At 53.5% G+C, this 57,671-nt stretch carries 54 protein-coding genes, 1 tRNA gene and 2 pseudogenes (1 of these 57 running past the window's edge); 21 read left to right on the plus strand and 36 right to left on the minus strand.

Features of this window, described 5'->3' with window-relative positions; all coding sequences use genetic code 11:
• Positions 1–160: 160 nt before the first annotated feature.
• The 3 genes and pseudogenes from EDC54_RS06570 to EDC54_RS06580 all read right to left on the minus strand — a co-directional run.
• Positions 161–550 (minus strand): hypothetical protein, encoded by a 390-nt coding sequence (locus EDC54_RS06570; protein ID WP_132454471.1) that lies wholly within the window; start codon positions 548–550, stop codon positions 161–163.
• Between the two features lie 21 nt (positions 551–571).
• On the minus strand, positions 572–1,108 hold the full coding sequence (locus EDC54_RS06575) for a hypothetical protein (protein WP_132454473.1): 537 nt from the start codon (positions 1,106–1,108) through the stop codon (positions 572–574).
• Positions 1,109–1,139: 31 nt separating this feature from the next.
• A pseudogene (locus EDC54_RS06580) lies at positions 1,140–1,405 on the minus strand (glycoside hydrolase family 24 protein); the annotation flags it as partial.
• On the opposite strand from EDC54_RS06580, the pseudogene EDC54_RS17940 reads away from it, so the two are divergent.
• A pseudogene (locus EDC54_RS17940) lies at positions 1,401–1,690 on the plus strand (tyrosine-type recombinase/integrase); the annotation flags it as partial. The pseudogenes EDC54_RS06580 and EDC54_RS17940 overlap by 5 nt on opposite strands.
• Before the next feature lie 327 nt (positions 1,691–2,017).
• Here EDC54_RS17940 and EDC54_RS06590 read toward each other — a convergent pair.
• Both EDC54_RS06590 and ftnA read right to left on the minus strand, forming a co-directional pair.
• Entirely contained in the window at positions 2,018–2,356 is a 339-nt protein-coding gene (locus EDC54_RS06590; RefSeq protein WP_132454475.1) for a YebY family protein, read from the minus strand.
• A gap of 273 nt (positions 2,357–2,629) precedes the next feature.
• The gene (ftnA, locus tag EDC54_RS06595) at positions 2,630–3,136 is read right to left on the minus strand and encodes a non-heme ferritin (protein WP_132454477.1); all 507 of its coding nucleotides are present in this window, start codon (positions 3,134–3,136) and stop codon (positions 2,630–2,632) included.
• A gap of 372 nt (positions 3,137–3,508) precedes the next feature.
• Between ftnA and EDC54_RS06600 the strand changes: the two genes are divergently transcribed.
• Positions 3,509–3,739 (plus strand): DNA polymerase III subunit theta, encoded by a 231-nt coding sequence (locus tag EDC54_RS06600; RefSeq protein WP_132454479.1) that lies wholly within the window; start codon positions 3,509–3,511, stop codon positions 3,737–3,739.
• Positions 3,740–4,119: 380 nt separating this feature from the next.
• On the opposite strand, the gene EDC54_RS06605 is transcribed toward EDC54_RS06600, so the two are convergent.
• Positions 4,120–6,174, minus strand: a complete 2,055-nt coding sequence (locus EDC54_RS06605) for a S9 family peptidase (RefSeq protein ID WP_132454481.1) — start codon at positions 6,172–6,174, stop codon at positions 4,120–4,122.
• A 195-nt stretch (positions 6,175–6,369) separates the two neighbouring features.
• Here EDC54_RS06605 and purT point away from each other — a divergent pair, with 195 nt between their 5' ends.
• Positions 6,370–7,548, plus strand: a complete 1,179-nt coding sequence (purT, locus tag EDC54_RS06610) for a formate-dependent phosphoribosylglycinamide formyltransferase (RefSeq protein WP_132454483.1) — start codon at positions 6,370–6,372, stop codon at positions 7,546–7,548.
• A gap of 181 nt (positions 7,549–7,729) precedes the next feature.
• Here the strand turns inward: purT and EDC54_RS06615 are convergent, their stop codons facing one another.
• Complete coding sequence (locus tag EDC54_RS06615; protein WP_132454485.1) at positions 7,730–8,371, minus strand: bifunctional 4-hydroxy-2-oxoglutarate aldolase/2-dehydro-3-deoxy-phosphogluconate aldolase; 642 nt, start codon at positions 8,369–8,371, stop codon at positions 7,730–7,732.
• A 166-nt stretch (positions 8,372–8,537) separates the two neighbouring features.
• Complete coding sequence (gene zwf, locus EDC54_RS06620; RefSeq protein ID WP_132454487.1) at positions 8,538–10,013, minus strand: glucose-6-phosphate dehydrogenase; 1,476 nt, start codon at positions 10,011–10,013, stop codon at positions 8,538–8,540.
• Positions 10,014–10,395: 382 nt separating this feature from the next.
• On the opposite strand from zwf, the gene EDC54_RS06625 reads away from it, so the two are divergent.
• Positions 10,396–11,271 carry a MurR/RpiR family transcriptional regulator gene (locus EDC54_RS06625; RefSeq protein WP_132454489.1) on the plus strand — a complete coding sequence of 292 codons (876 nt, stop codon included), beginning with the start codon at positions 10,396–10,398 and terminating at the stop codon, positions 11,269–11,271.
• A gap of 255 nt (positions 11,272–11,526) precedes the next feature.
• Positions 11,527–12,969: a pyruvate kinase gene (pyk, locus tag EDC54_RS06630; RefSeq protein ID WP_132454491.1), complete on the plus strand. Its 1,443-nt coding sequence runs from the start codon at positions 11,527–11,529 to the stop codon at positions 12,967–12,969.
• Positions 12,970–13,107: 138 nt separating this feature from the next.
• On the opposite strand, the gene lpxM is transcribed toward pyk, so the two are convergent.
• The 3 genes from lpxM to znuA form a co-directional block, all read right to left on the minus strand.
• On the minus strand, positions 13,108–14,079 hold the full coding sequence (lpxM, locus tag EDC54_RS06635) for a lauroyl-Kdo(2)-lipid IV(A) myristoyltransferase (RefSeq protein ID WP_132454493.1): 972 nt from the start codon (positions 14,077–14,079) through the stop codon (positions 13,108–13,110).
• 342 nt (positions 14,080–14,421) lie between these two features.
• On the minus strand, positions 14,422–15,744 hold the full coding sequence (gene mepM / locus EDC54_RS06640; protein ID WP_132454495.1) for a murein DD-endopeptidase MepM: 1,323 nt from the start codon (positions 15,742–15,744) through the stop codon (positions 14,422–14,424).
• Between the two features lie 12 nt (positions 15,745–15,756).
• Positions 15,757–16,746: a zinc ABC transporter substrate-binding protein ZnuA gene (gene znuA / locus EDC54_RS06645; RefSeq protein WP_132455122.1), complete on the minus strand. Its 990-nt coding sequence runs from the start codon at positions 16,744–16,746 to the stop codon at positions 15,757–15,759.
• A gap of 75 nt (positions 16,747–16,821) precedes the next feature.
• Between znuA and znuC the strand changes: the two genes are divergently transcribed.
• Together znuC and znuB are read left to right on the plus strand one after the other, a co-directional pair.
• Complete coding sequence (znuC, locus tag EDC54_RS06650; RefSeq protein ID WP_132454497.1) at positions 16,822–17,580, plus strand: zinc ABC transporter ATP-binding protein ZnuC; 759 nt, start codon at positions 16,822–16,824, stop codon at positions 17,578–17,580.
• The gene (gene znuB, locus EDC54_RS06655; RefSeq protein WP_132454499.1) at positions 17,577–18,362 is read left to right on the plus strand and encodes a zinc ABC transporter permease subunit ZnuB; all 786 of its coding nucleotides are present in this window, start codon (positions 17,577–17,579) and stop codon (positions 18,360–18,362) included. The genes znuC and znuB overlap by 4 nt, the downstream gene beginning before the upstream one ends.
• A gap of 137 nt (positions 18,363–18,499) precedes the next feature.
• On the opposite strand, the gene ruvB is transcribed toward znuB, so the two are convergent.
• From ruvB to aspS, 6 genes are all read right to left on the minus strand, one after another.
• The gene (gene ruvB, locus EDC54_RS06660) at positions 18,500–19,504 is read right to left on the minus strand and encodes a Holliday junction branch migration DNA helicase RuvB (protein WP_132454501.1); all 1,005 of its coding nucleotides are present in this window, start codon (positions 19,502–19,504) and stop codon (positions 18,500–18,502) included.
• Positions 19,505–19,511: 7 nt separating this feature from the next.
• Positions 19,512–20,126: a Holliday junction branch migration protein RuvA gene (gene ruvA, locus EDC54_RS06665; RefSeq protein ID WP_132454503.1), complete on the minus strand. Its 615-nt coding sequence runs from the start codon at positions 20,124–20,126 to the stop codon at positions 19,512–19,514.
• Between the two features lie 91 nt (positions 20,127–20,217).
• Positions 20,218–20,739 carry a crossover junction endodeoxyribonuclease RuvC gene (gene ruvC, locus EDC54_RS06670; RefSeq protein ID WP_132454505.1) on the minus strand — a complete coding sequence of 174 codons (522 nt, stop codon included), beginning with the start codon at positions 20,737–20,739 and terminating at the stop codon, positions 20,218–20,220.
• A 63-nt stretch (positions 20,740–20,802) separates the two neighbouring features.
• Positions 20,803–21,546, minus strand: a complete 744-nt coding sequence (locus tag EDC54_RS06675; protein ID WP_132454507.1) for a YebC/PmpR family DNA-binding transcriptional regulator — start codon at positions 21,544–21,546, stop codon at positions 20,803–20,805.
• Positions 21,547–21,569: 23 nt separating this feature from the next.
• Positions 21,570–22,013 carry a dihydroneopterin triphosphate diphosphatase gene (nudB, locus tag EDC54_RS06680; RefSeq protein ID WP_132455124.1) on the minus strand — a complete coding sequence of 148 codons (444 nt, stop codon included), beginning with the start codon at positions 22,011–22,013 and terminating at the stop codon, positions 21,570–21,572.
• Between the two features lies 1 nt (position 22,014).
• The gene (gene aspS / locus EDC54_RS06685; protein WP_132454509.1) at positions 22,015–23,811 is read right to left on the minus strand and encodes an aspartate--tRNA ligase; all 1,797 of its coding nucleotides are present in this window, start codon (positions 23,809–23,811) and stop codon (positions 22,015–22,017) included.
• Positions 23,812–24,221: 410 nt separating this feature from the next.
• On the opposite strand from aspS, the gene EDC54_RS06690 reads away from it, so the two are divergent.
• From EDC54_RS06690 to cmoB, 4 genes are all read left to right on the plus strand, one after another.
• Positions 24,222–25,034, plus strand: coding sequence for a DUF72 domain-containing protein (locus EDC54_RS06690; RefSeq protein ID WP_132454511.1), 813 nt, complete (start codon positions 24,222–24,224; stop codon positions 25,032–25,034).
• A 155-nt stretch (positions 25,035–25,189) separates the two neighbouring features.
• Entirely contained in the window at positions 25,190–25,585 is a 396-nt protein-coding gene (locus EDC54_RS06695) for an MAPEG family protein (protein WP_132454513.1), read from the plus strand.
• A 161-nt stretch (positions 25,586–25,746) separates the two neighbouring features.
• A complete protein-coding gene (gene cmoA, locus EDC54_RS06700) occupies positions 25,747–26,490 on the plus strand; it encodes a carboxy-S-adenosyl-L-methionine synthase CmoA (RefSeq protein ID WP_132454515.1) in 744 nt (247 codons plus the stop codon).
• Positions 26,487–27,470, plus strand: coding sequence for a tRNA 5-methoxyuridine(34)/uridine 5-oxyacetic acid(34) synthase CmoB (cmoB, locus tag EDC54_RS06705; protein ID WP_132454516.1), 984 nt, complete (start codon positions 26,487–26,489; stop codon positions 27,468–27,470). The genes cmoA and cmoB overlap by 4 nt, the downstream gene beginning before the upstream one ends.
• A 153-nt stretch (positions 27,471–27,623) precedes the next feature.
• Here cmoB and cutC read toward each other — a convergent pair whose 3' ends face one another.
• Both cutC and EDC54_RS06715 read right to left on the minus strand, forming a co-directional pair.
• The gene (cutC, locus tag EDC54_RS06710) at positions 27,624–28,382 is read right to left on the minus strand and encodes a copper homeostasis protein CutC (protein WP_132454517.1); all 759 of its coding nucleotides are present in this window, start codon (positions 28,380–28,382) and stop codon (positions 27,624–27,626) included.
• Between the two features lie 267 nt (positions 28,383–28,649).
• Positions 28,650–29,204 (minus strand): VOC family protein, encoded by a 555-nt coding sequence (locus EDC54_RS06715; protein WP_132454518.1) that lies wholly within the window; start codon positions 29,202–29,204, stop codon positions 28,650–28,652.
• Between the two features lie 648 nt (positions 29,205–29,852).
• Here EDC54_RS06715 and argS point away from each other — a divergent pair.
• Positions 29,853–31,583 carry an arginine--tRNA ligase gene (gene argS / locus EDC54_RS06720; RefSeq protein ID WP_132454519.1) on the plus strand — a complete coding sequence of 577 codons (1,731 nt, stop codon included), beginning with the start codon at positions 29,853–29,855 and terminating at the stop codon, positions 31,581–31,583.
• Between the two features lie 66 nt (positions 31,584–31,649).
• Here argS and murJ read toward each other — a convergent pair whose 3' ends face one another.
• The 3 genes from murJ to rimJ all read right to left on the minus strand — a co-directional run bounded on the left by murJ (position 31,650) and on the right by rimJ (position 34,662).
• Complete coding sequence (gene murJ / locus EDC54_RS06725) at positions 31,650–33,185, minus strand: murein biosynthesis integral membrane protein MurJ (RefSeq protein WP_132454520.1); 1,536 nt, start codon at positions 33,183–33,185, stop codon at positions 31,650–31,652.
• Positions 33,186–33,429: 244 nt separating this feature from the next.
• Positions 33,430–34,068, minus strand: a complete 639-nt coding sequence (locus EDC54_RS06730; protein ID WP_132454521.1) for a DUF480 domain-containing protein — start codon at positions 34,066–34,068, stop codon at positions 33,430–33,432.
• Positions 34,069–34,077: 9 nt separating this feature from the next.
• Positions 34,078–34,662 carry a ribosomal protein S5-alanine N-acetyltransferase gene (gene rimJ, locus EDC54_RS06735; protein ID WP_132454522.1) on the minus strand — a complete coding sequence of 195 codons (585 nt, stop codon included), beginning with the start codon at positions 34,660–34,662 and terminating at the stop codon, positions 34,078–34,080.
• Positions 34,663–34,979: 317 nt separating this feature from the next.
• Between rimJ and mdtH the strand changes: the two genes are divergently transcribed.
• From mdtH to EDC54_RS06750, 3 genes are all read left to right on the plus strand, one after another.
• The gene (gene mdtH, locus EDC54_RS06740) at positions 34,980–36,185 is read left to right on the plus strand and encodes a multidrug efflux MFS transporter MdtH (protein ID WP_132454523.1); all 1,206 of its coding nucleotides are present in this window, start codon (positions 34,980–34,982) and stop codon (positions 36,183–36,185) included.
• 178 nt (positions 36,186–36,363) lie between these two features.
• On the plus strand, positions 36,364–37,011 hold the full coding sequence (gene grxB, locus EDC54_RS06745) for a glutaredoxin 2 (protein ID WP_132454524.1): 648 nt from the start codon (positions 36,364–36,366) through the stop codon (positions 37,009–37,011).
• Between the two features lie 166 nt (positions 37,012–37,177).
• Positions 37,178–37,744 (plus strand): lipoprotein, encoded by a 567-nt coding sequence (locus EDC54_RS06750; protein WP_132454525.1) that lies wholly within the window; start codon positions 37,178–37,180, stop codon positions 37,742–37,744.
• 57 nt (positions 37,745–37,801) lie between these two features.
• Here EDC54_RS06750 and EDC54_RS06755 read toward each other — a convergent pair whose 3' ends face one another.
• On the minus strand, positions 37,802–38,377 hold the full coding sequence (locus EDC54_RS06755; RefSeq protein ID WP_132454526.1) for a TorD/DmsD family molecular chaperone: 576 nt from the start codon (positions 38,375–38,377) through the stop codon (positions 37,802–37,804).
• A gap of 31 nt (positions 38,378–38,408) precedes the next feature.
• On the minus strand, positions 38,409–39,146 hold the full coding sequence (locus EDC54_RS06760) for a phosphatase (RefSeq protein WP_132454527.1): 738 nt from the start codon (positions 39,144–39,146) through the stop codon (positions 38,409–38,411).
• 282 nt (positions 39,147–39,428) lie between these two features.
• Here EDC54_RS06760 and EDC54_RS06765 point away from each other — a divergent pair.
• Positions 39,429–39,518 (plus strand) — tRNA-Ser (locus tag EDC54_RS06765).
• A gap of 44 nt (positions 39,519–39,562) precedes the next feature.
• On the opposite strand, the gene EDC54_RS06770 is transcribed toward EDC54_RS06765, so the two are convergent.
• The 7 genes from EDC54_RS06770 to EDC54_RS06800 form a co-directional block, all read right to left on the minus strand.
• A complete protein-coding gene (locus EDC54_RS06770) occupies positions 39,563–40,579 on the minus strand; it encodes a lipoate--protein ligase A (protein ID WP_132454529.1) in 1,017 nt (338 codons plus the stop codon).
• 37 nt (positions 40,580–40,616) lie between these two features.
• A complete protein-coding gene (locus EDC54_RS06775; protein WP_132454531.1) occupies positions 40,617–41,090 on the minus strand; it encodes a C40 family peptidase in 474 nt (157 codons plus the stop codon).
• Positions 41,091–41,225: 135 nt separating this feature from the next.
• Positions 41,226–42,002: a vitamin B12 ABC transporter ATP-binding protein BtuD gene (gene btuD / locus EDC54_RS06780; protein WP_132454533.1), complete on the minus strand. Its 777-nt coding sequence runs from the start codon at positions 42,000–42,002 to the stop codon at positions 41,226–41,228.
• Positions 42,003–42,554, minus strand: coding sequence for a glutathione peroxidase (locus EDC54_RS06785; RefSeq protein WP_132454535.1), 552 nt, complete (start codon positions 42,552–42,554; stop codon positions 42,003–42,005).
• Positions 42,555–42,606: 52 nt separating this feature from the next.
• Positions 42,607–43,644 (minus strand): vitamin B12 ABC transporter permease BtuC, encoded by a 1,038-nt coding sequence (gene btuC / locus EDC54_RS06790; RefSeq protein ID WP_132454537.1) that lies wholly within the window; start codon positions 43,642–43,644, stop codon positions 42,607–42,609.
• A 157-nt stretch (positions 43,645–43,801) separates the two neighbouring features.
• Positions 43,802–44,566, minus strand: a complete 765-nt coding sequence (locus tag EDC54_RS06795) for a class I SAM-dependent methyltransferase (RefSeq protein ID WP_132454539.1) — start codon at positions 44,564–44,566, stop codon at positions 43,802–43,804.
• Between the two features lie 27 nt (positions 44,567–44,593).
• Entirely contained in the window at positions 44,594–44,935 is a 342-nt protein-coding gene (locus tag EDC54_RS06800) for a cupin domain-containing protein (RefSeq protein ID WP_132454541.1), read from the minus strand.
• 115 nt (positions 44,936–45,050) lie between these two features.
• On the opposite strand from EDC54_RS06800, the gene EDC54_RS06805 reads away from it, so the two are divergent.
• Positions 45,051–45,767: a Crp/Fnr family transcriptional regulator gene (locus EDC54_RS06805; RefSeq protein ID WP_132454543.1), complete on the plus strand. Its 717-nt coding sequence runs from the start codon at positions 45,051–45,053 to the stop codon at positions 45,765–45,767.
• A 416-nt stretch (positions 45,768–46,183) separates the two neighbouring features.
• Here the strand turns inward: EDC54_RS06805 and cobB are convergent, their stop codons facing one another.
• The 5 genes from cobB to lolC all read right to left on the minus strand — a co-directional run bounded on the left by cobB (position 46,184) and on the right by lolC (position 51,227).
• Positions 46,184–47,014 (minus strand): Sir2 family NAD+-dependent deacetylase, encoded by an 831-nt coding sequence (cobB, locus tag EDC54_RS06815; RefSeq protein ID WP_132454547.1) that lies wholly within the window; start codon positions 47,012–47,014, stop codon positions 46,184–46,186.
• Between the two features lie 11 nt (positions 47,015–47,025).
• Positions 47,026–47,940, minus strand: coding sequence for an N-acetylglucosamine kinase (gene nagK / locus EDC54_RS06820; RefSeq protein ID WP_132454549.1), 915 nt, complete (start codon positions 47,938–47,940; stop codon positions 47,026–47,028).
• A gap of 140 nt (positions 47,941–48,080) precedes the next feature.
• Positions 48,081–49,328 (minus strand): lipoprotein-releasing ABC transporter permease subunit LolE, encoded by a 1,248-nt coding sequence (lolE, locus tag EDC54_RS06825; RefSeq protein ID WP_132454551.1) that lies wholly within the window; start codon positions 49,326–49,328, stop codon positions 48,081–48,083.
• Positions 49,325–50,032: a lipoprotein-releasing ABC transporter ATP-binding protein LolD gene (gene lolD / locus EDC54_RS06830; protein WP_132454553.1), complete on the minus strand. Its 708-nt coding sequence runs from the start codon at positions 50,030–50,032 to the stop codon at positions 49,325–49,327. Before lolD ends, lolE begins: the two co-directional genes overlap by 4 nt.
• Positions 50,025–51,227, minus strand: coding sequence for a lipoprotein-releasing ABC transporter permease subunit LolC (gene lolC / locus EDC54_RS06835; protein ID WP_132454555.1), 1,203 nt, complete (start codon positions 51,225–51,227; stop codon positions 50,025–50,027). Before lolC ends, lolD begins: the two co-directional genes overlap by 8 nt.
• Before the next feature lie 142 nt (positions 51,228–51,369).
• Between lolC and mfd the strand changes: the two genes are divergently transcribed.
• The 4 genes from mfd to yegD form a co-directional block, all read left to right on the plus strand.
• Positions 51,370–54,822 carry a transcription-repair coupling factor gene (gene mfd, locus EDC54_RS06840; protein WP_196238440.1) on the plus strand — a complete coding sequence of 1,151 codons (3,453 nt, stop codon included), beginning with the start codon at positions 51,370–51,372 and terminating at the stop codon, positions 54,820–54,822.
• A 131-nt stretch (positions 54,823–54,953) separates the two neighbouring features.
• Positions 54,954–56,402: an alkaline phosphatase gene (locus EDC54_RS06845; protein WP_132454557.1), complete on the plus strand. Its 1,449-nt coding sequence runs from the start codon at positions 54,954–54,956 to the stop codon at positions 56,400–56,402.
• Positions 56,403–56,478: 76 nt separating this feature from the next.
• A complete protein-coding gene (locus tag EDC54_RS06850; RefSeq protein ID WP_132454559.1) occupies positions 56,479–56,973 on the plus strand; it encodes a hypothetical protein in 495 nt (164 codons plus the stop codon).
• 209 nt (positions 56,974–57,182) lie between these two features.
• A protein-coding gene (gene yegD, locus EDC54_RS06855; protein WP_132455128.1) for a molecular chaperone crosses the window boundary here: on the plus strand, positions 57,183–57,671 show its beginning. It continues 864 nt past the right edge of the window; only the first 489 of its 1,353 coding nucleotides appear in the window; the start codon lies at positions 57,183–57,185; the stop codon falls past the right edge of the window.

Consider the following 57,671-nt stretch of genomic DNA (forward strand, 5'->3'; position numbering starts at 1 on the left):
GTTCTGCCGCAAGGGCTTTGAGTTTCTTCTCGTCCATATTCTGCCTGTCTCCGCTGTTGGAGTGAACATATCAAAAACAGGCAATTACACAATTTTAATTACAGTCTCAAAAGCCCCAGCATTTGCTGGGGCAATGATATTACGTAATTTTAAAACTCAGTTAAACATACGCCACACCCATAATTTCAACACCGGAGACTGGGGAAATTGATGGGAAATCTTCTTCACTTTGCATTTCATGAACATTATACAAATCAGACTCTGGCATCCAGTTTGTTCTGTCTTCATTAATTTTTACTATAACTTGCTCTACGAAAAGCTTTCCATCAATACTGAATGCGACATTGTATGTGTTCGCAATGACATCCAGCACCTCATCTATCGGTTGCTCACCTCCACCTACTCGGCCAAGTAAGGGCTGGTAGTCGTGCTTAAGCACTAAAGCCCCTTCATAATTCCCGCCCAAAGTCGTCTTAATCAGTCCTTTCATTTGCTCTTTCGTGATTAAGACCGTATTTTGACCTGATTCGTCTTTAGTGACTTCTAACATAATTGCCTCTCTTGGTTAGATTCATTGATTCGATGAAAATTTGTTGAGTTCCCTTATCCCTGCCAACTGGCTATTTGCTTGGTCCAGCGCAGTTAGCAGCGGGTCAATCCAGTAAACGGCCTGCGCATACGTCAGTCTGCAATCGGAGGTAATGGCACGAGTATCGGTTGTGTCAGCTCCACCGGAAGAGGCGTGCATTGCGTAGGCACGTAGACTGTGCGCGTAGCCGAGCAACCGATAAGCGACATCATCAGAAACGCACTCACGACCAGCTGGGCTACGTTTGATAATTGTCCTGTATTCAACCTGCTTTTCATTGGAATTCACTTTAATAATTGTGCCGTGTTGATTAGCGTTGCGTGCTATCTCGTTGTAGCGATGAAACTCAAACGACTGACGCGCAATGATGGCCTGCTGTGATGCGCTGATATCATCAGACTGTTTGCGACTTACTTCCGCAGCATCAGCATCCCAGCGCAGTCCCTGGACGTACCAACCGATCGCAATACCAGCCACCAGCGAAACGACCGTTAATTTCCAACTAGGGATAATGTTCATACCAGAGCACCGAGAGCGGCCTGATACTGCGCTAACAGGTCAGCCATTTATGTTCGTGCTGTCCATATCCAGCTCCGGGCAAACTGGCCCATATGTTTGAACATTTTCGTATGGCCTCTTTAATATCACCGCGCTCAATATCCGCCAGCGCCCGACGCTCGCGAATCAGCTGTATTGCCAGCCTACCCTGTGAGTTGGGGCTAAAATCCGGCAACCCCAGCAAATCTTTGTAATGCGGCCAATATCGATAAAGTGTTGGTAACGACCAGACGCAGTTGCTCTCTCTCTGCGTCGGTTAGCCAGCAAGAGCGATTATTTGATTAGCGCCGGAGTTAGAAAAAACAGTCCTGACGGGATGATAAACCCTGACAGCCTTACAAAAGGTTTTGTAAAAGCAAGAAAATCCACGGGCGTCATTTTGATGATAATCCGCCAACCTTTCATGAGATAAGGAGTCTTGCCGGCCGACTCTACGAAAAAGAGCGAGGGAAGGAGTTTGCCCAGAAACTACTCGGTCATAAATCAGCCAAAATGACTGATAAATATCTGGAAACAAGAGGGAAAGAATATACTTACCTGTAAAAGACCGGATATCGATTTTCGGGGGAATTTCGGGATTTTTCGGGATTTTTCGGGATTATTAAAATAAACTCGTTAAAAATCAACAAGTTAAAAAAGACCGAATACCATTCCTGTATCCGGTCTAGGGAAATGGCTCTTGGGAGAGAGCCGTGCGCTAAAAGTTGGCATTGATACAAGCTACACTAGCCTTGTCGCATTAAGCGTAGCCAACTCCCCCGCCTTTTCCAGCATTTCCCCATCGGAATTATCACAAATGGAACAGATTTCACACTTTAAGTTAACCCGATTGATGCAATTAGTTAACACGCTCATTTGAAGCGCGCGGCGTTACTCGCACAGCTGCTCTGCACGTTCGATGAAGGGTTTCAGGCTTTTTTTCTGTCCGGGATTATGGGGATCGTCCAACCAGATAACATCTATGGGCTGCGCATTCACCTGACCCGACTTCATTTGAGCAACCGCAACATCATTCAGCGGATACTGCATCAGCGTTCCGGTATGCAGAGCATAGAGCGCATTACCGGGACGACAAATCAGTTGCACTTCTTCCCGCGTGAAGGCCCAGCGATCGCCATATTCCAGTCGGCTGATTGTTGCCAGCTTAGCTGCGGCAAAGGCATTGACAGCAAGTGAGGTGAGCATCATTGATAACAAGACTTTCTTCATTAGGGTATTCCCGGTTAACGTATTCGGACGGTGACGCATGCGAATTTTTCAGTTGGCCCTCATCAGAAAAAGAACAGCGTCAAACCTTATAAAACAGAAGGTTGTATATCACTACTGTCGCGATCATAGCGGTAGAAGAAGATGAAGTCGAGCAGGAAAGCATCAACGCAGGCGCAGTGGGCCCAAAGGCTGTTTACAGGTGTAAATCGCGGGAGAAGGGAGATCTTATCCCGCGTAGTTTTGTGGATTCATCGGCAAAGAGTTCGATGACGGTCAGGCTGACGGTGCCACAGCAGACATTTTTTTCAGATCCTGATCGATAAAGAACAACCCGCTTTCATTGGTATTGACCAGCGCCAGCTTGTCCAGAATCGAACGGAACAGCTTCTCTTCTTCATGCTGTTCAGCAACGTACCATTGCAGGAAGTTAAACGTTGAATAGTCTTGTAGCGTCATCGCAACATGCGCCAGCTCATTAATTTTTGCGGTAATCAGTTGTTCATGTTCATAGGTCTGCCTGAAGACATCGGCCAGTGAGTCAAATTCAACCGGCGGTGCCGCAATTGCGCCCAATATCGGCATACTTCCGGTGTCGTCGAGATAATCAAACAGGCGCTGCATATGTTGCATTTCTTCCTGAGAATGTCCCTTCAGGAAACCCGATGCGCCTTCATAGCCTTTATCACCACACCATGCGCTCATTTGCAGATACAAATTCGCAGAATAAAACTCCAAATTAAGCTGTTCATTTAGCTTCTGAATCATTTCTTTTTTTAACATATTAACGTCCTATTTTCCCGGCAGGTGGAATTATTTAGAGGCATTATGCCTGAAAAAATAAAATAGAAAACACTTTATTAACATTGATGTGAAAATAAATTTAATAAAATAAAAACAACAAGTTAGACCCTTGTCAATGATATTTATTTTCATCTGAAAATAGCGTTCATCTATTATTGATAATCATTTTTATTATCAATAATAACGCCCGAAGATTTAATACCGTCGCGGTGTTCCTGAATTAAAAATGATTCCTATTCCGTAATGAGAATAATAGCCATCCATACAAATAGATGAACGCTTGCCATTTTCCTGCGGCTACTTTACCGTGGCACACATAAGTCTGTGACCAATTAGGCAGGAGAAAGCAGTATGGGACATAATCTGGCTGAATTGTCCAAAGAGGAGATGGATAAGGTTAACGTCGATTTGGCGGCGTCAGGCGTTGCCTTCAAAGAGCGTTACAATATGCCGGTCATTCCGGAAGCCATTGAGAGAGAACAGCCCGAACATCTGCGCGACTACTTTCGTGAACGTGTGATTTTTTATCGCCAACGCTCGCTACAGTTTTCTCGTTTACCCTACGAGCCTAAGATGAAATAACCTTCACCCTTCATTCCCGTGGAAGACGGGTACCCGTGGGAAGCGTCCTTTCCCACGGGTACCCGTCTTTACACGGCAAAAACGATTTTCCGCTTGCATATCGGTTCACACAGGAGGTTAATGAGGTGGCAACCTAACCTTTTATCAAGCGAGGCAAGATATGAGTAAAGGACTGGATAGCAAAAAGAACAGCAAGAAAAAACCGCAAAGAACGGCTGCCGAAAAACGGGCCGAGAAAAGAGCAAAGAAAACACAGGGTGATATTACCTAGGTATCAATAACCTAATATTGCTAACCCGGGGCTGACAACATCAGCCCGGTGTCATGCCGTCGGGTAAACCCCGCACAGGGTTTACCCGCATAATCACCACTTTTCGTTATTATTCACAATCTTCTCCCGCCATTGCCAGCACCATCAGCAGGAACGCATATTCCAGCGCAATATCATCATAACGTTTGAAGCGCCCGGATTTTCCACCGTGCCCGGCATCCATATCGGTGTACAGCAGCACCAGACGATCGTCCGTTTTAACTTCCCGCAATTTTGCTACCCACTTAGCTGGCTCCCAATACTGCACCTGAGAATCGTGCAGTCCGGTAGTCACCAATAAATGTGGGTAGCACTGAGCGGTAATACCGTCATAGGGGCTATAGCGTTTGATATAGTCATAGTAAATTTGCTCGTTTGGGTCGCCCCACTCGTCGTACTCTCCCGTCGTCAACGGGATCGACTCATCCAGCATTGTCGTCAATACATCGACAAAAGGAACCTGAGCCACAACGCCTTTAAACAGCTCGGGCGCCATGTTCACTACTGCGCCCATTAATAGTCCTCCCGCACTGCCCCCCATTGCGAACATGTTTTTCTTGTCGCCATAGCCGCGCGCTATCAATGCCTGAGATACATCGATGAAGTCCGTGAAGGAGTTCATTTTATTGAGTAATCGGCCAGCGTCATACCACGTTTGCCCCAGTTCCCCCCCGCCGCGAATATGCGCTATGGCAAAGACAAACCCTCTGTCCAGCAGGCTCAAACGGCTGACGCTGAAATCCGGATCCATACTGCTGCCGTAAGCTCCATAGCCATACACCAGTATCGGATTCTTACCCGGATTGAAATGCTCTCGGTGATACACCAGAGAGACAGGGACTTCAACTCCGTCTCGCGCCGTAATCCACAGACGCTCACTGCGGTAATTTTCCGGGGAAAAATCCTTCACTTCCGACTGCTTAAGTAACCGCTGCTCTCCCGTATCCAGATTTAGCTCATACAGCGTATTAGGCGTCGTCATTGAGGAATAGCCATAGCGCAGCAGTTCGGTTTCTGGCGTAGGGTTATAAGACAGCCACGTCACATAACTCTCATCGTTATAGGTAATGTTCTTTTCTTCCTGCGTCTGCCAATGGATCTGCCGCAGACGGGTCAAACCGCGTTCTCTTTCTTCAACCACCAGCCAATCACGGAAAAGTTCAAAGCTCTCCAGCACGCGATGCTCATGAGGCGCGATAAGTGTTTCCAGCGCTTGCTCATCGGGCTTATGCGAACGGTAGAGTCCAAAATTCTTCCCTTCCCGATTAGAGCGTAGATAAAACATGCCCTGATAGTGATCGAGGCCATACTCATGATCTTTCCGGCGTGGAATGCCTATCTGCGGCGCGGCATCTGGGGTTGCCGCGTCGAGCAATAACACCTCCGTCGTCGTGGTGCTACTGAGATAAATGGTAATATAGCGCTCTGACGTGGTTTTGCTGAGACTGACATAATAGGTGTCATCTTTCTCTTCATAGACCAGTTCATCCTGCGCCGGATCGCTACCCAGACGGTGACGATAGACCCGGTACGGCAATAGCGTTTGCTCATGTTTGCGCACGTAATACAGCACCGTCGAATCCGCCGACCATTCAACCCCCGCAGTCACATTTTCGATCGCATCCGGTAACCACTCGCCGCTGTTCAGATCGCGAAAACGGAGCGTGTACTGCCGGCGGGATAAAAAATCTTCCGAGAACGCCAACAGCCGATTGTTCGGGCTAACCTCAAGCGCGCCGAGACTGTAAAATTCATGCCCTTCCGCGCACTGATTCCCGTCCAGCAGCGTTTCCCATTCTTCTGTTGTCTCCTCAGGTTGACGCAGATAGATGGCATACTCTTTACCCGGTTCATAACGGCTTTGATAACGATACCCCTTTCTGACATAAGGCACCGACATATCGGTCGACGGGATTCGCCCGATCATTTCATCATACAGCGCACGTTTAGTAGATGCATCATAAGGCGCCATGACGGCTTCGCTATAGGCGTTTTCCTGCGCCAGATAGGCAAGCACCTGTGGATCGGTACGCGAGTCGTCACGCAGCCAGTAATAGTTGTCAATGCGCGTATCGTCATGTGTCCTTAGCGCGTGGGGCCTTTTTTCGGCTTGCGGTGCCTTCATTACGTCATATCTCGCTGTATGGGTATCAATTTTCCTTCGCTGAGAGTGGCATGATTACCCGGCAATGCCAAGACGCCCTCGCATCTCCTGCCGTGTTTTTGCGTACTGCTTTCCAATCCCTTTCCTCTTAATGCGCACGCAAACGTTTTCGTTTATACTGCGGCCATTTTTCACAACCCGATCAGGTGTAAGGTTATGTTAACGATTGGAACCGCCTTGCGTGCGGATGCCACACGAGTGATGCTGCTCGGCTCCGGCGAGTTAGGCAAAGAAGTGGCGATTGAGTGTCAGCGTCTTGGCCTTGAAGTGATTGCGGTCGATCGCTATGCCGATGCCCCTGCGATGCAGGTTGCGCATCGCAGCCATGTCATCAATATGTTGGATGGCGACGCACTGAAAGCGTTGGTTGAAGCCGAACGCCCTGACTACATCGTGCCGGAAATTGAAGCCATCGCCACCGATATGCTGGTGACGTTGGAAAAACAGGGACACCACGTTGTGCCCTGCGCCGAAGCCACACGCCTGACGATGAACCGTGAGGGGATCCGTCGTCTGGCGGCGGAAACACTCGGCGTTCCCACCTCCCGCTACCGTTTTGCCGACAGTGAAGCGCGCTTTCGTCAGGCTGTAGAGGAAATTGGCTATCCCTGCATTGTTAAGCCGGTCATGAGTTCATCCGGCAAAGGACAAAGCCTGATTCGTTCCGCTGAACAGTTAGATTCGGCGTGGCGCTACGCTCAACAGGGTGGACGTGCAGGCGGTGGACGCGTCATCGTCGAAGGGGTGGTCAGTTTTGATTTTGAGATCACCCTGCTGACCATCCAGGCGGTTGACGGCATCCACTTCTGTGCGCCAATCGGGCACCGGCAGGAAGACGGCGACTATCGTGAGTCCTGGCAACCGCAGCAGATGAGTGTGTTGGCGCAGGAGCGCGCGCAAAAGATAGCCGCCGATGTCGTGAAAGCACTCGGCGGTTATGGCCTGTTCGGCGTTGAACTGTTCGTCTGCGGCGATGAGGTGATTTTCAGTGAAGTCTCCCCTCGCCCGCACGACACCGGCATGGTGACGATGATTTCTCAGGATCTGTCCGAGTTTGCCCTGCACGTTCGCGCTTTCCTCGGGCTGCCCATTGGTGCGGTTCGTCAGTACGGCGCGTCGGCTTCCGCCGTGATCTTACCCGCGCTGGAGAGCAACAACGTGCGGTATCAGGGACTGGAAAGCACGCTACGCCCTCATACGCAGATTCGCCTGTTTGGCAAACCGGATATTGGCGGCAAGCGCCGGATGGGCGTCGCGTTAGCCAGTGCGGAAACCACGAGCGATGCCGTGGCCATCGCCAAACAGGTCGCTGCGGGTGTAAACGTCAGCGGCTGATAGGCTACTGCCGACTGGGTAAGATAAGACGTCACTGATGACGGACAGAACATCCACCATAAAAACACAAACGCGTTCTTCAATGTTGTGAAGCAACGCCCCGCAGGGTGACGGACAGGATGTTCGTCATAAAAAAGGCCACTCGTAGTGAGTGGCCTTCGTCATTCAGTCACGAGCATACTTAGGCGTTGGCACCGGCAACGGCTTCACGCGCCAGTTCCGTAATCCGCGCATAATCCCCGTTTTCCAGCGCATCGTTGGGCACCAGCCAGGAACCGCCCACGCATAGCACGCTCTTCAATGCCAGATAATCACGGTAGTTCTTCGGCGTAATGCCGCCGGTGGGACAAAAACGGATCTGCGCGAACGGACCGGCAATCGCCTGTAGCGCTTTTACGCCGCCGTTTGCTTCCGCAGGGAAGAATTTAAATTCACGCAGTCCGTAATCCATCCCCAGCATCAGTTCAGACACGGTGCTGATACCCGGAATCAACGGAATATCGCCCTCCGTCGCGGCTTTCAGCAACGGTTCGGTCAGGCCGGGGCTGATGGCGAACTGGGCACCGGCTTCAACGACCGCAGCCAGTTGCTCTGGGTTTGTTACCGTCCCCGCCCCCACGATGGCTTCCGGTACTTCTTTCGCAATCGCGCGGATGGCTTCGATGGCACAGTCGGTACGCAATGTCAGTTCCAGAACGCGAACGCCGCCCGCGACTAACGCTTTTGCCATCGGCACCGCGTGTTCCAGTTTGTTAACCACAATCACAGGAACAACGGGGCCTGTCGTCAAAATTTGTTCCGCGCTCGTTTTCCAGTTTTTCATCAAGAGTTATCTCCAGTCATGCCCGCAGGCATCATTAATTATATAGCGCGCCCCTGCCACAGGGATCTGCGTCGCCGCAGATGTCCGACCGCACCGTTAGCCATACATTAAAACGGTGAGATGCCGACGCTCCTCGGCACCTCCATTACGGATGTATTACCAAAAATTACTCAAACTCATTCCAGGAGCGACCATCGCGGGTGATCATCGCCACGGAGGCGACAGGCCCCCAGCTTCCAGCCTGATACGGTTTCGGGGAATCATTGTCCATCGCCCAAGCCTCCATGATAGAATCCACCCATTTCCAGGCCTCTTCGACTTCATCACGACGAACAAATAGCGCCTGAATCCCACGCATGGTTTCCAGCAGCAGACGCTCATAGGCATCCGCCAGGTGCTGCTGGTTAAAGGTTTCCGAGAAGCTCAGGTCCAGCTTCACCGTTTGCAGACGATGCTTGTGCTCCAGACCCGGTATTTTATTCAGAATCTGAATTTCCACGCCCTCATCCGGCTGTAGGCGAATGATCAGCTTGTTCTGTGGAAGCTGTTGATAAGAATCATTAAACAGGTTCAGCGCGGGCTTTTTAAAGTACACCACCACTTCCGAACATTTCGTCGGCAGGCGTTTGCCGGTACGCAGGTAGAACGGCACGCCGGACCAGCGCCAGTTATCGATATCGACGCGAATCGCCACAAACGTCTCCGTGCTACTGCTCTTGTTCGCGCCCTCTTCTTCCAGATAGCCCGGCACTTTATGCCCCTGAACGAAACCGGCAGTATATTGGCCGCGCACCGTCGTTTCATGCACGTTGGAACGATCAATGCGCCGCAGCGAGCGCAGTACCTTCACTTTTTCATCACGGATGCGATCGGTGGTTAAATCTGATGGCGGAGACATCGCAATCATGGTCAGAATCTGTAACAGATGATTCTGGATCATGTCGCGCATCTGGCCCGCTTTATCAAAATAGCCCCAGCGACCTTCAATCCCGACTTCTTCGGCGACCGTGATTTGCACATGATCGATGGTCCGGTTGTCCCAGTTTGAGGTAAATAGCGAATTGGCGAAGCGCAGTGCCAGCAGATTCAGAACCGTCTCTTTACCCAGATAGTGGTCGATACGATAAACCTGACACTCATTGAAATATTCCGCGACCTGATCGTTGATCACGCGAGAAGACGCGAGATCGGTACCTAACGGTTTTTCCATTACGACACGTGCAGGTTCTTTGTTCAGCCCGGCGGTGCCTAACCCTTTACAGATAGCGCCGAACGTGCTGGGCGGCATCGCAAAGTAATTGATCGTCGTGCGGTTTTTTTGATCCAGCATCTTACCGAGTCGACTGAAAGCCTTCGTATCGTCGACATCAAGATTACAGAAATCCAACCGATTGCTTAGCGTTTCCCACAATTTAGCGTCGATGTCTTCTTTCATAAAAGTGTCGAGCGCTTCGTGCACGACGCGGGTATATTCTTCTTTATCCCAATCCGCGCGGCCTACACCGATGATCTTGGTGTCCGGGTGGATGTGGCCTGCTTTTTCCAACTGATACAGGGAAGGCAGCAATTTACGGCGCGCCAAATCGCCTTTGGCACCGAAAATAACCAGATCGCACGCCTGGGCTGTTGAAGTTACCGCCATTATTCATCTCCTCATTGCAGGACGCTGTAATTTTATTACAGCGCTAATGTACTCTTTTTGACTACAACCCGTAAACCCGTCGTAAAATTGCCAAGCAATTGTCGGCATTGACGAAAATACGCCCGTAAGCCGCTCTGCGCCACGGCTGAAATCGCTGATGTCTGCGATTTTAAGCCCCATTTCCCATCGTTTTGACACTCAATCACTTTTCTGAAAGTTAGACACATGTCATGTTCTGGCAAAAAAAGACGGAAACTTCACGCAATGCCCTCTGCCAACCGCTACAGGGTCGTAGTATATTTTCATCATTAGTGTTTTTTCATCTAATGCGCGTCGGTTGTACCTTTCGTTGAAATTGGAAAATTTACATGGCCTTAGTCATATGAATATGCTGGAAAAAATCCAGAATCATTTGGAGCTTTTAAGCAAATCGGAAAGAAAGGTTGCTGAAGCAATCCTGAACACGCCGCAAACAGCCATTCACTCCAGCATCGCGACTCTGGCTAAAATGGCCGATGTCAGCGAGCCAACGGTTAACCGTTTCTGCCGTCGCCTCGACACCAAAGGTTTTCCTGATTTTAAACTACATTTGGCACAAAGTCTGGCAAACGGTACGCCCTATGTGAACCGTAACGTTGAGGAAGACGACAGCGTTGAGGCCTACACCAGCAAAATTTTTGAATCCGCGATGGCGGGTCTGGAGCAGGTAAAATCCAGTCTGGATATCGCTGCCGTCAACCGCGCCGTGGATTTGCTGACTCAGGCAAAGAAAATCTCCTTTTTTGGTTTAGGCGCCTCCGCCGCGGTAGCACACGACGCAATGAACAAATTTTTCCGTTTCAACGTCCCCGTTGTGTATTTTGATGACATCGTGATGCAACGCATGAGCTGCATGAATTCCGGCGATGGCGACGTTGTGGTCCTGATCTCCCATACCGGCAGAACCAAAAGTCTGGTCGATATGGCGCAGCTGGCGCGAGAAAACGATGCGACAGTCATCGCCATTACCTCGGACGGTACGCCGCTGGCTCGCGAAGCGTCTCTGGCGCTGCGACTCAATGTTCCCGAAGATACCGATATGTACATGCCTATGGTGTCCCGTCTCGCGCAATTGACGCTGATCGACGTGCTGGCGACAGGCTTCACCTTGCGCCGGGGAGAGAAATTCAGGGATAACCTCAAACGGGTCAAAGAGGCTTTGCGGGAATCGCGTTTTGATAAAGACGAGCGATTGATTAACCCTTTCAAATATGCCTGATGTTTAAATTTTTTTTGTTTTTAATCATGGCCCGGGCCGTTGGCACCAGCGGTTAGTGAGTAAATAGGGCAATGCCAATAGCCCTAAGTCATGGAAAGATGGCAGACATCACCAACAGAGATAGTATGATAATTAGATTCAACACGACGTTCGGATAACATAGGTGAAAGAGTTTTGTTGTAAAGTTACTTCTTCATCATCGTTGTTCGACGCTTAATCGCAACACCGCTGCTTCACTAGTGAACGGAGTTATACATGTCCAGACGGCTCAGAAGAACCAAGATTGTCACCACCCTGGGGCCCGCTACCGACCGCGATAACAATCTCGAAAAGATTATCAGTGCGGGCGCTAACGTAGTACGCATGAATTTTTCTCACGGCACAGCAGAAGACCACCTATTACGTGCCAACAAAGTTCGTGAAATTGCGGCGAGATTAGGCCGCCATGTTGCCATTCTTGGCGATCTACAGGGACCCAAAATTCGTGTATCTACCTTTAAAGAAGGTAAAATTTTCCTGAATATCGGCGATAAGTTTTTGCTGGACGCCAACCTGGCGAAAGGCGAAGGCGATAAAGAAAAAGTCGGGATCGATTATAAAGGCTTGCCGAGTGATGTGGTGCCCGGCGACATCCTGTTATTGGATGACGGTCGGGTGCAGTTAAAAGTCCTTCAGGTTGAAGGCATGAAAGTCTACACGGAGGTTACCGTCGGCGGGCCGTTGTCTAACAACAAAGGCATCAACAAGTTAGGTGGTGGCCTGTCTGCCGAAGCGCTAACGGAAAAAGACAAAGCCGACATCATCACTGCCGCCAAAATAGGCGTCGACTATCTGGCCGTGTCCTTCCCCCGTACCGGTGAAGATCTCAATTACGCGCGGCGCCTCGCACGCGATGCTGGCTGCCATGCCAAAATCGTCTCAAAGGTCGAGCGTGCTGAAGCCGTCAGCTCTGATGCCGCAATGGATGACATTATTCTGGCCTCCGATGTGGTCATGGTCGCCAGAGGCGATTTGGGCGTAGAGATCGGCGACCCTGAACTGGTCGGTATTCAGAAGAAACTGATCCGTCGCGCCCGTCAGCTTAACCGCGCGGTGATTACCGCTACGCAGATGATGGAGTCCATGATCACCAACCCGATGCCGACACGCGCCGAAGTGATGGACGTGGCCAACGCCGTGTTGGATGGCACCGATGCGGTGATGTTGTCGGCAGAAACCGCCGCCGGACAGTATCCGGCGGAAACCGTAGCCGCGATGGCGAAGGTGTGTTTAGGGGCGGAGAAGATCCCGAGCGTCAACGTATCGAAACACCGTCTTGAGGTACAGTTTGATAACACGGAAGAATCCATCGCCATGTCCGCGATGTATGCCGCGAATCACCTAAAAGGCGTCACCGCCCTGATCGCCATGACGGAATCGGGCCGTACCGCGCTGATGATGTCCCGTATCAGCTCCGGCCTGCCGATCTTCGCCATGTCCCGCCACGAGCATACGCTGAACCTGACAGCGCTATATCGCGGAGTCACCCCCGTATACATTGACAGCTATACGGATGGCATTGCCGCCGCCAACGATGCGGTGATCCTGCTGCGGGATAAAGGGTATCTGATGTCCGGGGATCTGGTTATTGTGACGCAGGGCGATGTCATGGGTACCATCGGTTCAACCAACACCATCCGCATCCTGCGAGTGGAGTAGTTTATTCCTCTAATCCGCTCACAGCCAACGTGACGAACGTTGAGTTGATAGCAAAAAGCCGGACGTGTTGTCCGGCTTTCTTATTTACGAATTTGCGCCGCTTGGCGCACAACGCGCTAAAAATACCAGGGATACCCTTTAGTTGCGATACAAATCGTCCCGGCAGTAAGGTTCAATCTCTCCCGGCTTACGGGTTTTTAACAGCTTCAGAATCCAGGTGTACTGTTCCGGGTTTGGCCGGACCAGAATCTCGACTTCCTCATTCATCCGCCGCGCAATGTATGCATCATCGGCATCCGCCAGATCGTCCATCGGGGGACGAATGAAGACATCCAGACAGCCCTCTTTCGCGTTATAGACCGGAAACAGCGGCACAATATCAGCACGGCATACTTTCATTAAACGCCCGACGGCCGGCAACGTAGCTTTGTAAGTTGCAAAAAAATCAACAAATTCGCTGTGTTCTGGTCCATGATCCTGATCGGGCAGATAATAGCCCCAGCATCCTGAGCGTACAGAACTGATAAACGGTTTAATCCCGTCGTTGCGCGCATGAATGTGACCACCAAAGCGACGACGTAGCCGATTCCACCAGTAGTCGACCAGCGCATTCTTTTGATTGTGGAACATCGCCGCCATGCGCTGCCCCCGCGAGGTCAACAGCATCGCCGGAATATCCACGCCCCACCCGTGCGGTACCAGAAAAATCACGTTTTTCTGCTGTTCCTGAATACGTTTCAGGATGTCTTCACCGTGCCAGCGAACATATTTTTCTATTTTTCGGGGATTCCGAATTCCCACTTCCACCATCATGATCATCGATTGGGGGGCCGTGGCGAACATATCGTCGATAATGGCTTCACGCTGTGCTTCCGTTAATTCCGGCATGCAATACAGCAGGTTGATGCGAGCACGGCGTCGCGCGCCTTTTGATAATTTGCCGACAAAACGCCCTAACCCACCCAGTACCGGGTTTCTTACCCGTGCGGGAATATAGGCGGCGAGCGCCATCACCCCAACGCCCAACCAAACACCCCAATAACGGGGATGAAAAAAAGCACGTTGAAACTGAGGAACAAATTCAGCGGTCGATTTTTTCTCTTTTTCCATGCCTAAGCTCTTAAAAACAATCAGTAAAAATAATCATCATCACCGGACAGCGTTTAACAACGCGCTGGTAACTGTGCAAAAAGATGTGTAACCAACCCACACGCAATTTGAAGTATGACGAGTATACAAATGAAAATGCCGGCAGCAAGCCACCGGCATAAAACAGACGATCACTTCCTACCCCAAATCATGCAGGTGGAGTGACAAAAAGTGGGCATCCAACCCGCTTCAGCGCTCCCCCGGAGAGCAAGTGCCATCAATTTCCGAGAATTTACCCGAGCGAATCTCTCGGAGTAAATCAGGTCCGCCAACGTCTTCGCGCCCGAAGCATGACAGGTAGGGTTAATCAAACGTCAACTGCGGTACGACCTGTTTAACCTGCGCCAGGAAATCACGACGATCTTTCCCCGTCAGACCATCGGAGCGCGGGAGCTTCGCCGTTAACGGGTTTACCGCCTGCTGGTTGACCCAAAATTCATAGTGCAGGTGCGGACCGGTTGAACGCCCCGTGTTGCCGGACAGTCCGATGCGATCGCCACGTTTTACCTTCTGCCCCGGCTTTACCAGAATGCGGTGCAGGTGCATATAGCGCGTGGTGTACTGGCGACCATGACGAATAGCGACATAGTTACCTGCGGCCCCGCTACGTTTGGCAATCACCACCTCACCGTCACCGACAGCCAGAACCGGCGAACCAACCGGCATGGCGAAGTCGACCCCACGGTGCGGCGCGACGCGCCCGGTAACCGGGTTCAAACGACGTGGATTAAAGTTTGAAGAAATGCGGAATTGCTTCATGGTGGGGAAGCGCATAAAACCACGCGCCAGACCAGAACCTTCGCGATCGTAGAACTTGCCGTCTTCTGCACGAATGGCATAATAATCTTTCCCGCCCGTGTTGAGGCGAACCCCCAGCAGCTCGCTCTGCTCGCTTTTACCCTCCAGCATTTCGCGAGACATCAGGACAGAAAAGGTGTCATCTTTACGTAACTTACGGAAATCCAACTGCCATTGCAGCGCTTTGATGACTTCACGTACTTCCGCATTACTCAAACCGGCGTTTTTCGCACTGCTGACAAAACTGCCCGTTACGCGTCCATTCAGAACGCTATTGCGCCATTCGCCCTTCAGCGTTTCAACGCGTTCTTTGAAGTCAGCCCCCACGCGCTCGTAAATACGCGTTTCTCGGCGGGACATCTGCCAGGTCAAACTTTTCAGTTCGCCGTTTTCGCCCAAAACCCACGAAATTTGCTGACCGATTTTCAGGTTGCGCAAATCTCTGTTTTGCTCAGCGAGCTGGGTAACATCTGCAATATCAATGCCATACTGCGTCAAAATGCTGCTTAACGTATCCCCGGTGGAAACCACATACTCATGGACGCCGCCTTCATCGGCAACCTTATCGTCCAGTTCATCTTGCGGGATGTCATCATCCGGGGTGGGTTGGTCTATCGGTTCGCTGGCTTCTGGCGACAACGTGCGCATCTGGTTAGCTTCCAGATCGATATCTTTCACGATAACGGGCGCATCATTCACGGGGGGATAAACAAAAGGCCGCCAAACGGCAACGGCCAGTGTGACAACAGTCAGTGACCCCAGCATGACGCGATGGGGTCTCGGTAAGCTGTTATACGCCAGAGCGATAGTTCGGACTATCTGCTGCACTTATTCGTATCCTCATGATTTTTCCTCCAGACAGCTCAAATACTGGTGGGATAGCTGCAACAAGAAGTTGGCATAACTATCTCTGCCCAGTGCAATATTGCTTCCCAATGGATCGAGCACACCCGAGCGCACGTCGGTTCCTTTGGCCAAAGCATTAATAACGGCTGGCCTGAATTGTGGTTCAGCAAAAACGCATACCGCTTTACGCTCAACCAACTGTGTTCGTATTTGATGTAAACGCTGCGCGCCAGGTTGGACTTCAGGGTTAATCGTAAAATATCCCAATGGACTTAACCCGTAGTGTTTCTCAAAGTAACCATAGGCATCATGAAACACAAAATAGCCCTTACCCCGCACAGGCTCTAGCATCTTAACAATTTTTTCATCTGCTTGCGCGATTTTATCCGTGAAATAAAGCAGATTCGCGTCTAGTTTGTCCTTATTTTGGGGCATAAGTTCCAATAATTTGGCGTGAATGGCGATCGCTGCCTGTTTTGTCATCGTCGGCGACAGCCAAATGTGCATATTATACTCACCGTGGTGATGCCCATCATCGTGTTCGTGGTCATCGACAGCGCCATCATGCTCGTGTGCATGCGCGTGTTCGTGTTCATGTTCGTGCTCATGACCCGCTTCTTTTTCCAGTTCGGATTTGACCGAAGGCAGCGCAGAAAGCATCAACTGTTTAGCTGATGAAACTTTTGTCAGCGGTTTCTCTAAGAACGTCTCCATTTCCGGCCCGACCCAAATCACCAGTTCGGCGGAGCGTAAACGCTGGACATCGGACGGACGCAAGGCATAATCGTGAGGCGAAAGGCCATCCGGCAAAAGCACCTCGGTTGGCGTCACGCCATCGGCAATCGCCGACGCAATAAAACCTAATGGGCGAATAGAGGTGACGATCGCCGCTGATACAATGCTGGCATACATCCCGCTCGCGAGTAGTATGCTGGCCACAAACGCACGTTTTATCCCTTTTTTATTCTGACTATATCTTTGCATAAAAGCCGCCCTATCGATTTTTAACACAATATTTGTTACATTATAACATTGCGAAGGTGATATAAACCGAATTCTATGTCCACATTAGTCTCGCTCAATCATATTTCAGTGGCATTCGGCAACCGAAAGGTCCTGTCTGATATTTGCCTTACCTTACAGGCAGGTCGGATTCTGACGCTGCTCGGGCCAAATGGCGCGGGGAAATCCACGCTGGTTCGCATAGTACTGGGTTTGCTTGCCCCAACGTCCGGCTCGGTCGTGCGGGAACCCGCGCTGCGCATCGGGTATGTCCCGCAAAAACTGCATCTGGATGCCACACTCCCCTTAACCGTCAGTCGTTTTATGCAGCTGCGTCCCGGTGTGAAAAAACAGGATATTTTACCTGCGCTCAAACGCGTGCAGGCCGCGCATCTGCGGGAACAGCCGATGCAGAAGCTTTCCGGTGGTGAGGCCCAGCGCGTTCTGCTCGCGCGTGCGTTACTCAGCCAGCCCCAGCTTTTGGTGCTGGACGAGCCGACCCAAGGGGTGGACGTCAACGGGCAGTTGGCACTGTACGATTTGATCAATCAACTGCGGCAGGAATTTCATTGCGCCGTGCTGATGGTATCGCACGACCTGCACTTAGTGATGGCAAAAACGGATGAAGTCCTCTGCCTGAATCAGCACGTGTGCTGCTCCGGCACCCCTGAGGTGGTGTCTCTTCATCCTGAATTTCTGGCGATGTTTGGTCAGCGGGGGGCAGAACAGCTGGCGATTTATCGTCACCATCACAATCATCGTCATGATTTGCACGGACGTATTATTCTGCAACGACAAGGTGGAAAGGACGCATGATCGAACTCCTGTTTCCCGGTTGGCTGGCGGGCATGTTACTGGCAATCGCGGCAGGCCCGCTGGGGTCTTTCGTCGTCTGGCGGCGAATGTCTTACTTTGGCGATACGCTGGCGCATGCTTCCCTACTGGGCGTCGCTTTCGGCCTGTTATTGAACATCAATCTGTTTTCCGCTGTCATCGTGGTCACACTCCTTCTGGCTCTGGGACTCGTCTGGCTGGAACGTCGCCCTTATCTGGCCGTGGACACGCTGCTCGGCATTATGGCGCACAGTGCCTTGTCGCTTGGGCTGGTTGTCGTCAGCCTCATGAATAATGTGCGCATCGATTTGATGGCCTACCTGTTTGGCGATTTGCTCTCCGTCACATCGGAAGACCTGTGGGTCATCGGAGCCGGCGTCATGGTGGTGATTGGCATGATGCGCTGGCAATGGCGTGCGCTGCTCTCCATGACAATCAGCCCGGAGCTGGCACACGTTGATGGCGTAAACCTACAGCGAACCAAACTGATTTTAATGCTGACCACGGCACTAACCATTGGCATCGCAATGAAGTTTGTCGGCGCATTAATCATTACCTCCTTGCTGATCATCCCCGCCGCCAGCGCCCGGCGCTTTGCCCGGACACCGGAGCAAATGGCAGGCTTTGCCATTCTTGTTGGCGCGATCGCAGTGACAGGCGGCCTGGCATTCTCCGCGCTCTATGATACGCCCGCAGGCCCTTCTGTGGTGCTATGCGCATCCCTACTGTTTATTTTCAGTCTGCTGCGAAAACAGCCTGCCTGAACCATCACGACAAAAAGAAAGCCCCGCTGAATAAGCATTTCAGCGGGGCCCGATCGTTTGACGCGCTGGCCATATTGACTATGCGGGTTATAACCGCTCACATGTTGCGCGGCATAGTCCGGAGGCAGAAAGCGAGACTATTCCTCACGCGTGATGCCAAAATGCCGGTAGGCATGCTGCGTTGCCATTCGTCCCCGCGGCGTTCGCTGGATGAACCCCTGCTGGATCAGAAACGGCTCCAGCACATCTTCTATGGTTTCACGCTCTTCGCCAATCGCTGCCGCTAAGTTATCAAGACCGACGGGGCCGCCCATGAATTTATCGATGATCGCCAACAAAAGTTTGCGATCCATGTAGTCAAAGCCTTCGGTATCCACCGCCAGCATGTCCAGCGCCTGCGTCGCCACGGCACCGGTAATCGCCCCTTCCGACTTCACTTCGGAGAAATCGCGCACTCGTCGCAATAACCGGTTGGCAATACGCGGCGTACCACGCGCGCGACGCGCCACTTCAAGGGCGCCATCCGATGTCAGATCCAACCCTAAGCATTGCGCGCTGCGGCTGACGATATACTGCAAATCCGCGACTTTATAAAACTCCAGACGCTGCACAATGCCGAAGCGATCGCGCAGCGGCGAGGTTAACGAACCAGCCCGCGTCGTCGCACCAATCAGCGTGAAAGGCGGTAAATCGAGTTTGATCGAACGGGCAGCTGGCCCTTCGCCGATCATAATATCCAACTGATAATCTTCCATCGCCGGATACAGCACTTCTTCCACAACAGGCGACAAACGGTGGATTTCATCGATAAATAGCACATCGTGAGGTTCGAGATTGGTCAGCAACGCGGCGAGATCGCCAGCCTTTTCCAGCACCGGTCCCGACGTTGTGCGCATGTTCACACCCATTTCATTGGCGACAATGTTCGCCAACGTTGTCTTACCCAAACCGGGGGGGCCGAAAATCAACAGATGATCCAGTGCGTCTCCGCGTTTACGGGCCGCCTGAATAAAAATTTCCATCTGCTCTCGCACCTGCGGCTGCCCCACATATTCCGTCAGCAGCTTGGGGCGGATTGCCCGGTCGATAAATTCTTCTTCGGGCACGGCATCAGCGGAAATCAAACGATCGGCTTCTATCATGAATACCTCACAGCGCCGCGCGCAGTGCATCCCTGATCAGGGTTTCACTGTCGGCATCAGGACGCGCGATCTTAGAAATCATGCGGCTGGCCTCCTGGGGTTTATAGCCCAGCGCTACCAGCGCCGCTGCGGCTTCCGTTTCTGGATCGCTGGCGCGATTTTCTGCAACAGCAGGCGATGGCGCAATATCACCGATCGGATTAAACAGATCGCCGCTCAATCCCTTGAAGCGATCTTTCATTTCTACCACCAGCCTTTCCGCCGTTTTCTTACCCACGCCAGGAAGTTTAACCAACGCGCCGATCTCTTCGCGTTCCACTGCGCTGACAAACTGCGTGGCGGACATGCCGGAAAGAATCGCCAGCGCCAGCTTTGGCCCGACGCCATTGACTTTGATCAGCTCACGGAACAGCGCTCTCTCCTGCTTATCATTAAAACCGAACAGCAGTTGCGCATCTTCACGAACAACAAAATGGGTGAAGATCACCGCTTCCTGATTGAGCTCAGGGAGTTCATAAAAGCACGTCATCGGCATATGGACTTCGTAACCCACGCCGTTAGCTTCTATCAGCACCTGCGGCGGCTGTTTTTCCAGGATAATGCCTCTGAGACGACCTATCACGTTGCGCTTCCTTTTATATAGGGAAAGAATGGCTTGAACTATGACGAGTATATAACATAAAAAAGGCTGGATGAATATCCAGCCTCCTGTTTCAGCGCCGTCGCCCCGCCAGTGGGCTCACTTTCGCGGCAGAGGTGAGCAACAGGTTCTGGCTGAAGTGACAATGGGTAATGGCGATCGCCAGCGCATCGGCGGCATCCGCCTGCGGACTGGCGGACAGCTTCAGCAGCGAACGAACCATATGCTGCACCTGCTTTTTGTCCGCCGCGCCCGTACCCACCACGGTTTGTTTCACTAGCCGCGCCGCATATTCAAACACGGGCAGCTCCTGATTCACCCCCGCGACGATAGCCACTCCGCGTGCCTGCCCCAGCTTCAGAGCCGAATCCGGGTTTTTTGCCATGAACACCTGTTCAATCGCCATACAGTCCGGACGAAATTGCGTAATGATCTCACTGACGCCAGCATAAATCAGCTTAAGACGCGTGGGCATATCATCCACCACGGTGCGGATACAGCCGCTACCCAGATAGGTCAGATGACGCCCTTGCTGACGGATAATGCCGTAGCCCGTCAGGCGCGAACCGGGGTCGATGCCTAATATGATTGTCATCACACCGCTCCGCCAGTTCGCCCGCGTGAATTGAGGTGTTTGCTTTGCATTCCCGATCTGCCGTTACAGCAGCTCAGCCACCTCATCGGAGATTTCGCCGTTATGGTAAACCTCCTGCACATCGTCGCAGTCTTCCAACATATCGATCAGACGCATCAGCTTCGGCGCCGTTTCCGCATCCATATCCGCCTTGGTGGATGGGATCATGGACACTTCTGCGGCTTCGGCTTTCAGACCGGCCGCATCCAACGCATCTTTCACTTCACCGAAGGTTTCCCACGGGGTGAAAACGTCGATCGCCCCATCGTCATAAGTCACGACGTCGTCCGCACCGGCTTCAAGCGCCGCATCCATTACCGTATCTTCATCCAGCCCCGGCGCATACGAAATCACGCCTTTCTTCGTGAACAGATAGGCGACCGAACCGTCTGTTCCGAGGTTACCGCCGCACTTGCTGAAGGCGTGACGCACTTCAGATACGGTACGGTTGCGGTTGTCACTCAGGCACTCAACCATAACCGCGGTACCGCCCGGGCCGTAACCTTCATAGATGATGGTTTCCATGTTGGCATCGTCGTCACCGCCGACACCACGGGCAATCGCGCGGTTCAGGGTATCGCGCGTCATGTTGTTGGACAGTGCTTTATCGACCGCTGCGCGCAGACGCGGGTTAGACCCGGGATCGCCGCCGCCCAGACGGGCCGCGGTGACCAGTTCGCGGATAATCTTGGTAAAAATCTTACCGCGTTTGGCGTCTTGCGCTGCTTTACGATGCTTTGTGTTAGCCCACTTACTATGACCTGCCATAAAAATCTCCGAAAAAAGCCTGTTCAGGCCGGATAAATAACAAATTCCTCAATCGCCTGCCGGTTGCTCCAGGACTTGGTAAGCTGTGCCGCATGGGACACATCCAGCCACTGGTAGGCAAGGTGCTCGGATAATTGCACCTCGCGTTCCGTCGGTAATGCCAGACAAAACCAGTGTTCGGTATTGTGTGTCACGCCCGGCGCATAGCGACGTCTTAAATGAGCGAACAGCTCAAATTCAATACAGCGCTGACAGTCAAAGAGCGTTAACGCTTCAGCCGCGATATCAATGTTAACTTCTTCTTTGACTTCACGCTGCGCGGCATACGGCGCACTTTCCCCTTCTTCTATACTGCCGGTGACCGACTGCCAGAATTCGGGATCGTCACGCCGCTGCAACATCAGCACCCGACCGGTGTCACGTGCGTAGATCACCACCAGAACCGAGACGGGTCGCTTATAGGCCATTTTATTCGTTCTCGGCTTTGCCATCCTGAGCCGATTTCCCTTTCCCGACGACGGCGATAGCAAGTTCTTCCAGCGAGGCCGGATTGGCGAAGCTCGGCGCTTCCGTCATCAGGCAGGCCGCCGCCGTTGTTTTCGGGAAGGCGATAACGTCACGAATGTTATCCGTGCCCGTCAGCAACATCACCAGACGATCAAGGCCAAAAGCCAGGCCGGCATGAGGCGGCGTCCCGAATTTCAACGCATCCAGCAGGAAACCGAACTTCTCGCGCTGCTCTTGTTCCGTAATGCCCAAAATGCTGAACACGGTTTGCTGCATTTCGCCATTGTGAATACGCACGGAACCCCCGCCGACTTCGTAACCGTTGATCACCATGTCATAGGCGTTGGCGATAGCGGAAACGGGATTGGCCGCCAGTTCAGTAGGCAACATATCACGCGGTGCGGTGAACGGATGGTGCATCGCGGCCAGACCGCCTTCGTCATCTTCCTCAAACATCGGGAAATCAACGACCCATAGTGGTTCCCAGCTATCGTCTTTCGTCAGGTTTAAGTCACGCCCCAGTTTGAGACGCAGCGCGCCCAGCGCATCAGTGACCACTTTCGCGCTGTCCGCGCCAAAGAACAGGATGTCGCCATCCTGCGCTGCGGTACGATCCAACAGCGCAGACAGATTCTCTTCATTCAGGAATTTCGCTACCGGGCTTTGAACCCCTTCCAGCCCCTTGGCACGTTCGTTGACCTTGATGTAAGCCAGACCTTTCGCGCCGTAAATTTCGATAAATTTGCCGTATTCATCAATCTGCTTACGGCTCAACTGTGCGCCGCCCGGTACGCGGATAGCGGCAACACGCCCTTTCGCGTCATTTGCCGGGCCGGAGAAGACTTTAAAGTCGATGTTTTTAACCAGATCGGCGGCATCGACCAGTTCCAGCGGGTTACGTAAATCCGGCTTATCGGAACCGAAACGGCGCATCGCTTCCGCGAACGTCATGGTCGGGAAATCTCCCAGATCGACGCCTTTTATCTCCTGCCATAATTCACGCACCAGTTTTTCCATCACTTCACGCACCTGCGGCGCAGTCATGAAAGAGGTTTCCACATCGATCTGGGTAAATTCCGGCTGCCTGTCGGCACGCAAGTCTTCGTCACGGAAGCACTTGACGATCTGATAGTAACGGTCGAACCCGGACATCATCAGCAACTGTTTGAACAGCTGCGGCGACTGCGGCAGCGCATAAAACTTGCCTTTATGCACACGGCTCGGCACCAGATAGTCGCGCGCGCCTTCCGGCGTCGCTTTCGTCAACATCGGCGTTTCGATATCCAGAAAACCGTGATCGTCCATAAAGCGGCGGACAAAACTGGTGATGCGCGCGCGTGCTTTCAGGCGCTGTGCCATTTCCGGCCTGCGCAAATCCAGATAACGGAATTTGAGACGCGCTTCTTCGGTGTTGGTTTGGTTGGAATCCAGCGGCAACGCTTCAGAGCGGTTAATGATCGTCAAGGCGCTGGCGAAAACTTCCACTTCCCCGGTCGTCATATCTTTGTTGACCTGGCTTTCCGGACGCGCGCGCACCACGCCGGTAAGTTGAATACAGAACTCATTACGCAGCTCGGACGCCAGCGTAAAGGCCTCCTGACGATCCGGGTCAAAAAAGACCTGAACCAGCCCTTCCCGGTCACGCATATCAATAAAAATCAAACCACCCAGATCGCGGCGGCGGTTAACCCAACCGCATAATGTCACTTCCTGGCCCACATGGGACGAATTCAACTGCCCGCAATAATTAGTACGCATCACGATGTCCTTTTACTCATCCGCCAGCTCACACGTTTCACGGGTAGCAGCGCAAAAACAGTGGCATTTTCGCTAAGCGGGATGGTTTTTCTGGATTACTGTCCGGTGAAAAAAGGCGACTATTATAAAGGATATTCGCCCGAACGATAAGCATGAAGGTAACGCGCTGCGTCGCAGTCGCCTACTCTTTTTGCGAAATTTCCTTTCCGGCTAATAAAATGTTCGCTAGTCGGCGCCGCAGGAATTGCCTTGCGTTGTCTCATTAATCCGGCATTGTCCGCCGTCACGAAATAACGCCGGAGGCTTAGCGATTCATCCCCTGTCGGGCCGACTTTGCTCGCGTGCGCCACCAAGATGCGCGATAATCAGCGCAACATTCTATTGGGCCGCATCACGACGATTGGGCAATCATGTACATCGGATTACCACAATGGCAGCACCCCGCATGGCACCGACTGGGAATGAACAACCTGGCCGACTACAGCCGCTATTTTAACTGCGTGGAAGGCAACACGACGTTCTATGCCCTGCCCGCTCGCGCCTCCGTCGAGCGCTGGCGCGATATGACGCACGACGAGTTTCGTTTTTGCTTCAAATTCCCCTCGACGATCAGCCATCAGGCGGCCTTGCAACACTGCGACAACGATGTCAGCCTGTTTTTTCAGTGTCTGACGCCGATTGAGCACCGCATCGGGCAGCTCTGGTTACAGCTCCCTGCGGCCTTTGGCCCGCCGCTGTTGTCCGTTCTGTGGCGCTTCCTTGACGCCCTGCCACACGGGTTCAGCTATGGCGTAGAAGTACGCCATCCGCTGTTTTTCGCCAAAGGCGATGAAGAGCGCGAACTCAATCAGGGACTCCGGCAGCGCGGCATCAACCGCGTGATCCTCGACAGCCGTCCGGTTCATCATGCCGCGCCAGAGAGTGCGGCAATGCGCGAAGCGCAGCGTAAAAAACCGCGTCTGCCGGTACACGCGGTACTGACGGCTACGCAGCCGCTGATTCGCTTTATCGGCTGTGAGACGTGGGCAGAAAACCGCCACTGGTTCGAATCATGGCGTAACACGTTGCCGCAGTGGCGTGAGGCAAAACCGTTTTTCTTTATCCATACCCCGGATATCGGCGATGCGCCGCCTCTGGCGCGGCAACTTTGGCCTTTCCTCGCCGAGATCAACCCGACATTGCCGCCCCAACCCGATTGGCCACAGCAGGCTACACTCTTTTAATCCGGCGAATACCGATAAGTATTAGTTCTTTTTGTTATAAACAATTTGGTAACCTAATCCATTTCCGCTAAAAAAAACGGGCTTTACAGGCGACAGTCGCGCGCAGTAAAGCTATTATTTCGCAAGCCGTTTTTGGTTAGGTCACGGAGTGAAAAATGGTCAGTGCGCTCTATATCGTGCTTGGCGCAATCTTGTTGATAAAACTGTCTATCGATGTCGTTAAACTCAGAATGCAATATCGCGTGTCACATGGCGACGGCGGGTTTTATGAACTGCAAACGGCGATTCGGGTGCACGGCAACGCGGTGGAATATATCCCAATCGCCGCGATTCTGCTGGTGCTGATGGAGATGAACGGCGCGCTTATCGTGATGATCCACTTTTGCGGTATTTTACTGCTTGCCGGGCGTTTATTTCACTATTACGGGCTTCGTCACCGCGAGTTTAACTGGCGGCGATCTGGCATGGCGGCCACCTATGCCTCGCTCATCCTGATGATTGCCGCAAATCTTTACTATCTCCCCTGGGATCTGGTCTTCACGCTGTACTAACCACGTGAGGCGAAAACACCGTTCGTCCCGCCCGGATGAACGGCAATTCCTCTGTCCGGCTGGCGATGCTATCCCTACCCCCGGCACAACGTGGAAGGTGAAGGCCATGCCGTATTCTGCTAGAATGCGCGCTTCTTTTTTCTCTCGATGCACTTTCAGCCATGCCAAATCGCGATATGCTTTTTTCCGTGCCCATTGCCAATTTAGGCGATTGGACATTCGACGAACGCGTTGCCGACGTCTTTCCCGACATGATCCAACGTTCTGTACCCGGCTATTCCAACATCATCTCGATGATTGGCATGTTGGCCGAGCGATTTGTCCGGCCTGAAAGCCGCGTTTACGATCTGGGCTGTTCACTGGGCGCGGCGACGCTGTCTATGCGGCGCAATATCCACGTGCCGGGCTGCAAGATAATCGCGGTGGATAATTCTGCGGCCATGATAAAGCGCTGCCGCAGCCACATCGATGCCTTCCGTTCCGATACGCCGGTAGAGGTGGTAGAAGCGGATATCCTCAATATCGAGATCGACAACGCCTCAATGGTGGTGCTGAACTTCACGCTGCAATTCCTGGCGCCGTCGCAACGGCAGAAACTCATTGAGCGCATTTATCAGGGACTTAATCCCGGCGGCGTACTCGTCCTTTCCGAGAAATTCAGTTTTGCCGACAAAGACGTCGGCGAACTGCTGTTTAACATGCATCTCGACTTCAAACGGGCAAACGGCTACAGCGAGCTGGAAATCAGCCAGAAGCGCAGTATGTTGGAAAATGTCATGCTGACCGACTCCGTAGAAACGCACAAGGCTCGGCTGTCTGCCGCGGGTTTTGAACATAGCGAAATCTGGTTCCAGTGTTTTAATTTTGGCTCGCTATTAGCGGTGAAAGCAGAGGAAAAAGCGTGATTGATTTCGGCGGTTTTTATCAGCAAATCGCAAAAGGCCCGCTCAGCCACTGGCTGAACACCTTACCTGCGCAGTTAAGTCATTGGCAGCAGGCCTCACTGCACGGCAAATTTAAGCTCTGGTTTAACACGCTGGAGCATCTTCCCGCCCTGACGCCAACGACGCTGGATTTACACAACGGCATCACCGCACGCATGGAACCGGATATTTCCGCAGGCCAGCGTGAAGGCATCGAAAAGCTGTTGCGTAATTTAATGCCCTGGCGTAAAGGCCCTTTCTCACTCTATGGCGTGAACATCGATACCGAGTGGCGTTCCGACTGGAAGTGGCAGCGCGTTCTGCCGCATATCAGCTCGCTAAAGAACCGCCTGATTCTGGATGTGGGATGCGGCAGCGGCTACCACTTGTGGCGTATGGTTGGGGAAGGTGCGACGATGGCGATCGGCATCGATCCCATGCAGCTTTTTTTATGTCAGTTTGAAGCCGTCCGTAAACTGCTCGGTGACGATCAGCGAGCGCACGTTTTACCGCTCGGCATTGAACAGCTTCCCGAACTGGCCGCGTTTGACACCGTGTTTTCCATGGGCGTGCTGTATCACCGCCGTTCCCCGCTCGATCACCTGTGGCAATTGAAGAATCAGCTGGTGGCCGGTGGCGAGCTGGTGCTGGAAACGCTGGTCATTGACGGCGATGAAAATCAGGTGTTGGTTCCGGGAGAACGCTACGCGCAAATGCGCAATGTGTATTTCATTCCTTCCGCCGCAGCCTTGACCACGTGGCTTGAGAAATGCGGCTTTGTTGATATCCGCGTCGTCGATATCGGCACCACGACCACCCAGGAGCAGCGCCGCACTGACTGGATGGTCACGGAATCGCTGGCTGAATTCCTCGACCCGGATGATCCGACGAAAACGGTGGAGGGTTATCCCGCGCCGGTGCGTGCCGTACTGGTTGCGCGTAAGCCCGGCATCGACCTATAGCCTTTATCCCCCGCCTTTAACGAACCCGACAAAAAAAGCCCCAGCAACACGCTGGGGCCTGGTACTTGCCATACAAACCTGACGGAATGCTGCGCGGCAAAAGTGAAAAATGGCATGACGTTGCCTGCATCCGCGCCGCAAAACACATGACGTTTATGAGGCGTATTGTGTCTCACGATCCGGACTTACCGCTCGTTTCATCGCCGCCACGACATCACCATCCACACAATACTGGCTGAACTCATCCAGCTCTGTTTCAGCGCACATTGACACGCCGATCTTGCGGTAACGCATTACGGATGGCATCCACTGGCCTGCTGAGCTATGCAACTCCCGGATTCCGGCCTGCTGGAATTTATGCAGGTTAGTTAAGCGCACGCCGGAACCGGCCATAATAATTGGACCGCGACTGGCCTGTGTTAGTTCACGTAATAATCGCAACCCATTTTCCGCGGTCTGCTGCTGGCCGGAAGTCAAAATACGCGACACCCCAAGATCGGTAAGCTGCTCTAATGCAACATAGGGGTTCAGGCACATGTCAAACGCGCGATGAAAGGTCACCGTCATCCCCTGAGTCAGCGCCATGATTTCACGCATTTTCGCTAAATCGATGTGCCCCTCCTCATTCAATACGCCCACAACGACGCCGGGAAACCCCATTTCACGTATCTGCGCCAGATCATATTTGATCGCAGAAAACTCCGTCGCGCTGTAACAGAAATCACCGCCACGCGGGCGCACAATCGGATGAACAGGAATCGCAATCTTTTTCCGGGCCTCGCGTAATACCCCATACCCTGGCGTCACGCCCCCTTCCCGTTGCCCCGCACAGAGCTCAATTCTGTCAGCCCCGGACTGGGCTGCCGTTATCGCGCAATCAACGCTATAACAACACACCTCCAGTTTGATCATCGCTGCTCCTCCATGTACGCCTACAGGCTTTCTTCATTATCAATGACAGCGGCGAATCATCACGCCGACTAAAGTAATAACTATGGCACTCACTTTCGCATCATGAGGAGACAGGAGTCACAATGAATAAGATAAGTCACTGAAATAAACATGACATAAACCACAATTTTATTAATCTGCTGCACAGCGGATAAAATGGGGACGAATAAAGGATCTTCCCTATTTATCTTTCCGGTTAACGTGCTCTTTCTAATTACGCCAGCGCTGTTATTTACATTGCCAACCCATTTCACTGGCAGCCACCTCTCGTATATCAAAAGGGTGAAACTTTATTGTCACCTTACCATTCGTGACCGCCAACGTCGGATTAGGAAGCCGTTCATTTTCACCCTGCGGTGAACTGAATTTAAGTTTGATGCCCGGTGTAGATAACGCGTTATCAGACAGGCAGGCCAACGCACGCTGATGCAGCGTTTCCGCGTCGCCAGACAGCACCAGCTCGACATGTTCCCAGCCCTCATGAGGATAATGTTTTTCCCCCGGCCACGGCAGCTCAATGCACTCAATCATCCAGGGGCCAACCGGGAGGGCGTCGTTTAGGGTAAACAGGCAGATCGAACGACCATTAATCTGGTTGTCGGAAAATAGCCTGCCAGCCTTCAGCAGCGCCGTTTTCCAACGTTCCGCCGTTGCGTTCTGATGGCAGCGTAGCGAAATGTGGTCAGCGTGAAACGCCCCCAAATCCAACCGTAGTTCATCAGCCAGTGCATCGAGTTCCTGTTCGAAACGCACTAAATCCTTTAACAAATCATGGGGTAACATATCGGATAACATTCCTTGCTGCATTTTCTGTGTTCAATGGCCTTTAATGCGCTAAGAATATCATATTAATAACATTTTCAATTCTGCTTTTACGTTGCGCACATTCATTTACATCCTCACAAGTAAAATCGCACTAAATGAGAAGAAACAAAAACCATATTATTTGATGAATAAGCCGAAAAAATCTTGCCGCAATCTTAAATATCAATATCTTTCGCTATCGACACTGGGATGAATCTTAAATACATCGACTCCCGTTGAATCGCGAATAGAAAACGTATAGCTTAAAGAATCCAATAATAACACTGAGATAACATCATGGTCTTACTCATTATATCTATCGCGCTTATCATTATTGCGTTGTATGCGATTTTTCGCCATTTTAAAACCAGAGATGCGCATAAAATTGGTGTAAATAATCGTTCCAAAAAACGTTAACAACGCAATTTTCATTTATCCTCTTTTTAAATTTATTGTTTCTTTTAGTCGTGTTCTCCTTTCATTTTTCTTCCCTTCTGTCATTTTATCCCTTTCCTGCGTGTCGGGTTTCTTTTCGCCCGAATCTCCCGCCGGCACGCCTGCCGTCTGCTGACGAGGAAAGGCAAATATGGTATAAGCAAGGCTTGATTTTTTATTTAAGGTAAACCAGTGAATATTCAGGCTCTCCTCTCTGAAAAAGTCAGCCAGGCGTTGACTGCCGCAGGTGCGCCAGCAGGCAGCGAAGCTCAAGTTCGTCAGTCAGCAAAAGCACAGTTTGGTGATTATCAGGCCAATGGCGTCATGGCCGTGGCAAAAAAACTGGGCATCCCGCCGCGGCAACTGGCCGAAAAAGTCGTCCAGCTTTTAGCGCTGGAGGGTATTGCGGAAAAAACAGAAATCGCAGGACCGGGGTTTATTAATATTTTCCTTGATAAGCAATGGGTTGCGATTCAGGTTGAGAATGCGCTGACGGCCCCCAAACTGGGGTTGGCGCCGGTTGAACCGCAAACGATCGTGATTGATTACTCTGCACCGAATGTCGCAAAGGAAATGCACGTCGGACACCTGCGCTCAACGATTATTGGTGATGCCGCAGCCCGCACGCTGGAGTTTTTAGGCCACAACGTGATTCGGGCCAACCACGTCGGTGACTGGGGTACACAGTTCGGCATGCTGATTGCCTATCTGGAAAAAATGCAAAACGAAAACGCCAACGAGATGGATCTTTCCGATCTTGAAGCGTTCTACCGTGAAGCGAAGAAGCACTACGACGAGGATGCCGAGTTCGCCGAACGTGCGCGCGGTTACGTGGTGAAATTACAAGGTGGAGATGAATATTGCGGCCAGATGTGGCGCAAGCTCGTCGATATCACCATGGCGCAAAACCAGATCAATTATGAGCGCCTCAATGTCACCCTGACCAAAGACGATGTCATGGGTGAAAGTTTGTATAACGGCATGTTGCCGGGGATCGTCGCCGACCTGAAGGAAAAAGGTCTGGCGGTGGAAAGCGAAGGCGCTACGGTGGTTTTTCTTGATGAATACAAAAACAAGGAAGGCGAACCGATGGGCGTGATTATCCAGAAAAAGGATGGCGGTTATCTCTACACCACAACGGATATCGCCTGCGCCAAATATCGTTATGAAACGCTGAATGCCGATCGCGTACTCTATTATATTGATTCTCGCCAGCACCAGCATCTGATGCAGGCCTGGACCATTGTGCGCAAAGCCGGTTATGTGCCGGATTCTGTCAGTCTGGAACACCACATGTTCGGTATGATGCTGGGTAAAGATGGCAAGCCCTTTAAGACGCGGGCAGGTGGAACGATCAAGCTGTCCGAGCTGCTGGATGAAGCCTACGATCGCGCACTGAAACTTATCGCGGAAAAAAATCCGCAAATGGAAAGCGATGAGTTAACCGCGCTGGCGAAAGTGGTTTCCATCGGTGCGATCAAATATGCCGATCTGTCGAAGAGCCGTACCACGGACTACGTGTTTGACTGGGATAACATGCTGGCCTTTGAAGGCAACACCGCGCCTTACATGCAATACGCTTACACGCGCGTCGCCTCTATCTTTAAACGCGCGGGCATTCAGGAAACTGAGTTAACCCAGCCGGTAGCGCTGCACGACGAGCGCGAATACGCACTGGCCACACGCCTGCTGCAATTTGAAGAAACGATTACCCTCGTCGCACGCGAAGGCACCCCACATGTGATGTGCGCCTATCTGTACGATCTGGCGGGTCTGTTCTCCGGCTTTTACGAACACTGCCCGATTCTCAACGCCGAAAATGATGACGTGCGTCAGAGCCGTCTGAAACTGGCGCTGCTCACGGCAAAAACGCTGAAACAAGGTCTCGATACGCTGGGTATCGAAACCGTTGAGAAGATGTAACCGCTTCGCAATTAGTGACAGAAACGCCACCGGCGCTGCCGCCAGTGGCGTTTTTTTATCTGGCGATTATACGCTACGGCGAGCGAAATCCCGGGGCCGGAAGCCCAACAGCGCCAGCGTGGCGAAATAAGCGGCGGCGCCGGCGATCACTACCACCAGCAAACGCAGGATCCGCAGCGTCATACTGCCTTCATCCCATGCGGGCATCCACCCGAGGATGCCCAGCAACACCAGCGACATGACGGCAACCGCAATCAGCAGGCGAACCAGAAATCCCCGCCACCCCGGCAACGGCTGGAAAATAGCCTGCTTACGCAGTTGCCAGTACAACAACCCTGCGTTCAGGCAGGAAGCCAGACCGATGGACAACGCCAGACCGGCATGCTGTAACGGGCCAATAAAGATCAGGTTCATGATTTGCGTCAGGATCAGCGTCACTATCGCAATTTTTACCGGCGTCTTGATATCCTGACGGGAATAGAAGCCCGGCACGAGGACTTTGACGACAATTAACCCGACGAGCCCTACCGAGTAGGCAATCAGCGCCTGCTGCGTCATCAACGCATCAAACGCGCTAAACTTGCCATACTGGAACAGCGACACCGTTAAGGGCTGCGCCAGAATGCCTAATGCCACCGCGCTCGGCAGCGCCAACAAGAAACACAGGCGTAATCCCCAATCCATCAGACGCGAGCATTCCTCATAGTGACCGCTGGCAAAGCTTTTCGCTAAAGAGGGAAGCAGAATCGTTCCCAGCGCCACGCCCAACACGCCGGAAGGGAACTCCATCAGGCGGTCAGCGTAGTACATCCATGACACCGCCCCTTCGCTGAGGAAGGACGCGAAAATGGTGTTGATAATCAGCGAAATCTGGCCGACAGATACGCCCAACACCGCAGGCCCCATCAGCTTCATAACCCGCCAGACGCTCGGATCGCGCCACTTCAGGCGCGGCAGAACCAACATGCCGATCTTTTTCAGGTGCGGCAGTTGATAGCCGAGTTGCAGCAAACCGCCAACCAGCACTGCCCAGGCCAGCGCCATCACGGGGGGATCAAAATACGGTGCGGCAAATAGCGAGAAGCCAATTATGCTGACGTTAAGCAACGTCGGGGCAAAGGCAGGTACAGAGAAACGGTTCCAGGTATTCAGCACCGACCCCACCATCGAGGTCAGTGAGATCAGCAAGATGTAGGGAAACGTGACCCTCAAGAGCGCAGAGGTGAGCTCAAAGCGCTCCGGCGTCGCCGCAAAACCGGGGGCGGTCACCATAATGACCCAGGGCGCGGCCAGCATCCCTGCGACGGTCACCAGCGCCAGAATCAGCGTCAACATACCGGAGACATAAGCTAAAAACGTCCGCGTGGCCTCATCGCCCTGCTGACTTTTATATTCGGCCAGAATGGGGACAAAGGCCTGTGAAAATGCGCCTTCTGCGAAAATTCGCCGGAGCAAGTTAGGCAGTTTGAACGCCACAAAGAAGGCGTCCGTCGCCATACCTGCACCAAAAATACGCGCGACGATCGCATCGCGCACAAAGCCTAAAACGCGCGACAACATGGTCATGGAACTGACGGCAGCCAGTGATTTAAGTAGATTCATCCGATTATTTTCTGAATTGTTCAGGAGCGATTATGATCCCTTACAGGCTATCCTGATTGCGGGGTGCGACTAGTCTACGCATTGCGCATACAATAGCTACCGAACATTATCATCACAGCGGTATTTTCCAGCAATTTTTCCCTCATACGTTGAGACTGCAACGCCCCGTTACCGGATGTTTCCGCTAGTTTCCGTTGTTCAATTATCGCCATGATATGATGTACCGCGTCGACCTGTTCTGACGTCATTGCGCTAAACGCTCATCAAACCGACGTTTGAGTTCCGCCACCTCTTTTTCTAACGCCGCAATCCGCTCGATCAGCGGTAAATAGTCACTTGTGCTGTCTGTGTCTGGAGTCATTACCTCACTGATCTCGCCGCCGAAAAGGTGCTGGTAGCGACTTTCCCGTTTACCGGGTTCCCGCATGAGCCTCACCACAAAGGGCCCGTCATCGCGCTGTCGCAGTTGCTCCAGTGTGGATTCAACCTCGGCGACATCCGAAAATTCATACAGTCGCACGGCGCGTGTCCGCAGCTCTCCCGGCGTCTGTGGGCCACGCAGCAGTAGCGTCGCCACCAGCGCGATTTCCGCAGGAGAGAGCGTCAGATCGCCAAATGCCGAATTGCAAAAACGATGCTCGTACTTCATAACGCGGTTACCCACGCCGCTGAATGTGTGCAGGAAATGCTTTTTCATGAGTCCATCCAGCGTGTCCTGCACCTCGCTTTCGCTCAGCGTCATCACGGGTTCGCGGTTGGTTTTCTGATTGCAGGCCGCAGTGAGGGCATTTAGCGACATCGGGTACTGATCGGGCGTCACGATCTGCTTTTCCAACAGACAGCCGATCACGCGGGCTTCACGAGCATCTAACGGGTGTTTCATCTTGATTCCTTAGCGCGGCGGCTTCCACTCGGTGTTGGTCAGCGCGGTTAATATATGGTCCTGCCATTTGCCGTCAATCAGCAGATAATCTTTCGCGTAGCCTTCACGCTCAAACCCCAGCCGGGCCAATAGGTTTCCGCTACGCAGGTTATGCGGCATGTAATTGGCCATAATGCGATGCATGTGTTGCTGGCGCTGCATATAGCGTAGCGCGGGCTGCAACGCCTCATACATTAGCCCCTGCCCCTGCCATTTCTGCGCGAGAGAATAACCGAGGTAGCAGGCGTGAAACGCCCCTCGCAGCACGTTGCTAAAATTTGCCACGCCGTATACTTCATTTTCATTCGGATCCAACAGCAGGAAATAATAGGCACTGCCTTGTTTGTGCATATCGTTGATCATGCTCAGCCGTGCCTGCCAGCCAGACGGATAACAGTGGCTGGAATCTCGCACAGGCTCCCACGGTTTGAGGAAGTGGCGGTTTTCCGAATAGTATTCAGCCAGACGCCAGGCATCGCGTTCATGGGCAAGACGTACCACCAGCCGATCGGTTGTCAATTGCACTCTTGCTGGCGTTGAACGGTAGCCAAACATTTTCCCCTACCTCTCCATATTATCGATAAGTAAAATTCATCGCGGCTGAAAACGTAACGTTATCCTCATAAGCGGAAATATCGGTATTTTCAGTCATCCTTACTATAACCACATAAATTCATAGACGTAAAACCCCTGACGCCGAGTTATTGCGCAGTTGAATCGGGGACGAAATTTTTTTGCGCGAAAATGTTATCCGGATAACGTTAAATCGATAAAAAAATATTATCCAACAATGGGCTATACCAACGTCAAATTAGAGTACAAAATAGTCACGTGAGTTATTTTCCTCTTCTCTTCTGCTGTTATGGTGAAACATGCCTCTGATGTCGCAAGCTCGGAGCTTGGGTAAGTATTTTTTATTACTGGATAATATGCTGGTGGTTCTGGGGTTCTTTGTCGTTTTTCCCCTTATTTCCATTCGATTTGTCGATGAACTCGGCTGGGCCGCATTATTAGTCGGTATTGCGTTGGGACTGCGCCAGTTTATTCAGCAAGGGCTGGGGATTTTTGGTGGCGCTATTGCCGACCGTTTCGGCGCGAAACCGATGATTATCACAGGTATGCTGTTACGCGCCGCCGGCTTTGTTTTCATGGCGATTGCCGACGAACCCTGGTTGCTCTGGCTGTCTTGCGCGTTATCCGGCCTGGGCGGAACGCTCTTCGATCCGCCGCGTACCGCGCTGGTGATTAAACTGGTTCGCCCGCAGGAGCGTGGTCGTTTCTATTCACTGCTGATGATGCAAGACAGCACTGGCGCGGTGATTGGCGCGCTGCTCGGCAGTTGGCTGCTTCAGTACGATTTTGAAGTCGTTTGCTGGGCCGGCGCGGCTATCTTCGTGCTCGCCGCGGCCCTCAATGCCTGGCTGCTGCCGGCCTACCGCATCTCGACGGTGAAAACGCCCATCATAGAGGGCATGTCGCGCGTCATCCGCGACCGCCGGTTTCTGCTGTATGTTTTAACCCTCACGGGGTACTACATGCTGGCCGTTCAGGTATTGCTGATGTTGCCCATCATGGTCAACGAAATCGCGGGTACGCCTTCCGCGGTGAAGTGGATGTACGCCATTGAAGCGACACTCTCGTTGACGTTGCTGTACCCTATCGCCCGCTGGAGCGAAAAACATTTCCGGCTGGAACAACGCCTGATGGCAGGGCTTTTCGTCATGTCCATCAGCATGTTCCCCATCGGGATGACGACGGAACTGCAAACGCTATTAATGCTGATCAGCCTGTTTTACATTGGTTCGATTATTGCGGAACCCGCGCGTGAAACCTTAAGCGCTTCTCTGGCTGATGCCCGAGCCAGAGGCAGTTACATGGGGTTCAGCCGGCTTGGACTGGCGCTCGGCGGCGCCATTGGCTACAGCGGCGGCGGCTGGCTATTTGATACCGGCCACGCGCTGAACCGGCCGGAACTGCCGTGGTTCATGCTTGGCACCATCGGGTTGCTGACGTTGGCCGCGCTGTATTGGCAATTCAACCAACGCCGTATTGAACCCGCCATGCTCGGTGGCCATTAATCTGATTTTTACCGACGAGTTTGATCTCGTCGGTAAAGCCCCCCTATACTTTCCTAATACATTCAAGCAATTGTTTCTTCATCCGTCAGGGAGAGATGCCGTTGAGATTGTTTGATGCCCGGTTTCACTCGCGGCCGCGCCTGCGGCTTTGGCTTATCCGTGAATCAGGAGACGAGATATGAAGCTCTACATTTACGATCACTGCCCCTATTGCGTTAAAGCGCGCATGATCTTTGGCCTGAAGAACATCCCCGTCGAACTGCAAATACTGGCAAATGATGATGCGGAAACGCCGGAAAGACTCATCGGTCAGAAAATGGTGCCGATACTGCAAAAAGACGATGGCAGCCATATGCCTGAAAGTATGGACATTGTTGATTTCATCGATCGCTATGATCGTAAACCGCTGTTGACGGGCCCAACGAATCCGACCATTGCCGCCTGGCTGCGTAAAGTGAATGAATATACGCCGCGCCTGATCATTCCTCGCTTTGCACAGGCGGCGTTCGAAGAGTTCGCCTCCGCTTCCGCCCGGCAGTACTTCATTAATAAAAAGGAGGCGCAGCTAGGTAGTTTCAGCGACCACCTTAACCATTCGCAGGGACTGATTAAGAAACTGAATAACGACCTACAGGATCTGGATCCGCTAATTATCCAGCCGAATGCCTGTAACGGCGAACTGTCAACGGATGACATCAACCTCTTCCCGCTACTCCGTTCCTTATCGATTGTTGCCGGCGTGACGCCACCTTCGCGCGTCGCCGATTATCGCGACAATATGGCCAAACAGACTCAGGTCACGTTGCTCAGCAGCCTGGCAATCTGATCGGTTTACTTCGCCGCTTCGTTCTGAAGCGGCAATCTCTCCCCTTTCAGTGCTATCCTATTGTTTACACTGTATGTCCGGCGCACGCTGTGCGTATTTCGTATTGATTACGCGTGTAACACCCGGAATACATGGCACGCATAAATGGCATGATGAGGTCAGAATAATGAAAAAATCAGGATGGATGGCAGCGGCGGCGGTATTGTTTGCTTTTACACTCAGCGGTTGCAATAAACTCACTCAGTACACGCTAAGTGAACAGGAAGTGAACGCCTACCTGCAAAAGCACAATGATTATCAGAAGCAGTTGGGCGTGCCCGGCGTCGTCGATGCGCATATCGTGTTGACCGAGCTATCCAGCCAGATCGGGCGGGAAGAACCGGGAAAAGTGACGCTGTCGGGCAATGCGAAGGTTGATATCTCTTCTCTGTTGGGAAATCAGACTGCCGATATGAAACTTACGCTGAAAGCACAGCCGGTATTCGATAAAACTCAGGGCGCGATTTATCTCAAAGAGATGGAGTTGGTTGATTACAGCATACAACCGGAAAAAATGCAGACCGTCATGAAGACGCTCAGCCCTTATCTCAATCAATCGTTAAAAAGCTATTTTGATCAAAAACCGGCTTATGTCCTGGATGCAGAGAAGAGCACGACGGAATCGTTGGCGAAGAAGATGGCGAAAGGTATTGAAATCAAACCCGGCCAGATCGTTATCCTGTTTACTGATTAATGCTCAGCTCGCCGATAGCCCCTGCGATCTTGGCTATCGGCGTACAAACCCACCGTATTACGCTTCCGCTTCTGAGTCGCCTTCCGCTTCGCTTTCTCCCAGCTCTTCTCGCATGGCAGCCAGCGCTTCACGACAGACGATCGCCAACGTGCGGTAGAATGCCGTCGCGGCATGGCTTTCCACTTTTCCGAGAAAACGATCGCTCCACGGCAATAGATACTTATCAAACAAGACGATTTGCGCCGCCGTTTCATCTTCCTGCGCCTGATCTTCCAGCCATGACGCTGCAAGCAGCAAACGCCCAAAATGGCCGACCGCGCCGTCATCTGGCGGCATGCCGCGCTGGTGCAGAAAGGTACGGATTTCTTCGTCATCGGCATCCGGTTCATAGGACGAACGCAACGGTGAAACAGAACCCTCTTGACTATCGAACAGCGCCTGAAAATCCGCCGCGATTGCGGGCAAATCCCCTCCCTTTTGCAAACGCGCCAGTAAGGCATCCTGCTCCAATGGCCATTGCTGCGCCAGCTTTCCCTCTTTAATCAGCGTCAATAGCGGTGTTAACACCGGATCCTGCGGCTGGCGATAAAACAGCGAACCCAGAATGCGACACACAATAGAAAATTCGTTCATTCATGACCTTATTGATCTTTAAGTGACAACGTCACAAATCAGCAAACTCAGTGATAACGGGCTTGCCACGTTGTTCAAGAAAATCCAGCACGCGTCGTGGGCTGACATTCAATATCTGCGCCTGCGGAAAATTCACTTCCTGCAAAATGCGCGCACAGTGGGTAAAATCGCCCAGCGAAAAAGCAATATGGGAATCAGAACCTAACGAGAGCCATCCCCCCGCGTCGCGTACCGCTTCGGCAATCGCCCGACAGTTCGGTTCACTGCCCTTACGCGAATGCGTGAAAGAGGAGTTATTCAGCTCCAGCGCGACATGGTACTTCGCGGCGGCTTCCGCAATCGCCCGGATATCGACGGGAAACTTCGGGTTACCGGGGTGACTGATGATATCTGCATCACCACGCGCCATTGTCGCTATCATGGCCGCGGTATGCGTGTCTTTGTCCTGGGGCGGAAAAACCGGCTCATGGAAACCGGCAATGATCACATCCATCTGATCCAACATCGGTCCGGTACAGTCGATCTCGCCGTCAATATTTTTAATATTGGCTTCAATGCCGCGCAGAATGCCGACGCCGTCAACCCGCCGCGGCCAGACGCGCATATTCATAAAGTGCCAGTAATGCGGGGCATCCGCCATATCAGGGCCATGATCGGTAATGGCAAACAGACGAATATTTTTCTGCTTTGCTTCAGCGATATAGTCATGCAACGTACTGTAAGCATGAGTACTGGCCACGGTGTGCATATGCAAATCGACGGGATACATAGGTTCTCCTAGGCAAACATTTACTTGCGATCATACCATTTTTACAGAGGTTCCGCAGCCCGGAGCGCTAAACCGCCACACATCATTAACACAAATGAAACATTGCGGTTCTCTCTCACCGCCAGCAGGATATACAAAATTGCGAACGGAAAATGGCGAGTAAAACAACAAATTGCGTTAACTTTAGCTAATCACGCCTACCGCATGAAGAAGTTGGTTGACGCTGTCCGGCAATTTTCCTACATTAGCGCCGTCCGCCGGTATGACATACCGCGAGACGACGGTGAGGTGTCCGAGTGGCTGAAGGAGCACGCCTGGAAAGTGTGTATACGTGAAAACGTATCGAGGGTTCGAATCCCTCCCTCACCGCCATATTTTACAGAAAAATCAATTTGTCCCGCATACAGTCATGCATACTAGCGCAAATGCTGCGCCAGCCAGTCACCCAGCGCCTGTAACTCGTTTTGCTGCTCAGGGAAGGTATTAATCAGTTCCTGACACGCCGTCGCCAGGCTCTCCGGGCGATAGGGAACGCCCTGTAATCCAGAAGCGAGCGCTTCCAGCGGCGTCGGATTCAGGCTATCGGTGTAAACCTGCGCTCGGACAATCCTCCCTCGCTCAACGTCGAAATGTAATTCAACTCCGCCCCAGCTAAACCGGTTATCTAACTGATGTGAGAAATCCGGTGCCTGACCGAAATTCCATTCCCAGCTGCTTTGGCGCGCAAATTGCTCACTGAACCCCGGTAAATCCGGATAGGCGGAAGGCGAAATGATTTCCGCCGCGCAGCGTTCGCCGAAGTAATCAAAAAAGGCCTGCGTAATCGCCTGACAAATGACTGAATGATCGACAGAAGGCAACAGCTCCACGAGATTGGCGACGCGGGAACGGACTGACGTAATTCCTTTGGCCTGAAGTTTCTTACTGTCCGGGTTTAAATAATCCGCTAAACGATTCAGGTCCGCATTCAGCAACAGCGTACCGTGATGAAAACCGCGATCTTTGGTTTCCCGATAGGCTGAACCGGAAACCTTACGCACGCCGTCTACGGTTTCCACGACCAGATCGTTACGACCTGACGCGCTGGCATTCAGCCCCAGTGAGGCGAGCGCATCCAGTACAATCTGCGTGGAGACGCGTTTATCGTATCCCGGCTTCCCGGCCATAAAGGTGAAACAGGTATTGCCGAGGTCATGAAAGACCGCACCGCCACCGCTGCTCCGCCTGGCCAGCTTGATGCCATCCTCTTCCATCCGCCGGGTATTGCACTCTTTCCACGGGTTTTGAGCACGACCAATGACCACCGTTTCGGCATTGCGCCACAAAAACAGCACCCGCTGCGTCGTCGGCATCTGGCGAAAGATGCACTCCTCGACGGCCAGATTAAACCAGGGATCGTAAGAATCCGAGATGAATAAACGCAGAGAGGACATGAGCGGCTCCATGCTGTAAGCATAATAAAAAGAGGGATTAGATGCGGCGAGCCTGCCAGTAAGCCCGTTTCCAGTACACATTCTCCAGCGACGAGCGGATGACGCCCTGGCTGGTGGAAGCATGAATAAACTGGTCGTCTTTATCATAAATGCCGACGTGCAACCCACTGCTGCCGCTGCCCGTTTTGAAAAAGACCAAATCGCCCGGTAGCAGATTATCGCGGTCAACGCGCTCGCCCAACGCCGTTTGCGCTTCCGTGGTGCGCGGCAGTTGCAGGCCAAACTTATCGCGAAATGTCAGATAGACAAACCCTGAGCAATCAACACCGTTACGATCCAGCCCGCCATAACGGTAAGGCGTCCTGTACCATTGCCCCAGTTGGTCGTTTAGCTGCACCATCACCATGATCGAATCGCTCAGACGCGCATTCGGCGGCGGATTATGATGCCGACTGCTACAGCCGACTAAAATCAGGCTGGCGAGAATCAAAACATGTCGTAGACGTATCATGTGCGATTACCAAAAAAACCAACGTTCCAAAGACGCGTCACGGCTGAAAATGGCGCTAAGTATCCGCTTAATTTAACGTTTAATCGGGTCGACTGACAAGTAAAGGCGATAATTCCTATTTTATGATGAAAGGGCTCAGACGCTGTGGGTGATAAGCCAATGTCGCCCCTCGACCACATACCGCTGGAACGCCACGCCGAAAACAGGGGACAACACCTCCGGCAACATGACTGCCGCCGTCTCGCCTTGCGCCACCAGTACGCCTGCCGACAGTAACCACACGCGATCGGCATGATGCAGGCTGTGGTTCAGATCGTGTGCGCAAACCGCGACCGTCATGCCTGAACGACAAAGTTCGCTCAGCAATGTATCCAGCGCCGCCTGTTGAGCCACATCCAGACTGTTGGTCGGCTCGTCCAGCAAGAGCAAACGCGCATGCGGATTGAGCGTCGGCCAAATCTGCAATAGCGCCGCGGCCAGCCGAACGCGCTGCCATTCACCACCCGATAGCTGCGTGAGCGGACGCGCCAGTTTGTCGCTCAGCAACAGGCGCTGCGCCAGAACCTGCACCACCTCTTCTACCGCCGCTTCCTGAGCCAACGGCGGCTGGTGCAGTCGCCAATACTGGAACACCGGCATGGTGGCCAGCGGCGGTTGCTGCTGTGCCAGATAGGCGCGCCGCACGGCTAAATCCGCCGCCGAATACTGTGACAACGGCGTACCGTCCAGATAAACCTCGCCCTCGCCGGCCAGCAGACCGGCCACTCTCGCCAGCAGGGTGCTTTTCCCTGCGCCGTTCGGGCCAATGATGTGCAACAGTTCGCCACGGCGGCACGCCGCATTGATCGGCGACAAACGCGGCAGGACGCTGGCCTGCCGCAGTTGCAATAACGCAGGAGTCTGCTGCGTCACTTATTTTGCCAACGCGTCTTCAATCGCTTTCACAATGGTGTCATGATCAGGCGACATATCCGGCGCAAAGCGATCGATCACGCGTCCTTCGCGATCCACCAGAAATTTTTCAAAATTCCACAGGATGTCTTCCGGATGCTTAGGTTTGCGGCCCTTATTGACCAAACGCGCAAAAAAGTCACTTTTCCAGGTTCCGTTAGCCTCCGGCTGTTCGCGAATCAACCGTTGATACAGCGGGTGACGGTTCTCGCCGTTCACTTCAATCTTACTGAACATCGGGAACTGAACGCCAAAGGTGCCACGGCAAAACGCCTGAATTTCCGTCTCCGAGCCCGGCTCCTGCCCGGCAAACTCATTGGAGGGGAAGCCCAGCACGACCAGACCTTTATCGCGATAGGTTTCATAGAGTTTTTCCAACGCGTCATACTGTTTCGTCAGGCCGCATTTCGATGCGACGTTGACGACTAAAGCCACCTTCCCTTTAAACGCTTCAAACGTTGTCGCTTTCCCGTCGATGGTGGTCAGCGGAATCGCATAGATTTCATTACTCATCGTTTTGCTCCCTTTGGTTATAAAACAAGCGTGGGTAAAACAAACGCTGTCACTACAGTCGATTGCGTAATAACAGCCAGATAAACCACGGCGACCCCAGCGTAGCGGTAACCACGCCAATCGGCAACTCGGCTGCGCTCAGCGCAACGCGCGCCACCGTATCCGCCAGCAGCAGAACCCCGCCGCCGGCTAACGCGCAGCCGGTCAATAAATAACGCTGATCGGTCAACCCGCACAGCCGTAACATGTGTGGGATCACCAGACCAATGAATGCGATGATACCGGCCAACGCCACGCTCAGCCCAACCAGCACCCCCATGATCAACACGAGGATCGTGCGCCAGCGATAGACCGGAATACCTAGCTGACGCGCCTGAATCTCGCCCAGCGTCAATCCGTTCAACACCGCGCCCTGACGGCTCAGCCACAGCAGCAGCGGCAATAACGCCAACATCAGCCAACCGTGCCGCCAGTCAATGCCGCTAAAGCCGCCCATCATCCAATACATCAGTTGGCGTAAATCGAGGCTGGTACTGAAATAGACGGCCCAGGTCATCACGGCGCTACAGATGATCCCCAGCGCAATGCCGATCAGCAATAAGCGGGGGTTGGAAATAGGACGACGAGCAAAATGAAGCAACAGAAAGGTAATCAGCAACGCACCGATAATCGCGCTCAGGCTTAATGTCCAGACGGGAAGCAACCCCTGTCCCAGCAGCACCGTCAGCACCAGCGCGACGCCCGCGCCGTTCGCAACGCCCAAGAGTCCCGGTTCCGCCAGCGGGTTATCGAAGACAGCCTGCATAACGGCGCCCGACATCGCCAGACTCGCGCCCACCAGCAGCACCGCCAATGTTCTGGGCAGGCGTAACTGCCAGATAAAGAGCTGCTGGGCCTCATCCAGCCAGGCGGTTGGCCAAATCCAGCGCTCCCCGGCACACAGACTGATAAATAAGGTCAGCAAGAGAAACGCCAGCAATAGCGTCAGACTGCGGCGATCGCGCCGACGCTGACGTTGTTTTAACTGGCGGTAATGGGGGGGTTGAGTCGCATGTTTTAACAGGTACTCACCCGGCGGTAATGGCTGCATGGTTCACCGTCGCAAAGAATTCAGCGCACGAAAGAAAATGCTCCGTCACGGTTTTACCGCAAGGAGCATGCCTGAGCGTTGTCACGTATGTTAAACGATTTCGCTTCCCTTATACGCTAAATTTCTCTGCCGCCAAACGCCGCCGCGTCTGTTTCAGTCACTTGGTGCTGCACACCGCAATATAGTTAAGCTGGTTGCGATTGCGACGGAAGGTGTGAAACATGTTGAAGAACATACTGCGATTTTCTTTTTTCAGCGCATTCTTCACAATACGGGCGGCTCCCGTCAGCCCTTCATCATAGATCAGCCCTTGCGGCGTCAGCAGCGTCATCGCGCCGTGATCGTAGTGCACTTTGCTGAAGCCACACGCCTGAAATAGCGCGACCCAACGTTCACGCAGCATCGGCTGGGCATGTACGTTGATCGCCTTGTGCATCTGTTCTACCGCCTGTAGCGCCCCGCTATCCTTTTCAGACAGCAGCATGATATCGTGCGTAATCAAACGGCCCCCCGGTTTTAATACGCGGTAGTATTCGGCAATAATGCGGCTCTTGGCTTTATCGGCATACATGGTCAGCATGGCTTCATTGATCACCACGTCAAAGTGATTATCGGGGAACGGCAGTTCCAGCGCATTTGCCTGTTTAATCGTCACCTGAGATGACAAACCGTTTGCCGCAACGTTTTCCTGCGCCTTCTGTAACGCCGCGTTATCCATATCGACCCCAATGACCTGACAGCCAAAACGACGGGCGATCTCCATGGCGGTGGTGCCCATATTACAGGCGACTTCCAGCACGATGCTATCCTGCCGAAACCCAGCCTGATTGAGCAGCCACTCCGTAGCCTTTCTGCCGCCGGGACGTAGACGTTGTTTCCCCAGTCGGGCTAAAAATTTGTGCCCTGCTTCATGATTGCTCATCCTGTTGCTCCTTATTACTATCACCCTTTAGTGGACTTTCACTGTCTTCAACATTGTCAGCAACATGCGCGACGCTTGTTTGGCATCAACGGCATGAGGGATGTTGGCTGGCATACGCACCAGCGTGCCAGGTTGCGCAACGATCGGCTTACCGTCGATCGTCAGCAACAACTCGCCGTCAAGCACCATAACGAGCGCATCATAAGGCGCGCTGTGTTCGCTCAGCCCCTGCCCCTGATCGAAGGCAAACAACGTAACATTACCACCGTCGGTGCGGGCCAGCACGCGGCTGGCGATACCGTGTTCGGTTGGGGTAATCAACTCATGGAGCACCAGCGCCTGTGCGGCGGGAAGGGTATTTTCTTTCATGGAAACTCTCCGCTATTGTCAATTCGGTGAGCGCGTTTTTGCTTGCCGAATCTATGCAAGTGATTATTATTTTCATTTACTATTTCAATAGTAATATCCGCCTCTGGGAGGGCAAATGACATTTGTCAAAAAGGCGTTGTCGCCCGATGAATATGGCGAGGTGCTGTTTCAGCATGACTGGATGCGCGATGAGCCGAGCGATGTGGTGTGTGCGCTTTTGGCCAAAAGTGAACGCCTGTTTTTCCGGCAGGACGACATCCTGTTTCGCGAAGGCGACAAAATGCAGCACTGTTTGCTGGTTGAAGCGGGAAGGTTGCAGGCTTTTCGCCATACTTATGGCGGGGATGAGAAAATTTTCGGGCAGTTTGCTCGCGGAGAGTTTGTAGCTATCGCCGCGGTATTTATGGATCACGGCCGCTTCCCGATGAACATTCGTGCGCTGAGCGACGGCCACACGCTGATGATCCCACGGCAGGATATTCACCAGTTTTGTTTACAACGCCCGGCGCTGGCGCTGCGTTTGCTCAACTATTTAGGCAAGAAGCTCTATTCGACGATCAACCAGATCGACTGGCTGACGTCCAGCTCCGCGCCACAGCGACTGGCGGATTATCTGCTGCGGCAACGTCACATTCAGCAGACTCAGCATCTGACATTACCGGTGAGTCGTGGTCAGCTCGCGACGTCATTGGGGATGCGCAGTGAAACATTGAGTCGCTTGATGTCCGACTGGAAGCGGCAAGGCCACATTACCTATCGTGGCCATCAGGTGGAATTGTGCGATCTGAATTTTTTGGAAGATCTGGCCGCCGAGGCCCGACGGACATTCTGATGTGCTAAGGCGACGCAGACGCAGCGCTAACGAACCGATAGAACCCTTTCAGATATACATTTTGACAATTGTCATTCCCGCATCATCGGAAAATCCACTACGCTTAGCTTAACGTTGATGAGATTAAGTCTCATTAATATGCCTGTCTGTCATAAGACATCGCGAGGGTCACGTTATGCTGAGCTTTCTCCGACGAACACTGTCACGCCATGACCGCCTGTCGCCACCGCATCCACACGCGGTCTCGCCGACAGAAACCGCTGCACACGCTCACTGTAGCGAGAGTGAGTATTGTTTCTTTAACCACGCCGCCATGTTGCCGTTCGATCAGATCGAGGAATGCTGCTGTGCCAAGGATAGGCAAGAGAAAACGCCACATTCACACAATTCATGACGTTTTCGCTGTTTACCGGCGCTTAAAACTTGATGCTTCTGCCGCGCGTCAGCCAGGCGCCCACGAATTCAGGCACCACCGTGCTGGCCGGGCCATAGATTTTTTCATCAAACTGGCTCTCAACCTGGCTAGGCTCCAGGTTCAGCTCCAGCGTATAAGCGCCGTGCGAATGCGCCTCATGCACAAAACCGGCGGCGGGATACACATGCCCGGATGTGCCGATGGCAATAAAATAATCCGCCTGTGACAGCGCATGATAAATCTTGTCCATGTGCAACGGCATTTCGCCAAACCACACGATATGCGGACGCAAAAGCGCGGGAAACTGGCAACAGTGGCAGCGTTCGCCAACGGCGAGATCGCCCGTCCAGTCAAAAATCTGCCCGCTTTGACTACAGCGTACTTTCAGCAGCTCACCGTGCATATGGATCACCCGCTGGCTCCCGGCGCGCTCATGCAGATTGTCAATGTTTTGCGTAATCAAGAGGAAATTATCTTCCAGCATCGCTTCCAAATTCGCCAGCGCCAGATGCGCGGCATTGGGCACAATTTCCGGCTGCTGTAGCTGGCGACGGCGGGCGTTATAAAACGACTGCACCAGCTCAGGGTTGCGCTGAAAGCCTTCCGGCGTCGCCACGTCTTCGACGCGATGCTCTTCCCACAGGCCATCGCCCGCACGAAAAGTACGGATGCCCGATTCCGCCGAAATGCCTGCCCCCGTCAGGACCACCACCCGAGGTTTTTTCACTTCGCTCGCCGCCAGATAATCCCGATGAAAGATACGCGCACGAAGACGCTGCTGCCGCATACGTTTCCCCTGACGGAAACGCCCTAATCGTTGAAGCGTATACATTCTTGCTCCTGCTAGTTATCCATTAAGTGTAGCAAAGCGGCGCCGCGCACGCCGCCCGCGTCGCCGTGACGCGCTTTTTCTATGCGTGGCAATCTGGCGATCGGTAAAAGTCGTGAAGGAAGACGCGTCGGCAAAATTTGATAAATTTCATCAAAATTCGACAGGCCGCCGCCCAATACCAACAGATGCGGGTCGAACAGCGTCAGCAGATTCCCCAGACAGGCCGCCAGCAAATCCATAAAGCGATCGACAAATTCCAGCGCTTTTGATTCTCCGCCGCGATAATGGCGGATAATGGTCACAGCAGGCAGGGCTTCGCCATACAGGTGCTCGTAGAGCCATTCAAATCCACGTCCGGAGATATAGTTCTCGATACAGCCGGATTGTCCACAGCCGCATTCGACGCGGGGAATATCGGCCCCGATGACATCCAGCGCATCGGACGGTAAGCGCAGGTGACCAAACTCGCCGGCGATGCCGTTACGTCCCTCGACCGGACGCCCGTCAACCACCAACCCACCGCCCAGCCCCGTACCCAGGATTATTCCCATCACAACAGGATAAGAACGAAACTCGGCGTCCCAGGCTTCCGACAAGACAAAACAGTTGGCATCGTTGTTGATACGCACCTCTCGCTGCAAACGCTGTGACAAATCAACGCGCAGCGGTTTTCCCATCGTCGCGGGCAGGTTGGCGGTAAAAAGCGCGCCGTCTTCGCCGGTTTGCATTCCCGGCACGCCAATGCCGATTTTCCCCTGCGTGCCGACCTGCGCATCGGCTTCGTGCGCCAGTTCAATCAGCGTCGCGAGCAGCTCATCATAACTATGACGCGGAGTCGGCACCCGCTTTTGCCACACTTTGTTCAACTCGGCATCAAACACGCCAAGCTCAATTTTCGTGCCGCCCATGTCAAAACCGTAGTACATGATCGCTCCTTAGGGTGTCATGATTTCCCACACGATTGGGGGGCTCCCCTCATACTGAAAGCCGCACTGGCGTTGTCAGATGATCGCGTGCCGTCCCCTCATTCACGGTAGCAGGAAAGACCGCGGGCTGCCCACTTTCGTTACTGTCCGCTCAGTACGCGTGCAGGGTCAATCCGGCTGGCACGCCGCGCCGGATACCAACTGGCGATCAGGCTGAGTACCAACGACGTGCCCAGCACAATAACCACATCCATCACGTGCAACTCCGACGGCAGAAAATCAATAAAATAGATATCGCCGGACAGTAACTTATGGCCGATCAGCGCTTCAATACCGCGAATGATCGTCGTCAGTTGCAATGCGGCGATGACGCCGAACACGGCGCCTATCACGCTGCCTAACAGCCCCGCCAGCAGCCCGTACCAGACAAAAATGGCGCGAATCAGCCCGTCAGATGCCCCCAGCGTGCGCAGTACGGCGATGTCGCTGCTTTTGTCTTTCACCGCCATCACCAGAGTTGAAACAATGTTAAAACAGGCCACGCCAATCACCAGGATCATCGCCAGATACATGATGGTTCTCACCATCTGGATATCCCGATACATATAACCATAGGTGCCAATCCAGCTACTAATGTAGACATAGGCATTCGTCACCTTGCCCGCTTCACGGACCAGCGTATTGGCGGAGAAAACGTCGTCGGCCTTGATGGCGATCCCCGTCACGCTCTGCCCCATGTCCAGATACTGCTGGGCATCCGTGAGCGGAACCAGCGCCAGACTATGATCGAGCTGCCCGCTCAGTTGCAAAATGCCGCTTACCTGTAGCCGGATGCGTTTCGGCTGCATCAGCTTCATTTCCGGGTCACTGTTGGGGATCATCACCGTAACCCAATCCCCCTGCGCCACATTCAGCGCGTTAGCCACCCCCTGGCCAATAATTAACTGCTGCTCTCCCGCCCGGAAACGTGACCAGGCGTCATCTGACACATAGTCAGGTAAGGCGCTGAGACGGCGCTCCTGCTGCGGATCGACCCCTTTTACCTCCACAGCCTGAAGTTTCGCGCCGTTTTCCAATAACCCTGTGAAGCTGATATAAGGCACGGCAGCCGCCACGCCGGGCACCTGCTCTATTTTAGACAGCATAGTCTGCCAGCCATTAAACGGCGGGTTGACCGGTCTGATTTCGCCATGCGGAACGACCGCAAGGATCCGGTTATTCAGTTCGCGCTCAAAGCCATTCATCGCGCTCAGACCGACAATCAGCACCGCCACGCCCAGCGCGATCCCCAGCGTCGAAATCACCGAAATCAGCGAAACCATGCCGCCACTCCGACGGCCACGGCTAAAGCGCAGGCCAATCAGCAGCGAGAGCGGAGGAAATCTCATTGCCGCGCTCCCATCAGGGTCAGTTCCTGCTGTAACCGGCCATCGCGCATTTCCAACTGGCGCGTCAATCGGCTAGCCAGTTGCAGGTCATGCGTTACCACCAGAAAGGCTGTGCCCTGCCGGACGTTTAATTCGCCCAGCAGTTCAAAAATGGTGTCGGCGGTGCGCTGATCGAGGTTGCCGGTCGGCTCGTCCGCCAACACCAGCGAGGGGTTATTGACCAGCGCTCTGGCAATCGCAACGCGCTGCCGTTCGCCGCCGGACAGCTCCGACGAACGGTGGTGGCTGCGCGCCTCCAGCCCGACGGCAGACAACATTTCGCGTGCCTTATCCTGCGCCTGCGACGTCGGCGCGTTACCAATGAGCAACGGCATCGCCACGTTTTCCAACGCGGTGAAATCCGGCAGCAGATGGTGGAACTGATAAATAAACCCCAGTTCACGATTGCGTAAATCCGCTTTTGCCGCCGCTGAGAGCGAACTCAACGGCTGCCCTTTAAAGATAACCTCGCCGGACGTTGGCGTATCCAACCCGCCCAGCAGATGCAGCAGCGTACTTTTGCCGGATCCAGAACTTCCGACGATCGCCATCATCTCCCCGCGGTTCATCTCGAAGGAGACATCGCGCAGCACATCGGTAGACAACTTGCCGTCCTGATAGCGCTTGCACAGGTTACTGCACTGCAATAACGATAAATCACTCATAACGTAAAGCCTCTGCGGGTTGAACGGCGGCGGCGCGCCATGACGGGTAAAGTGTCGATAACAGGGCAATCACCATCGCGGAAACGGCGATCGTCGCCACCTGAACGGGATCGATCGCGACCGGCAACGCGGCGCCATCCAGCAATACGCCCAATACCGGCATCAGCGTATTCAACTGGCTGGCCAATAGCGCTCCCAGCAATGCCCCCAGCAGCGCGCCAATCACGCCAGCGCTGCCCCCCTGCACCATAAACACCGCCATGATCTGACGTTGCGTCAGCCCCTGCGTTTGCAAAATGGCGACCTCTCCCTGTTTTTCCATCACCAGTAAACCCAGCGAGGTAATAATATTGAATGCGGCCACGGCGACGATCAGACTGAGCAGCAGTCCCATCATATTTTTCTCCATGCGCACCGCCTGAAACAGTTCGCCCTTACGCTCGCGCCAGTCTTTCCAGACGGTGCCCTCCGGCAGCGCTTGTGTACTCAGCGAATCGACCGTCAGCGGTTTTTCCAGCCATAAACGCCAGCCGGTAATATTGCCTGCCGGATAACGCATCAGGCGAGAGGCATCCTGCTGATTCACCAGCAGCTGGTAGCTATCGACTTCACTATTCGCGGCAAACGTACCGGCAACGGTGAAAATACGCTGACTGGGAATACGGCCCATCGGCGTCAGTTGGCTGGCGCTCGTCACCATCATGCGCAGCCGATCGCCGATGTTAACCCCCAGCTGTTCGGCCAGTTTTTCTCCCAAAATCACCTGATACTGACCGGATTGAAGCTGCTGCTGCCTGACATTGACCAGATAGCGCGAGAGCGGCTCCGGTTGGTCTGGTTCAATGCCCAGCATCACGCCGACGGCGACGCTGCGGGCGCTTTGCAGCACCACATCGCCCGTCGTCAGCGGCGCAACGCGCGTCACGCCCATCAGCGAATTTAAAGCGGAGGCAGGGATCGCCGTAGGGTTCAACGACCCTTGCGGCGTCGAGATCAGCGCCTGAGGCATCACGCCGAGAATGTTATCCTCCAGTTCGCGCTCGAAGCCGTTCATCACGGAAAGCACGGTGACCAGCGCCATCACCCCCAGCGTGATGCCAATGGCGGATAACCAGGAGACAAACCGGCCAAAGCGGTCTGATGCGCGCCCACGCATGTAGCGCAGGCCAATAAATAAAGCGACAGGTTGATACATGAAATCCGTCTGGATAAGGTTGCCAAAGCAAAGTGATCAAGGATAATAAAGGGTAGTACTGCTTTATGGAACCCTAACGCCCTCACTCTACGGCTTTTTCTTATTCCTGGCCGGATGCAGGGAGGCGAGACCAGATAACTTGATGATGCCTGAAAATTACCGTTATTCGCTGCCATCCAAAGCGGGTGAACAGCGCCTGCTGGGCCAGTTAACCGGCGCGGCCTGCGCCGTTGAATGTGCAGAGATCGTTGAACGCCACGCCGGACTGGTGGTGCTTATCGCTCCTGATATGCAAAACGCCTTGCGCTTGCGTGATGAAATTCAACAATTTACCGAACAGCATGTCACCACGCTGTCAGACTGGGAAACGCTACCCTACGACAGTTTTTCTCCCCATCAGGAAATCATTTCAACCCGTCTTGCCACGCTCTATCAACTGCCCCACATGACGGAGGGCGTGCTGATTCTGCCGGTCAACACGTTGATGCAGCGCGTCTGTCCGCACAGTTTTCTGCACGGCCATGCGCTGATGCTAAAAAAAGGTCAGCGCCTCTCACGCGACAAACTGCGCTCGCAGTTGGAGCAAGCGGGCTACCGCAGCGTCGATCAGGTCATGGAACACGGTGAATACGCCACGCGCGGCGCGCTGCTAGACCTGTTCCCCATGGGGAGCGAAGAACCTTACCGTATCGATTTCTTTGACGACGAGATCGACAGCCTGCGCCTGTTCGATGTCGACACTCAGCGCACGCTGAATGAAGTGCCGCACATTAACCTGCTGCCCGCGCACGAATTCCCGACCGATAAAGCCGCCATTGAACTTTTCCGCAGCCAGTGGCGCGAGCAGTTCGAAGTCCGACGCGATGCCGAGCATATTTACCAACAGGTCAGCAAAAGCGTCTGGCCCGCCGGGATCGAATACTGGCAGCCGCTATTCTTCGATGAACCATTGCCGTCGCTGTTCAGCTACTTCCCGGACAACACACTGATCGTGAATACGGGCAATATCGAACAGAGCGCCGAGCGCTTCTGGCAGGATATTCAACAGCGTTTTGAAAGTCGCCACGTCGATCCCATGCGCCCGTTGTTGCCGTCCGAATCATTGTGGCTGCGTGTCGACAGCCTGTTCGCCGAACTGAAAGCGTGGCCGCGCGTGCAGCTAAGAACCGACACGCTGCCGGAAAAAGCCGCCAACGTGAATCTGGCCTATCTGCCGTTGCCGGATCTGGCGATTCAGCACCAGCAAAAATCCCCGCTGGATGCGCTACGCCGTTTTATCGAACCGTTCGAGGGGCAGGTCATTTTCTCCGTCGAGAGCGAAGGCCGTCGCGAAACGCTGCAAGAGCTGCTGGCGCGCGTGAAGTTAAACCCTACGCTCATTAACACGCTGGAGCAGGCTCAGGAACGTGGCACATACCTGATCATCGGCGCCAGCGAACACGGCTTTATCGACACGCTGCGCCAGCGCGCCTTAATCTGCGAAAGCGATCTGCTGGGCGAGCGCGTCAGCCGTCGGCGTCAGGATAATCGTCGCACGATCAACACCGATACGCTGATCCGCAATCTGGCGGAACTACGGCCGGGGCAGCCTGTCGTCCATCTCGAACACGGCGTGGGTCGCTATGCCGGGCTGACCACGCTGGAAGCGGGCGGCATCAAGGCCGAATACCTGATTTTAACCTATGCAGGCGAAGACAAACTGTACGTTCCCGTCTCCTCGCTGCATTTAATCAGCCGCTACGCGGGCGGCGCCGATGAGAACGCGCCGTTGCATAAACTGGGCGGCGATGCGTGGTCGCGCGCGCGGCAAAAAGCGGCGGAACGCGTGCGCGACGTGGCCGCCGAGCTGCTGGATATTTACGCCCAGCGCGCGGCAAAAAGCGGTTTTGCCTTCAAACACGACAAAACGCAGTACCAGCTTTTCTGCGAGAGTTTTCCCTTCGAAACCACCCCCGATCAGGCGCAGGCCATCAACGCCGTGCTGAGCGACATGTGTCAGCCGCTGGCGATGGATCGTCTGGTGTGTGGCGACGTCGGCTTTGGTAAAACCGAGGTGGCGATGCGCGCCGCGTTTCTGGCGGTTGAAAACCATAAGCAGGTTGCCGTGCTGGTGCCGACGACGCTACTGGCGCAACAGCATTTTGACAACTTTCGCGATCGCTTCGCCAACTGGCCGGTGAAGATTGAAATGATCTCCCGTTTCCGCAGCGCGCGCGAACAAACGCAGGTGCTGGAGGAAACGCAGGAAGGCAAAGTCGATATTCTGATCGGCACCCATAAGCTGCTACAGAGCGACGTGCGCTGGCGCGACTTAGGGTTGCTGATTGTGGACGAAGAGCACCGCTTCGGCGTGCGTCACAAAGAGCGCATCAAAGCGATGCGGGCAAACGTAGATATCCTGACGCTCACCGCCACGCCGATCCCGCGTACCCTCAACATGGCAATGAGCGGGATGCGCGATCTGTCGATCATCGCCACCCCCCCCGCCCGTCGTTTAGCGGTGAAAACGTTCGTGCGCGAATACGACAATCTGGTGGTGCGCGAAGCCATCCTGCGCGAAATTCTGCGCGGCGGACAGGTGTATTACCTCTATAACGATGTCGAGAATATCGAGAAAGCCACCCAGCGGCTGGCGGAGCTGGTGCCGGAAGCACGCATCGCTATCGGTCATGGTCAGATGCGCGAACGTGAGCTGGAACGGGTCATGAATGATTTCCATCATCAGCGCTTCAACGTGCTGGTGTGTACCACCATCATCGAAACCGGCATCGACATCCCGAGCGCCAACACCATCATTATTGAGCGTGCCGACCACTTCGGACTGGCACAGCTTCACCAGTTGCGCGGCCGCGTCGGGCGTTCTCACCATCAGGCTTACGCCTACCTGCTAACGCCGAATCCCAAAGCGATGAGCACCGATGCGCAGAAGCGTCTGGAGGCGATCGCTTCGCTGGAAGACCTGGGTGCGGGCTTCGCGCTGGCAACACACGATCTGGAAATCCGCGGCGCAGGCGAACTGCTTGGAGAAGACCAGAGCGGACAAATGACCAGCATCGGATTCTCGCTGTATATGGAGCTGCTGGAGAGCGCCGTCGATGCGCTGAAGGCTGGCCGGGAACCGTCGCTGGAAGATCTCATCAACAGCCAGACCGACGTCGAACTGCGTTTACCCGCCCTGCTACCCGACGATTTTATTCCCGACGTCAATACGCGCCTGTCGCTGTACAAACGCATCGCCAGCGCGAAAACCCGTGTCGAGCTGGACGAGCTGAAGGTCGAGTTGATCGATCGCTTTGGCCTGCTTCCCGATGCAAGCCGCTATCTGTTGCAGATTGCCGCGCTGCGCCAGCAGGCGCAGGCGCTGGGTATTCGTCGTATTGAAGGAAACGAAAAAGGAGGATTTATCGAATTCAGCGAGCAGAACCGCGTCGATCCGTCCCACCTCATCGGCCTGTTACAACGCGACCCGGCGACCTACCGTCTTGATGGTCCGACCCGCTTGAAATTCATGAAGGATTTGAGCGATCGCCCACAGCGCATTGAATTCATCGCGTCACTGCTGGAGAACATGGCGCAGCACACGCTGGCGGCCTGAGAATGGCGCAAGGGAAGGCATGTTATGATATAACATAGCCTTCTTATTCCTGTAACAAAAACGTCATGCGTATAAAGTAACGTGTCGGGGATCTTTCTGATTGTAATATTTCACTACAAAGGATTATCCCCATGCGTATCTCTTCCTCTGCCCTGTTGGTTTTTTCACTCAGCGTCCCGCTGGCGACTCAGGCCGTCGCGCAAGATGCCTCACCGAACAAGGCAAAAAACGTCATCCTGCTGATCTCTGACGGCGCGGGCATCAATACCTGGCATGCCGCCAGCTATTATCGTCACGGGGCGTTAGGCCATGAAGTCTACGATGATTTCGACATCAAGCTGTTCGCCTCTACGCATCCGCTTAACACGTCGAATGTCCCGACCCATTCGCAGGACGGCGCCGTCACGTTCGATGCTGAAAAAATATGGGGAAAGGATAAGTCGGACAGCGTTTTCAAGGGCAGTCTGGGTAACTATCCCGGCTATTTTTCCGGCTATGACTATCTGCGCGCCGACTACACCGACAGCGCCGCCGCTGCGACTGCTCTGGCATCAGGCCATAAAACCTATAACAACGCGATCAACTGGTCTAATGACAATCAAAAACTGAAACACATTGGCGAGTACGCGGTAGAAAATGGCAAGGCATTAGGCGTCATCACCTCCGTTCAGTGGAGCCATGCCACGCCAGCCGGTTTTCTGGCGCACAATGCCAGCCGAAACGACTATGCCGCCATTGGTAAAGAGATTATCGAATCGGGGCTGGCCACGGTAGTCATGGGATCAGGACATCCGTTCTACGACCAAAATGGTCAGGCCATTAAACCTAAAAACGACAAAGCCTATCGCTATGTCGGCGGTAAAGAAGAATGGGACCGTCTGATCGCGGGCAAAACCGCCTACAAACATATCGAGACGAAAGCGGATTTCATCGCGCTGGCTGACGGTAAGCTGAACATGGGCAATAAAAGCAAGCTGATGGGGACGGTGCAAAACAACGCGACGTTACAGTTCAACCGCGATGGCGTCAGCGCAGGCAACCTGCTTCCTAATCAACCCGACCTTGCCACCATGACCAAAGGCGCCCTGAATCTGGTCGCGAAGAATCCGAACGGATTCCTGCTGATGGTAGAAGGTGGCGCGGTAGACTGGGCGGCTCATGCCAATAACCTGCCGCGCTTAATAGAAGAACAAATCGATTTTAACCTGGCGGTTGAAGCCGTCGCCAACTGGGTGGAAGAAAACAGCTCGTGGGATGAAACGCTGGTGATTGTGACCACCGACCATGGGAATGGTCTTCTGCAAGGCCCTGACTCGAATACTCACGCCTACTCTGACATTGTGAATCAGGGGGCTGGCGCACTGCCGCTGGTACGCTGGCACACCGATACCCACACGCGCGAACTGGTGCCGGTATACGCCAAAGGCCCGGGCGCGGACTTCCTGACCAACGTGGCCAAGCCTAATCCCGGTCTAGCGACTTACCATGTGCCGGAAGAGAGCCAGCACTTCGTCGATAACACCGATATTTTCCGCACGGTTGCGAACGCATTCGGCATTGCCACCCCACAGGCTAAGTAAGCCATCACATGAGGCTGTGCGGGGCTTACCCCCTGCACAGCCAATGCTAATCCCGTATAAGAGAACGTATTCATTCATGTTGACGCAAAAACCGACACTTTCCCGGCCGCGCTGGACGCTTCTTCCCCTGCTGCTGTGTTCAGCGCTGCTCTCATCTCTGTTTACCGTCCACGCCGCCGAAAAACCACACGTGATGACGGCCAGCGATCAGGCCGAAGCACAGGTGATCCGTGCGGTTCGTCAAGGCGACCAGTTGAAAATCGACTTACGCTTTGAAACGGTAGCCGACACGTTCGGCGGCGAAATCATCTATGACGATTTATCCTCAGAGCGGATAGAGAATGACGTCTATCTTGAAGCGGAGGGGCAACGCTGGCCGCTGAGCGCCGCCGGGAAAGCGGCCGTAGCGAAAACGCTACGTCTTAACTTCAGCTATGACCGCAAGAAAAATCCCCGCGTCGGTAGTTGGCAAGGACTGTTTGTGGCCCCGCCGGCAACGGTCGAGCGTGTCACCCTCATTCTACCGGGCCTGCCGCCAATCCCTGATATTGTCATCATCAATCGCCCCTAAGGCCACCTTGCGAAACGCGTAACCCTGTTTAAGGCGATGATCGGGCAGCTCGCTGCCCGATGTGATGTCCATCGCGCATCTCCCTTTACAAGCCCTGCCGGAACGCAGTAAAGTCGCCAGCCTTTTATGGCCCGCCCTCTCTGGCGGTTCCCCTTCCCGGCGACGTTAAGCCTGTCTCCCGGAAATTTTTTATGGCATGGGGTCTTACTATGTTTATCGGTTTTGACTATGGCACCGCCAACTGTTCCGTAGCAGTGATGGATGCCGGTACGCCACGGCTCCTGTCGCTGGAAAACGGTTCGCCTTATCTTTCCTCTCTGCTCTGCGCCCCCGTGCGCGAAGTAGTCAGCGAATGGTTATGGCGCCACCATCAGGTCAATGCCGAGGGCGAGAATGCGCTGTTGCTAAAACGCGCCATCAGCAACAACCGTGAGGAAGATATTCGCGTACAACCTGACAGTGTGAAATTCGGACGCGATGCGTTACGTCACTATATGGATGATCCGGAAGAGACATGGTTCGTTAAGTCGCCGAAGTCCTTCCTCGGCGCCGTCGGGCTGAAGGCGCAGCAGATTGCGCTGTTCGAAGATCTGGTCTGCGCCATGATGCTGCATATCCGCATACAGGCGGAAAGCCAGTTGGGCCAGCCTATTCGTCAGGCCGTCATCGGTCGTCCGATCAACTTTCAGCGCATCGGC

Source organism: Samsonia erythrinae, assembly GCF_004342665.1.
GTDB classification, from domain to species: Bacteria; Pseudomonadota; Gammaproteobacteria; order Enterobacterales; family Enterobacteriaceae; genus Samsonia; species Samsonia erythrinae.

Bases quoted from the DNA above. Each gene is read 5' to 3' on its own strand.
- aspS (WP_132454509.1), bottom strand. From the start codon at position 23,811: ATGCGTACTAATTATTGCGGGCAGTTGAATTCGTCCCATGTGGGCCAG.
- EDC54_RS06850 (WP_132454559.1), top strand. From the start codon at position 56,479: ATGTTGACGCAAAAACCGACACTTTCCCGGCCGCGCTGGACGCTTCTT.
- EDC54_RS06755 (WP_132454526.1), bottom strand. From the start codon at position 38,377: ATGAACGAATTTTCTATTGTGTGTCGCATTCTGGGTTCGCTGTTTTAT.
- nagK (WP_132454549.1), bottom strand. From the start codon at position 47,940: ATGTACTACGGTTTTGACATGGGCGGCACGAAAATTGAGCTTGGCGTG.
- EDC54_RS06590 (WP_132454475.1), bottom strand. From the start codon at position 2,356: ATGAAGAAAGTCTTGTTATCAATGATGCTCACCTCACTTGCTGTCAAT.
- lolD (WP_132454553.1), bottom strand. From the start codon at position 50,032: ATGAGTGATTTATCGTTATTGCAGTGCAGTAACCTGTGCAAGCGCTAT.
- EDC54_RS06625 (WP_132454489.1), top strand. From the start codon at position 10,396: ATGAATATGCTGGAAAAAATCCAGAATCATTTGGAGCTTTTAAGCAAA.
- EDC54_RS06805 (WP_132454543.1), top strand. From the start codon at position 45,051: ATGACATTTGTCAAAAAGGCGTTGTCGCCCGATGAATATGGCGAGGTG.
- EDC54_RS06570 (WP_132454471.1), bottom strand. From the start codon at position 550: ATGTTAGAAGTCACTAAAGACGAATCAGGTCAAAATACGGTCTTAATC.
- btuC (WP_132454537.1), bottom strand. From the start codon at position 43,644: ATGCAGCCATTACCGCCGGGTGAGTACCTGTTAAAACATGCGACTCAA.
- purT (WP_132454483.1), top strand. From the start codon at position 6,370: ATGTTAACGATTGGAACCGCCTTGCGTGCGGATGCCACACGAGTGATG.
- EDC54_RS06600 (WP_132454479.1), top strand. From the start codon at position 3,509: ATGGGACATAATCTGGCTGAATTGTCCAAAGAGGAGATGGATAAGGTT.
- cobB (WP_132454547.1), bottom strand. From the start codon at position 47,014: ATGTATACGCTTCAACGATTAGGGCGTTTCCGTCAGGGGAAACGTATG.
- EDC54_RS06730 (WP_132454521.1), bottom strand. From the start codon at position 34,068: ATGAAACACCCGTTAGATGCTCGTGAAGCCCGCGTGATCGGCTGTCTG.
- ftnA (WP_132454477.1), bottom strand. From the start codon at position 3,136: ATGTTAAAAAAAGAAATGATTCAGAAGCTAAATGAACAGCTTAATTTG.
- EDC54_RS06695 (WP_132454513.1), top strand. From the start codon at position 25,190: ATGGTCAGTGCGCTCTATATCGTGCTTGGCGCAATCTTGTTGATAAAA.
- nudB (WP_132455124.1), bottom strand. From the start codon at position 22,013: ATGGCCTATAAGCGACCCGTCTCGGTTCTGGTGGTGATCTACGCACGT.
- mfd (WP_196238440.1), top strand. From the start codon at position 51,370: ATGATGCCTGAAAATTACCGTTATTCGCTGCCATCCAAAGCGGGTGAA.
- znuB (WP_132454499.1), top strand. From the start codon at position 17,577: ATGATCGAACTCCTGTTTCCCGGTTGGCTGGCGGGCATGTTACTGGCA.
- ruvB (WP_132454501.1), bottom strand. From the start codon at position 19,504: ATGATAGAAGCCGATCGTTTGATTTCCGCTGATGCCGTGCCCGAAGAA.
- EDC54_RS06690 (WP_132454511.1), top strand. From the start codon at position 24,222: ATGTACATCGGATTACCACAATGGCAGCACCCCGCATGGCACCGACTG.
- EDC54_RS06770 (WP_132454529.1), bottom strand. From the start codon at position 40,579: ATGTCCTCTCTGCGTTTATTCATCTCGGATTCTTACGATCCCTGGTTT.
- rimJ (WP_132454522.1), bottom strand. From the start codon at position 34,662: ATGTTTGGCTACCGTTCAACGCCAGCAAGAGTGCAATTGACAACCGAT.
- EDC54_RS06750 (WP_132454525.1), top strand. From the start codon at position 37,178: ATGAAAAAATCAGGATGGATGGCAGCGGCGGCGGTATTGTTTGCTTTT.
- ruvC (WP_132454505.1), bottom strand. From the start codon at position 20,739: ATGACAATCATATTAGGCATCGACCCCGGTTCGCGCCTGACGGGCTAC.
- zwf (WP_132454487.1), bottom strand. From the start codon at position 10,013: ATGGCGGTAACTTCAACAGCCCAGGCGTGCGATCTGGTTATTTTCGGT.
- EDC54_RS06800 (WP_132454541.1), bottom strand. From the start codon at position 44,935: ATGAAAGAAAATACCCTTCCCGCCGCACAGGCGCTGGTGCTCCATGAG.
- cmoA (WP_132454515.1), top strand. From the start codon at position 25,747: ATGCCAAATCGCGATATGCTTTTTTCCGTGCCCATTGCCAATTTAGGC.
- EDC54_RS06795 (WP_132454539.1), bottom strand. From the start codon at position 44,566: ATGAGCAATCATGAAGCAGGGCACAAATTTTTAGCCCGACTGGGGAAA.
- lpxM (WP_132454493.1), bottom strand. From the start codon at position 14,079: ATGGAAAAAGAGAAAAAATCGACCGCTGAATTTGTTCCTCAGTTTCAA.
- lolE (WP_132454551.1), bottom strand. From the start codon at position 49,328: ATGAGATTTCCTCCGCTCTCGCTGCTGATTGGCCTGCGCTTTAGCCGT.
- grxB (WP_132454524.1), top strand. From the start codon at position 36,364: ATGAAGCTCTACATTTACGATCACTGCCCCTATTGCGTTAAAGCGCGC.
- znuC (WP_132454497.1), top strand. From the start codon at position 16,822: ATGTCCACATTAGTCTCGCTCAATCATATTTCAGTGGCATTCGGCAAC.
- lolC (WP_132454555.1), bottom strand. From the start codon at position 51,227: ATGTATCAACCTGTCGCTTTATTTATTGGCCTGCGCTACATGCGTGGG.
- EDC54_RS06615 (WP_132454485.1), bottom strand. From the start codon at position 8,371: ATGAAAAACTGGAAAACGAGCGCGGAACAAATTTTGACGACAGGCCCC.
- EDC54_RS06675 (WP_132454507.1), bottom strand. From the start codon at position 21,546: ATGGCAGGTCATAGTAAGTGGGCTAACACAAAGCATCGTAAAGCAGCG.
- EDC54_RS06605 (WP_132454481.1), bottom strand. From the start codon at position 6,174: ATGAAGGCACCGCAAGCCGAAAAAAGGCCCCACGCGCTAAGGACACAT.
- EDC54_RS06575 (WP_132454473.1), bottom strand. From the start codon at position 1,108: ATGAACATTATCCCTAGTTGGAAATTAACGGTCGTTTCGCTGGTGGCT.
- EDC54_RS06845 (WP_132454557.1), top strand. From the start codon at position 54,954: ATGCGTATCTCTTCCTCTGCCCTGTTGGTTTTTTCACTCAGCGTCCCG.
- murJ (WP_132454520.1), bottom strand. From the start codon at position 33,185: ATGAATCTACTTAAATCACTGGCTGCCGTCAGTTCCATGACCATGTTG.
- EDC54_RS06715 (WP_132454518.1), bottom strand. From the start codon at position 29,204: ATGTTACCCCATGATTTGTTAAAGGATTTAGTGCGTTTCGAACAGGAA.
- znuA (WP_132455122.1), bottom strand. From the start codon at position 16,746: ATGCAAAGATATAGTCAGAATAAAAAAGGGATAAAACGTGCGTTTGTG.
- mdtH (WP_132454523.1), top strand. From the start codon at position 34,980: ATGCCTCTGATGTCGCAAGCTCGGAGCTTGGGTAAGTATTTTTTATTA.
- pyk (WP_132454491.1), top strand. From the start codon at position 11,527: ATGTCCAGACGGCTCAGAAGAACCAAGATTGTCACCACCCTGGGGCCC.
- cutC (WP_132454517.1), bottom strand. From the start codon at position 28,382: ATGATCAAACTGGAGGTGTGTTGTTATAGCGTTGATTGCGCGATAACG.
- EDC54_RS06785 (WP_132454535.1), bottom strand. From the start codon at position 42,554: ATGAGTAATGAAATCTATGCGATTCCGCTGACCACCATCGACGGGAAA.
- EDC54_RS06775 (WP_132454531.1), bottom strand. From the start codon at position 41,090: ATGATACGTCTACGACATGTTTTGATTCTCGCCAGCCTGATTTTAGTC.
- EDC54_RS06760 (WP_132454527.1), bottom strand. From the start codon at position 39,146: ATGTATCCCGTCGATTTGCATATGCACACCGTGGCCAGTACTCATGCT.